This is a genomic window from Shewanella sp. KCT, from assembly GCF_007636505.1.
In the GTDB taxonomy this organism is placed as follows: domain Bacteria; phylum Pseudomonadota; class Gammaproteobacteria; order Enterobacterales; family Shewanellaceae; genus Shewanella; species Shewanella halotolerans.
Window position 1 is genome coordinate 522,782 of sequence record NZ_LVDJ01000001.1, and the last position, 57,671, is coordinate 580,452.

Annotated in this window: 51 protein-coding genes and 1 tRNA gene (2 of these 52 running past the window's edge); 31 read left to right on the forward strand and 21 right to left on the reverse strand. The window is 51.5% G+C overall.

What is annotated here, in order from left to right; genetic code table 11:
- The 9 genes from AYI87_RS02300 to AYI87_RS02340 form a co-directional block, all read right to left on the reverse strand.
- Window positions 1–528 carry the 5' end (the start) of an anti-phage deoxyguanosine triphosphatase gene (locus AYI87_RS02300; RefSeq protein ID WP_144199219.1) on the reverse strand. The gene continues 798 nt to the left of window position 1, outside the view, so 528 of the gene's 1,326 nt are visible here — the first part of the coding sequence; it begins with the start codon at window positions 526–528; its stop codon lies off the left edge, out of view.
- Window positions 529–556: 28 nt separating this feature from the next.
- Complete coding sequence (gene yfbR / locus AYI87_RS02305) at window positions 557–1,144, reverse strand: 5'-deoxynucleotidase (RefSeq protein WP_144199221.1); 588 nt, start codon at window positions 1,142–1,144, stop codon at window positions 557–559.
- 318 nt (window positions 1,145–1,462) lie between these two features.
- Complete coding sequence (locus AYI87_RS02310; RefSeq protein WP_144199223.1) at window positions 1,463–2,677, reverse strand: pyridoxal phosphate-dependent aminotransferase; 1,215 nt, start codon at window positions 2,675–2,677, stop codon at window positions 1,463–1,465.
- A gap of 278 nt (window positions 2,678–2,955) precedes the next feature.
- Window positions 2,956–3,516 carry an elongation factor P gene (efp, locus tag AYI87_RS02315; RefSeq protein WP_011865713.1) on the reverse strand — a complete coding sequence of 187 codons (561 nt, stop codon included), beginning with the start codon at window positions 3,514–3,516 and terminating at the stop codon, window positions 2,956–2,958.
- A 47-nt stretch (window positions 3,517–3,563) separates the two neighbouring features.
- A complete protein-coding gene (gene earP / locus AYI87_RS02320) occupies window positions 3,564–4,733 on the reverse strand; it encodes an elongation factor P maturation arginine rhamnosyltransferase EarP (protein ID WP_144199225.1) in 1,170 nt (389 codons plus the stop codon).
- Window positions 4,734–4,955: 222 nt separating this feature from the next.
- On the reverse strand, window positions 4,956–5,483 hold the full coding sequence (gene fldA / locus AYI87_RS02325) for a flavodoxin FldA (protein ID WP_011865715.1): 528 nt from the start codon (window positions 5,481–5,483) through the stop codon (window positions 4,956–4,958).
- A gap of 50 nt (window positions 5,484–5,533) precedes the next feature.
- Window positions 5,534–5,806, reverse strand: a complete 273-nt coding sequence (gene ybfE, locus AYI87_RS02330) for a LexA regulated protein (RefSeq protein ID WP_011865716.1) — start codon at window positions 5,804–5,806, stop codon at window positions 5,534–5,536.
- Window positions 5,807–5,817: 11 nt separating this feature from the next.
- Window positions 5,818–6,039: a DUF2788 domain-containing protein gene (locus tag AYI87_RS02335; RefSeq protein WP_011865717.1), complete on the reverse strand. Its 222-nt coding sequence runs from the start codon at window positions 6,037–6,039 to the stop codon at window positions 5,818–5,820.
- Window positions 6,040–6,120: 81 nt separating this feature from the next.
- Entirely contained in the window at window positions 6,121–6,888 is a 768-nt protein-coding gene (locus tag AYI87_RS02340; RefSeq protein WP_144199227.1) for an alpha/beta fold hydrolase, read from the reverse strand.
- Window positions 6,889–7,179: 291 nt separating this feature from the next.
- Here AYI87_RS02340 and seqA point away from each other — a divergent pair, with 291 nt between their 5' ends.
- Together seqA and pgm are read left to right on the forward strand one after the other, a co-directional pair.
- A complete protein-coding gene (gene seqA, locus AYI87_RS02345; RefSeq protein WP_011865719.1) occupies window positions 7,180–7,710 on the forward strand; it encodes a replication initiation negative regulator SeqA in 531 nt (176 codons plus the stop codon).
- Window positions 7,711–7,754: 44 nt separating this feature from the next.
- A complete protein-coding gene (gene pgm / locus AYI87_RS02350) occupies window positions 7,755–9,422 on the forward strand; it encodes a phosphoglucomutase (alpha-D-glucose-1,6-bisphosphate-dependent) (protein WP_144199229.1) in 1,668 nt (555 codons plus the stop codon).
- Between the two features lie 156 nt (window positions 9,423–9,578).
- Here the strand turns inward: pgm and msrA are convergent, their stop codons facing one another.
- A complete protein-coding gene (gene msrA / locus AYI87_RS02355; protein WP_144199231.1) occupies window positions 9,579–10,058 on the reverse strand; it encodes a peptide-methionine (S)-S-oxide reductase MsrA in 480 nt (159 codons plus the stop codon).
- A 333-nt stretch (window positions 10,059–10,391) separates the two neighbouring features.
- On the opposite strand from msrA, the gene astE reads away from it, so the two are divergent.
- From astE to AYI87_RS02400, 9 genes are all read left to right on the forward strand, one after another.
- Complete coding sequence (gene astE, locus AYI87_RS02360) at window positions 10,392–11,444, forward strand: succinylglutamate desuccinylase (RefSeq protein ID WP_409928955.1); 1,053 nt, start codon at window positions 10,392–10,394, stop codon at window positions 11,442–11,444.
- Between the two features lie 183 nt (window positions 11,445–11,627).
- On the forward strand, window positions 11,628–12,806 hold the full coding sequence (locus AYI87_RS02365; protein ID WP_144199235.1) for a thiamine pyrophosphate-dependent dehydrogenase E1 component subunit alpha: 1,179 nt from the start codon (window positions 11,628–11,630) through the stop codon (window positions 12,804–12,806).
- Window positions 12,807–12,809: 3 nt separating this feature from the next.
- Window positions 12,810–13,787 (forward strand): alpha-ketoacid dehydrogenase subunit beta, encoded by a 978-nt coding sequence (locus AYI87_RS02370; protein ID WP_011865724.1) that lies wholly within the window; start codon window positions 12,810–12,812, stop codon window positions 13,785–13,787.
- An 11-nt stretch (window positions 13,788–13,798) separates the two neighbouring features.
- Complete coding sequence (locus tag AYI87_RS02375; RefSeq protein WP_144199237.1) at window positions 13,799–15,361, forward strand: dihydrolipoyllysine-residue acetyltransferase; 1,563 nt, start codon at window positions 13,799–13,801, stop codon at window positions 15,359–15,361.
- A 119-nt stretch (window positions 15,362–15,480) separates the two neighbouring features.
- Complete coding sequence (gene nadA / locus AYI87_RS02380) at window positions 15,481–16,548, forward strand: quinolinate synthase NadA (protein ID WP_144199239.1); 1,068 nt, start codon at window positions 15,481–15,483, stop codon at window positions 16,546–16,548.
- A 313-nt stretch (window positions 16,549–16,861) separates the two neighbouring features.
- Entirely contained in the window at window positions 16,862–18,850 is a 1,989-nt protein-coding gene (locus tag AYI87_RS02385) for a methyl-accepting chemotaxis protein (protein ID WP_144199241.1), read from the forward strand.
- 147 nt (window positions 18,851–18,997) lie between these two features.
- Window positions 18,998–19,085, forward strand: a tRNA-Ser gene (locus AYI87_RS02390).
- A gap of 267 nt (window positions 19,086–19,352) precedes the next feature.
- A complete protein-coding gene (locus AYI87_RS02395) occupies window positions 19,353–19,544 on the forward strand; it encodes a ribbon-helix-helix domain-containing protein (RefSeq protein ID WP_144199243.1) in 192 nt (63 codons plus the stop codon).
- A 188-nt stretch (window positions 19,545–19,732) separates the two neighbouring features.
- Entirely contained in the window at window positions 19,733–20,077 is a 345-nt protein-coding gene (locus AYI87_RS02400; RefSeq protein WP_011865729.1) for a zinc ribbon domain-containing protein YjdM, read from the forward strand.
- A gap of 166 nt (window positions 20,078–20,243) precedes the next feature.
- Here AYI87_RS02400 and cls read toward each other — a convergent pair whose 3' ends face one another.
- Window positions 20,244–21,758: a cardiolipin synthase gene (cls, locus tag AYI87_RS02405; protein ID WP_144199245.1), complete on the reverse strand. Its 1,515-nt coding sequence runs from the start codon at window positions 21,756–21,758 to the stop codon at window positions 20,244–20,246.
- A gap of 164 nt (window positions 21,759–21,922) precedes the next feature.
- Here cls and AYI87_RS02410 point away from each other — a divergent pair, with 164 nt between their 5' ends.
- Window positions 21,923–22,801, forward strand: a complete 879-nt coding sequence (locus tag AYI87_RS02410) for an endonuclease/exonuclease/phosphatase family protein (protein WP_144199247.1) — start codon at window positions 21,923–21,925, stop codon at window positions 22,799–22,801.
- Window positions 22,802–22,830: 29 nt separating this feature from the next.
- Here the strand turns inward: AYI87_RS02410 and AYI87_RS21170 are convergent, their stop codons facing one another.
- Window positions 22,831–23,373 (reverse strand): substrate-binding periplasmic protein, encoded by a 543-nt coding sequence (locus AYI87_RS21170; protein ID WP_186300537.1) that lies wholly within the window; start codon window positions 23,371–23,373, stop codon window positions 22,831–22,833.
- Window positions 23,374–24,175: 802 nt separating this feature from the next.
- On the opposite strand from AYI87_RS21170, the gene AYI87_RS02420 reads away from it, so the two are divergent.
- The 5 genes from AYI87_RS02420 (at window position 24,176) to AYI87_RS02440 (ending at window position 28,659) form a co-directional block, all read left to right on the forward strand.
- A complete protein-coding gene (locus AYI87_RS02420) occupies window positions 24,176–25,954 on the forward strand; it encodes a DUF885 domain-containing protein (RefSeq protein ID WP_144199251.1) in 1,779 nt (592 codons plus the stop codon).
- 166 nt (window positions 25,955–26,120) lie between these two features.
- Window positions 26,121–26,801: a response regulator transcription factor gene (locus tag AYI87_RS02425; protein WP_144199253.1), complete on the forward strand. Its 681-nt coding sequence runs from the start codon at window positions 26,121–26,123 to the stop codon at window positions 26,799–26,801.
- Window positions 26,802–26,926: 125 nt separating this feature from the next.
- Complete coding sequence (locus tag AYI87_RS02430) at window positions 26,927–28,054, forward strand: carboxypeptidase family protein (protein WP_144199255.1); 1,128 nt, start codon at window positions 26,927–26,929, stop codon at window positions 28,052–28,054.
- A 9-nt stretch (window positions 28,055–28,063) separates the two neighbouring features.
- A complete protein-coding gene (locus AYI87_RS02435) occupies window positions 28,064–28,381 on the forward strand; it encodes a hypothetical protein (protein WP_011865736.1) in 318 nt (105 codons plus the stop codon).
- Entirely contained in the window at window positions 28,378–28,659 is a 282-nt protein-coding gene (locus tag AYI87_RS02440; RefSeq protein ID WP_011865737.1) for a YeaC family protein, read from the forward strand. The genes AYI87_RS02435 and AYI87_RS02440 overlap by 4 nt, the downstream gene beginning before the upstream one ends.
- A gap of 59 nt (window positions 28,660–28,718) precedes the next feature.
- Here AYI87_RS02440 and ansA read toward each other — a convergent pair whose 3' ends face one another.
- Entirely contained in the window at window positions 28,719–29,732 is a 1,014-nt protein-coding gene (gene ansA / locus AYI87_RS02445) for an asparaginase (protein WP_011865738.1), read from the reverse strand.
- A gap of 121 nt (window positions 29,733–29,853) precedes the next feature.
- Window positions 29,854–31,695, reverse strand: a complete 1,842-nt coding sequence (gene sppA / locus AYI87_RS02450; protein WP_144199257.1) for a signal peptide peptidase SppA — start codon at window positions 31,693–31,695, stop codon at window positions 29,854–29,856.
- A 165-nt stretch (window positions 31,696–31,860) separates the two neighbouring features.
- Between sppA and AYI87_RS02455 the strand changes: the two genes are divergently transcribed.
- Together AYI87_RS02455 and AYI87_RS02460 are read left to right on the forward strand one after the other, a co-directional pair.
- Entirely contained in the window at window positions 31,861–33,876 is a 2,016-nt protein-coding gene (locus tag AYI87_RS02455) for an NADPH-dependent 2,4-dienoyl-CoA reductase (RefSeq protein ID WP_144199259.1), read from the forward strand.
- A 234-nt stretch (window positions 33,877–34,110) separates the two neighbouring features.
- Complete coding sequence (locus AYI87_RS02460; RefSeq protein WP_258406266.1) at window positions 34,111–34,518, forward strand: YciI family protein; 408 nt, start codon at window positions 34,111–34,113, stop codon at window positions 34,516–34,518.
- Window positions 34,519–34,854: 336 nt separating this feature from the next.
- On the opposite strand, the gene yfaE is transcribed toward AYI87_RS02460, so the two are convergent.
- From yfaE to ubiG, 5 genes are all read right to left on the reverse strand, one after another.
- Window positions 34,855–35,235: a class I ribonucleotide reductase maintenance protein YfaE gene (yfaE, locus tag AYI87_RS02465; protein ID WP_144199263.1), complete on the reverse strand. Its 381-nt coding sequence runs from the start codon at window positions 35,233–35,235 to the stop codon at window positions 34,855–34,857.
- The gene (nrdB, locus tag AYI87_RS02470) at window positions 35,204–36,334 is read right to left on the reverse strand and encodes a class Ia ribonucleoside-diphosphate reductase subunit beta (RefSeq protein ID WP_011865743.1); all 1,131 of its coding nucleotides are present in this window, start codon (window positions 36,332–36,334) and stop codon (window positions 35,204–35,206) included. Before nrdB ends, yfaE begins: the two co-directional genes overlap by 32 nt.
- A gap of 59 nt (window positions 36,335–36,393) precedes the next feature.
- On the reverse strand, window positions 36,394–38,682 hold the full coding sequence (gene nrdA / locus AYI87_RS02475) for a class 1a ribonucleoside-diphosphate reductase subunit alpha (RefSeq protein ID WP_144199265.1): 2,289 nt from the start codon (window positions 38,680–38,682) through the stop codon (window positions 36,394–36,396).
- 502 nt (window positions 38,683–39,184) lie between these two features.
- Window positions 39,185–39,904: an HAD family hydrolase gene (locus tag AYI87_RS02480; protein WP_144199267.1), complete on the reverse strand. Its 720-nt coding sequence runs from the start codon at window positions 39,902–39,904 to the stop codon at window positions 39,185–39,187.
- The gene (gene ubiG / locus AYI87_RS02485) at window positions 39,897–40,685 is read right to left on the reverse strand and encodes a bifunctional 2-polyprenyl-6-hydroxyphenol methylase/3-demethylubiquinol 3-O-methyltransferase UbiG (RefSeq protein WP_260865052.1); all 789 of its coding nucleotides are present in this window, start codon (window positions 40,683–40,685) and stop codon (window positions 39,897–39,899) included. The genes AYI87_RS02480 and ubiG overlap by 8 nt, the downstream gene beginning before the upstream one ends.
- A 253-nt stretch (window positions 40,686–40,938) precedes the next feature.
- Between ubiG and gyrA the strand changes: the two genes are divergently transcribed.
- Window positions 40,939–43,578: a DNA topoisomerase (ATP-hydrolyzing) subunit A gene (gyrA, locus tag AYI87_RS02490; RefSeq protein ID WP_144199271.1), complete on the forward strand. Its 2,640-nt coding sequence runs from the start codon at window positions 40,939–40,941 to the stop codon at window positions 43,576–43,578.
- 130 nt (window positions 43,579–43,708) lie between these two features.
- Window positions 43,709–44,803, forward strand: coding sequence for a 3-phosphoserine/phosphohydroxythreonine transaminase (serC, locus tag AYI87_RS02495; protein ID WP_144199273.1), 1,095 nt, complete (start codon window positions 43,709–43,711; stop codon window positions 44,801–44,803).
- A gap of 66 nt (window positions 44,804–44,869) precedes the next feature.
- Here serC and AYI87_RS02500 read toward each other — a convergent pair whose 3' ends face one another.
- Window positions 44,870–46,060 carry an amino acid aminotransferase gene (locus AYI87_RS02500; RefSeq protein ID WP_144199274.1) on the reverse strand — a complete coding sequence of 397 codons (1,191 nt, stop codon included), beginning with the start codon at window positions 46,058–46,060 and terminating at the stop codon, window positions 44,870–44,872.
- Between the two features lie 389 nt (window positions 46,061–46,449).
- Here AYI87_RS02500 and aroA point away from each other — a divergent pair, with 389 nt between their 5' ends.
- From aroA to AYI87_RS02550, 10 genes are all read left to right on the forward strand, one after another.
- Window positions 46,450–47,730 carry a 3-phosphoshikimate 1-carboxyvinyltransferase gene (gene aroA, locus AYI87_RS02505; protein WP_144199276.1) on the forward strand — a complete coding sequence of 427 codons (1,281 nt, stop codon included), beginning with the start codon at window positions 46,450–46,452 and terminating at the stop codon, window positions 47,728–47,730.
- A 176-nt stretch (window positions 47,731–47,906) separates the two neighbouring features.
- The gene (cmk, locus tag AYI87_RS02510) at window positions 47,907–48,599 is read left to right on the forward strand and encodes a (d)CMP kinase (protein WP_144199278.1); all 693 of its coding nucleotides are present in this window, start codon (window positions 47,907–47,909) and stop codon (window positions 48,597–48,599) included.
- Between the two features lie 99 nt (window positions 48,600–48,698).
- Entirely contained in the window at window positions 48,699–50,366 is a 1,668-nt protein-coding gene (gene rpsA / locus AYI87_RS02515) for a 30S ribosomal protein S1 (RefSeq protein ID WP_041511275.1), read from the forward strand.
- Between the two features lie 72 nt (window positions 50,367–50,438).
- Window positions 50,439–50,726, forward strand: a complete 288-nt coding sequence (gene ihfB / locus AYI87_RS02520; RefSeq protein ID WP_033540518.1) for an integration host factor subunit beta — start codon at window positions 50,439–50,441, stop codon at window positions 50,724–50,726.
- 122 nt (window positions 50,727–50,848) lie between these two features.
- Complete coding sequence (locus AYI87_RS02525; protein ID WP_041511274.1) at window positions 50,849–51,166, forward strand: LapA family protein; 318 nt, start codon at window positions 50,849–50,851, stop codon at window positions 51,164–51,166.
- Between the two features lies 1 nt (window position 51,167).
- Complete coding sequence (lapB, locus tag AYI87_RS02530; RefSeq protein ID WP_144199280.1) at window positions 51,168–52,328, forward strand: lipopolysaccharide assembly protein LapB; 1,161 nt, start codon at window positions 51,168–51,170, stop codon at window positions 52,326–52,328.
- Window positions 52,329–52,363: 35 nt separating this feature from the next.
- Window positions 52,364–53,059, forward strand: coding sequence for an orotidine-5'-phosphate decarboxylase (gene pyrF, locus AYI87_RS02535; protein ID WP_144199282.1), 696 nt, complete (start codon window positions 52,364–52,366; stop codon window positions 53,057–53,059).
- A gap of 63 nt (window positions 53,060–53,122) precedes the next feature.
- Window positions 53,123–53,938, forward strand: a complete 816-nt coding sequence (locus AYI87_RS02540) for an SDR family oxidoreductase (RefSeq protein ID WP_144199284.1) — start codon at window positions 53,123–53,125, stop codon at window positions 53,936–53,938.
- Between the two features lie 38 nt (window positions 53,939–53,976).
- Window positions 53,977–54,519, forward strand: a complete 543-nt coding sequence (locus AYI87_RS02545; protein WP_144199286.1) for a DUF2058 domain-containing protein — start codon at window positions 53,977–53,979, stop codon at window positions 54,517–54,519.
- Between the two features lie 161 nt (window positions 54,520–54,680).
- On the forward strand, window positions 54,681–56,432 hold the full coding sequence (locus AYI87_RS02550; protein WP_144199288.1) for an acyl-CoA dehydrogenase: 1,752 nt from the start codon (window positions 54,681–54,683) through the stop codon (window positions 56,430–56,432).
- A 96-nt stretch (window positions 56,433–56,528) separates the two neighbouring features.
- On the opposite strand, the gene dacB is transcribed toward AYI87_RS02550, so the two are convergent.
- Window positions 56,529–57,671, reverse strand: the 3' portion of a protein-coding gene (dacB, locus tag AYI87_RS02555) for a D-alanyl-D-alanine carboxypeptidase/D-alanyl-D-alanine-endopeptidase (RefSeq protein ID WP_260865053.1). It continues 408 nt past the right edge of the window; the window shows 1,143 of its 1,551 coding nt (coding positions 409–1,551); the start codon falls outside the window, past its right edge; its stop codon occupies window positions 56,529–56,531.

A 57,671-nucleotide genomic window follows, 5' to 3' on the forward strand; every position in this document is an offset into this window, starting at 1 on the left:
CTCTGGCCTTGGCTGGGACTGATACAGTTCATTGTGGCTGGCGGGATACTTGAGGATCCCCAGCAAGGTGCGCCGGGTGAGGTTCATGCCAAAGTGTTGGGTATAGGGCTCGAGCGCGGTGAGGATCCTGAAGGTTTGTCCGTTGCCCTCGAAGCCGCCGTCGCTGCGCATCATATAGTTGAGCGCGACCTCGCCGCCGTGACCAAAGGGGGGATGGCCAATGTCGTGGGCCAGGCAGAGGGATTCTATCAGGCTCATGGAGTCGAGCAGATGATGCAGATCCGGGTATTTCTGTTTGAGCTGGGCGCAGATCCCTGTGCCTATCTGCGACACCTCCAGCGAGTGGGTGAGGCGGGTGCGATAGAAGTCGTTCATGCCGACACCCAGTACCTGAGTCTTGGCCTGCAAACGTCTGAAGGCGGCCGAGTGTAGAATGCGGGCGCGATCGCGCTGATAGGGGCTGCGGTGGTCGTTGCGCCTGAGTTTCTCTTCGCCCAAGCGTCTCTCATGCCAGATGGCCGATGTCATACGTTTTCCTCGTTGCCAGACATTGCTGCTAAAGCAGGCGATTGATCTCGTCGAGATTTAGCTCGAAGCTGGGAATAAAGGTATCGATAAAATATTTTACCGCCGGATCCGGATTCTTGCCGAGGGATTCGGTGAGGCGGCGCTTGGCGGTATTGAACTCATGGTTGCCGGCCGTCTGCTCCTCCAGGCATTTGAGGTAGGCGCACAGGGTATCGGCGGATTTCACCAGCTGTTTGTACTCTTCATCGGCTTGATCGCTCAGTAAAAGGTTCCGGTAATCTTCTTGAAACTCTTCGGGCACCATCTCCAGCAGCCTGCGCTCGGCGATCGCCTCTATCTTCTTGTACTCGGCCTCGATCTCCTTGTTGAAATATTTGACCGGGGTGGGCAGATCGCCGGTGAGGATCTCGCTGGCATCGTGAAATATCGCCAGGGTGGCGGCGCGCTCCGGGCTGAGCTGCTTATTGAATTTCTTGTTGGCTATGATGGCTAAGGCGTGGGCCACCATGGCGACCTGTAGCGAATGTTCCTGTACGTTTTCCGGGCGGACGTTGTACATGAGCGGCCAGCGTTGGATCAACTTCATCCTGGCCAGGTGGGCGAACAAATGACTCATACTGCTTTCCCTGTTGCTAAGTTGCATTAACAGTAACACAGGGCAAGTAAATAGAAACAGTGTCTTATACCAATCGTAATAAAAATCTGATCATGCTAGCTTGTTAAAACGCTTGATAACGGCGTTAGGATTTTTAATCCTGGAATTACTGACTCTGGAATTACTAACTCTGGAATAACTACTTATCTAAATATCTTGCCTTGTTCTCAGGTGTTTTTCCTGCGCTATATCTGCTCACTGATTTATTGTGATTGGTATTAAGAATAAAAAAAGCAATCCTGAGATCGCTTTTTCTTTGGTTAGTTACCGCTAGAAAGCTTATTGGCTGTAGCTGGTGAGGAAGTCACCGAACTCCACCAGTGCCTTGTGCAGATCTTCCTTGTGGGGCAGGAATACCACCCTGAGATGATCCGGCTCTGGCCAGTTAAAGGCGGTGCCTTGTACCAGTAAGATCTTCTTCTCTTTGAGTAGATCCAGCACCAATCGCTCGTCATCCCTCAGGTTAAACTTCTTGGCATCCAGCTTAGGGAAAGCATATAGCGCACCCTTAGGTTTCTTACAGCTTACCCCCGGGATCTGATTGAGTAGCTCATAGCAAGTATTACGTTGCAGCGTGAGTCTTCCTTCAGGGGCCACCAGCTCATTGATGCTCTGATAGCCGCCGAGCGCGGTCTGAATCGCGTGCTGATTGGGGACGTTGGAGCACAAACGCATAGAGGCCAGCATATCCAAGCCTTCGATATAGCTCTTGGCGGCCTTGAGATTGCCCGAAAGCATCATCCAGCCAACGCGAAAGCCCGCGGCGCGGTATGATTTGGAGAGACCATTGAAGGTCACGGTGAGAATGTCATTCGACAGCGTTGCAGCCGGAATATGAATCGCACCAGCATACAAGATCTTGTCGTAGATCTCGTCGGCAAACAAGATGATGTCGTGCTGACGGCATAGTTCGATAATCTCCAGCAGTAGCTCGCGGGAGTATACGGCGCCGGTTGGGTTGTTGGGGTTGATCAGCACTATGCCGCGGGTGCGGCTGCTAATCTTGGATTTGATGTCGTCGAGATCGGGAAACCAATCTGATTCTTCGTCGCAGCGATAGTGCTGCGCCTTGCCGCCTGAGAGATGTACCGCCGCCGTCCACAGGGGATAGTCGGGTGAGGGTACCAGCACCTCATCGTCGCTGTTCAGCAGGCCCTGCATCGCCATTACGATGAGTTCCGACACGCCGTTGCCGATGTAGATATCCTCGATATCGACGCCAAATAGCCCCAGACTCTGGTAGTGCTGCACGATCGCCTTGCGCGCCGAGAACAGCCCCTTGGACTCGCTGTAGCCCTGAGCGCTGGGCAGGTTGAGGATCACGTCGCGCACTATCTCTTCCGGGGCCTCGAAACCGAAGGGGGCCGGGTTACCTATGTTGAGCTTAAGAATGCGATGGCCTTCATCTTCCAGGCGCCTGGCTTCCTTATGGACAGGCCCGCGGATGTCGTAACAGACGGTGTCGAGTTTATTGGATTTAATGATAGGGCGCATCGAAACCTCGTGATTGCCGATAAAGAAAAAAGCTGATTGTGTCTAAGCTCGTAAGTTATCGAACAATAACGAAAAAAAGTATTGTTTAAAAGGGGCTTTGCTGCAATTTAGGAAATATTTTTAGAGGAAAATGCTGAATAGCTTATTTGTTAAAAAATAAAGCAGAATTTTATTCTGTCATTGATGGTTTTGGGAGTTGTTGTCACCATTTTTGTGAGCTTCAGGCACAAAAAAGCCAGCGAATTACGCTGGCTTTTGTTATCGAGTTAACGGCTTGTTTAAGCGCGCTTCTTGAACTCGTGTGTACGAGTGTCGATCTCGATCAGGTCGCCAGTTTTAACGAAGTCTGCAACGCTCAAGGTTGCACCACCGGCGATAGTGGCAGGCTTCATGACTTTACCTGAGGTGTCGCCACGAGCTGAAGGCTCAGTGTAGGTCACTTCACGTACAACTGTGGTTGGCAGTTCAACAGAGATTGCCTTACCTTCGTAGAAAGTCACCTGGCACTGTTCTTCCATACCGTCAACGATGTAAGCAGCTGCATCGCCTAGGTTGTCGGCTTCAACGTCGTACTGGTTGTATTCGGCATCCATGAAGACATACATAGGATCGGCGAAGTAAGAATAAGTACAATCAAGACGGTCTAGAATGATATCTTCCATCTTGTCTTCACCCTTAAAGGTGGTTTCGGTAGATGACTCTTGAAGTAGGTTCTTCAGCTTCATCTTAACGATAGCCGCGTTACGGCCTGAACGAGTTGTTTCAGTTTTTTGAACAACCCATGGGCTGCCATCTAACATGATCACGTTACCAGGACGGATTTCATGAGCAGTTTTCATTTCTCTATTTCCTATATTTTAGGGTGTTTCTATTTCAACGCAGTATCTTAGCTATTTTTAACGAATTGAACTAGTCGTGTTGCAAGATCTGCATCATTTAATGCTTCATTGGGCCAATCTTGTGCGTGTTGCGTGAGGGCCAAATGCGCGTTATCCACTTGTTGCCACAGGGAAAGCAGTGTTTCCTGCTCGCCTTGGTTAAAGCCGATATTGAGCTTTTTCCAGGCGCTGGCGATTTCTGGGGCCAGATTATGACAATAAAGTGCCATAAAGGCTTCTAATTTTATCAGGTGATAGTCTTCTTCCTGGGGATAGATATGCCAGATAAAGGGTTTCGCGGCCCATTGGGCGCGCAGGAAGGAGTCTTCACCACGTACTATGTTGAAGTCACAGCTCCACAGCAGGCGATCGTAACCCTGTTGATCTGTCATCGGTAGCAGATGTATGGTCAGCTTGCCATGATGAAAACGACTTCCTGGTGTCAATGCCTGCTGCTGGTCGATGAAGGCTCCAAGGCTATTGAGGCTGCGACCGATAGGCACTAACAAATGCACTTGTCTTTCACCTTCTTGCCAATGGCGGCATAGGGCATTGAGACTTTCGGTTTCATAGCTGAACAGGCTGATGACGGTATCATGCTCATCGATGCCACTGAGGCCCAGTGCCTCAAAATAGGCCTGTCGCTCTTTGTTCTCCTGCCACGTTTGACGGCGTTCCAGCAGATCCGCTTCGCAGATAAGGCCGCCAGTCTTGTTAGTAAAGCCAGGAAAATAAAACTGCTTCTTCAGGCCACTGCGCTGCAATGAGGGGAGGCCATGGCAGCCTTCGACCCAATCTTCGGCGCTCAGATACTCAAGGTTTAGCCAGACGGGCACCTTGTCACCGGCTTGATGTAGCGCAGCTATCTTGCCGATCACTTCGGGGGGCAGTTCACAGGCAAAGGCCTCAATAAGCACCTCTCCCGGCAGATACTCCTGGCTCAACGGGACGTCCCACCGTTTGATGCAGACGCCCTCGAAGCTCTGGCTTGCACATTTAGGATCCAGCTTTGGCAAGATATGGGCAAAACTGGCTAAGTCATCCACCCATAGGGTGATGGCCAATCCATATTCCTTCGCCAGCTGTTTGGCCAGACGCCAGGTGACGCCAATATCGCCATAGTTATCGACGACGGCGCAGAAGATATCCCAGTGGTTGGCGTGTGTTTGACTCTGCATGGGGTTAGCTAATTTGGGTTCTCTATTACTCGGGGAGTGTTTAACGCGACATTCTTCGCCATTATCCCTTTTGCCATTATCCCTTCGCAATGCTTGCTTCGCAAAGGCGAGAGTGAAGTATTGCATTAGGGCTTATATATCAGGGCTAATATATCAGGGCCAATGTATCAGGGCTAAAAAAAGCGGCTATTCGCCGCTTTTTATACTGATGTGGCCGAAAGATTAGTCTTCCAGCTCTGCCAGGCACATCTCTTCGTAGATCTGCTTAACCCAGGCATCGACACGCTCTTCGGTCAGCTCAGGTTGACGATCTTCGTCGATACCTAGACCCACGAAGTGCTTATCGTCGGCCATGCCTTTAGAGGCTTCGAAGTCGTAGCCGTCGGTTGGCCAGTGACCGATAACCACGGCGCCGCGCGCCTCAACGATCTCGTTAACCATGCCCATGGCATCGAGGAAATACTCGGCGTAGTCTTCTTGGTCGCCACAACCAAAGATAGCGACTAGTTTACCATCGAAATCGATCTGTTCTAATTCAGGGAAGAAATCGTCCCAATCGCATTGGGCTTCACCGTAATACCAGGTCGGGATACCGAATAGCAGCAGATCATATTCTGCAATCTGTTCTTTGGTACTCTTAGCGATATCCTTAACGTCGACCATTTTCTTACCCAGTTTCTTCTGGATCATTTTGGCGACGGCTTCGGTATTACCTGTATCACTGCCGAAAAAAAGACCTACAGTTGCCATTGTCTTTCCTTTATCTAGTTCACTGACGTTTGTTTCAATACCACTTAAGATCAGCTTCTGACCTGCTTAAGCAGTATCGATTCGATTAATTGGCTGCGGCTGATGTTACTGGCCAAAGCCTTTTCATTCAAGGCGTCGTATAAATCTTGTGACACCTTTAACTCTATTCGTTTCAATCCTGCGGCTCTGTCGCGCTGGATCTGATTTCGTTTGTTGACCTTTAATTGCTGCTCCCGGGGAAGGGGATTGCTGCGAGGGCGTCCTCGGCGTTTCTCCGTTGCAAACAGGTCTATCGTTGTTCTGTCTGAAGATTCTTTTGCCATCGAATGTTCATTTAACCTATGCCAGAGCTCTCCCAAGAGAGTTGGATCAAGCCCTTAGCTATAAACCCGGCACAGCCGAGAAATAATACCAACCAAACAATATAGCGGCCAAATTTAGGGACATTTCCCTGTTTGAGCACGTCATGTATTGCCATACCAATAAAGAAAAATATCGCCGCAAAGAACAGGTTTAAGCCAACTGCCTCTATCTGTTCCATATACTGAGATAACATGCTGCGTTCCCTCAGGCTAAAAAAAGAGGCGCGAATATACCATAGTTAAGCAACGTCTGCTACACGCTTTACAGACAAGATTCAGTCATTTTCCCCGATAAACTCGGCGACGATGCGGTTGAAAATAGCTGGTTTTTGTGCGTGTAACCAATGACCTGTGCCGGCCAGTGACTTGGCCTGGATCTTAGGAAACTGAGACAGGAACGCCTGGCGGTGCGCCGCGGTGACATAGTCTGAATCGGCGCCGCGAATGCACAGGCTAGGGCCAGTGTAGGCTCTATCTGCCAGTGGCCAACCGATCAGGTGCTCATAGCTGGATTTCAGTCCGGACAGGTTCATCTTCCAGGCAAAACCTTGCTCATCCTTGGTGAGGTTTTTCAGCAGAAACAGCGCCGTACCTTCGTCGATACCGGCACCGAGCAGTTGCTTTTGCGCATCAGCGCGGTTAGCCAGCGCGCTAAGGTCTAGGTTGCTTAGGCCGGCAAACACTGTCTGATGCCTGGGCTGATAGGCGACGGGCGCGATATCTGCCGCTACCAGGCTCCTGACGCGATCGCCGTAGAGTAGTGCGGTGGCCATGGCGATCTTGCCACCCATAGAGTGGCCGACCAGGTGCGCCGACTCCAGCTCGAGTTCATCCATCAAACCAATTACAGCCTCGGCCAACATGGGATAATCCATGTTGGGCCAGTGCGGGCTGAGGCCATGGTTTGGCACATCAATGCGGATCACCTGATGATCTTCGAGTGCATTGCCTAAGGTTTTTAGGTTATCCAGGTTGCCAAACAGGCCGTGGATAAGGATAACCGGGCTACCTTGTCCCGATTGGGTGTAATTCAAGCTGGTCATGAAAAGGCTGGTCTTGGAAAGTTAAGCGTGAAAATAATTGCCCAAATTGTGCCTGTAAATCGCTGCAAAAGACAGCATTAAGCGCGATCGCGCCATTCTCTGACGGGTTTTTGCGCACTTGAGGCGTAATTTATTGATCTTGTAACCAAGTTGTGGATTTTTAATGCGATCGCTCTTTATTCCTGTGGGAAAGATAGCATACACTTGAACGGATCTGGCATCAGTTGCTGCGGATCGCGTTCGCGATAACAATAACCTAATTACCTTTACCGTCTAAGGAAGATTCTAGTCATGAAATATATTGAGATTGATGAAGAGCTATATCGCCATATTGCCAGCAAGACAGAGCGCATAGGAGAGAGTGCTTCAGAGATCCTGCGACGATTACTCGGCCTAGACGTAGAGACGGTTGCCATGGAGCAGCCTAAGCAGATCAGCCAGCCAGGCCTGGATAAAGAGGTGGCGCAAACTCATCAGGCGGCGAGTATCGACCCAGAGACCTTGATCGACAAGGGGGCTCTGGCCCAGCAAAAAGGCGCCGTTGGCCGTTTCCTGTTTACCTTAGAGGCTATCTATAAAGCGACGCCTAATCAGTTTGACCAGGTGCTGCAGATCCAGGGGCGCGATCGTCTCTATTTTGCGACCTCTAAAGAGTCGCTACTCAAGGCCAGTAAGTCAGCCAACCCGAAAGAGATTGGAAACAGTGGCTTCTGGGTCACCACCAATAACAATACGGCAAAGAAGCGCACTATCCTAAGCGAAGTATTAGGTCAGTTCGGCGTGCAAGAAAAACAGATTGAATCCATTATCGGTCATATTTAAGTGAGATACTGAGGCTCAATCTACCCGACACTTAGGAGTACATTTTGGCGCTACACGAGCGAGCCGGTAAACCGGCACAACAAAGGGACTTGGTTAATATTCCTAAACTGATGAGCCACTACTATCGGCTCTCACCGGATGTGACCAATGATGCGCAGAAGGTCACATTCGGCACCTCGGGCCACAGAGGCTGTGCTTTTAATAAGAGTTTCAACGAGAAGCACATCTTGGCCATTGTTCAGGCCGTAGTCGACTATCGACTCGATGCCGGTATTCAAGGGCCTATGATAGTGGGCATAGATACCCACGCGCTGTCTCAGGCGGCTTACGTTACCGCCCTCGAGGTACTGACCGCCAATGGCGTGCAGGTGATTGTCGCTAAGAACGATGAGTATACCCCGACCCCTGTGGTGTCCCATGCCATCATAGCGGCCAACAGAGTGCAGGGGGCTGGGCTTACCTATGGGCTTACCGACGGCCTTATCATCACGCCATCTCACAATCCGCCTCAAGACGGTGGCATCAAATACAATCCTCCCCATGGTGGTCCCGCGGAAGGTGGTATTACGGCCTGGGTCGAGCAGCGTGCCAACGAGTATCTGGCTAAGCAGCTAGAAGGGGTTAAGCGCCTGACCTATTCAGTGGCGGTCACGACCAGTCTTATTCAAGAGCGCGATCTGATGGCAGCTTATGTCGAAGATCTCGAGCAGGTGATCGACATGCAGGCCATTAAGCAGGCTGGCATTCGCATTGGCGTCGATCCCCTCGGCGGCTCAGGAATTCACTATTGGGCCAAGATTGCCGAGCGCTTTGGGCTGGATATTACCCTGGTGAACGATCGCATCGATCCCGCTTTTGGTTTTATGCCGCTGGATAAGGATGGCAAGATCCGCATGGACTGCTCATCGCCCTATGCCATGGCGGGACTGTTAGCCCATCAGGATGCCTTCGATATCTGTGTCGGTAACGATCCCGATTACGACAGGCACGGTATCGTCTGCCCGGGCAGCGGCCTGATGAACCCTAACCATTATCTGGCGGTGGCTATCGAGTATCTCTTGTCCCATCGCCCGCAGTGGTCAGCCGATCTTAAGATAGGCAAGACACTGGTTTCCAGCGCCATGATAGACAAGGTATGCCGTGAGCAGTCGCGCAGTCTCTGTGAGGTACCGGTAGGCTTTAAATGGTTCGTCGACGGCCTGGCCAATGCCAGCTTCGCCTTCGGCGGTGAAGAAAGTGCAGGCGCCGCCTTCTTACGTCGTGATGGTGGCAGTTGGTGTACCGATAAAGATGGTTTCATCCTGGCGCTGCTGGCGGCAGAGATACTGGCGGTAACGGGTAAGACGCCTGCTAAGCTTTATGCCGAGATGGTCGAGCGTCACGGTGAGAGTTTCTACAAGCGCATTGACTCGCCGGTTAACCCTAAACGTAAGGCTAAGTTTAATCAGCTGGTGAGCGAGCCCCTGAATGTCAGCGATCTTGGCTGTGAAGCCATGGCGGGAGATGCCATCCTAGAGGTTCTGACCCATGCACCGGGTAATGGCGCGGCTATCGGCGGCATCAAGGTGGTTACCGAAAAAGCCTGGTTCGCCGCGCGCCCATCGGGCACAGAGGCGTTGTTTAAGCTCTATGGTGAAAGTTTTGTTAGCCAGGCGCATCTCGAGCGGGTGCTCGAGCAGGCCCAGGAGATGATAGAGCGGCTTTTGGCCTAATTGAAGTCGGCCAAACTAGCTCTGGTCTAACTTGCTTTTGACTAAACCTTGGTCGGTTACTCTATAGCAGCTTAATATTTAGACAAAATAAAAAGCCAGTGAATCACTGGCTTTTTTGTGGGCGCAGCTTGCATCGGCTGCATGTAAAACTCGGTGCTAGTAGGTGAGGTGACAGCTAGGCAAGTTGTTCTTTTCCAGATAGTTCTGATGGTACTCCTCCGCCTTATGGAAGGTGAGCACTGGGACTATCTCAGTCACTATGGGTCTAAGCCCCCATTTACCGCTGCGGGCGAGGGCCAACTTTGAAGCTTCGGCCAGTTCCTTCTGCGTCTTGTCGTGGAAGAAGATGGCGCTGCGATACTGGCTGCCGATATCGCCGCCCTGCATATTGAGCATGGTGGGATTATGGTTACTCCAGAACACGGCCAGCAGATCGTCGAAGCTCACCTTGGTCTCGTCAAACTCGACCTGTACCACCTCGGCGTGCCCGGTTGTGCCAGTCTTAACCTCTTTATAGGTGGTTGCCTTGTCATCACCGCCCATATAGCCACAGGTGGCAGAGGTAACGCCGTCTATCTGCTTGAAAAAATACTCTACACCCCAGAAACAGCCTGCGCCAAATGTTGCTAATGCCATGGTTGACCTCTTATCGATTAACGCTTATCTATCTTTGGTTCATCTAGGTAACGAATTATCTAGCGTCTAATTATTTAACGAATGGTCTAGCGCAGTTAATTTTATACGTTTAGATGGCTAGACGGCTTTATTCTGTATTATCTGATTAACGAATGCAACAGGGAAAATATGCGGCGATCGACTGGCCCGCGTGGTCGTCGACTCGCTTAAGTGTTACTATGCTGGCCAACTGATAATAATGCTAATAAATCCAAGGAGTCGCTATCTTTCAGGCCTACAAGGTGGGCGCTGTGGTAGTGATGCAGTAAGGAGTTTGCAGTGCAAGACACCCTGATGTTGTCGAAAGACTTTTTGCAATTGACACTAGACAATCCTGTCGGCCTCGAGGCGTTTGAATTTACCCTGGGGCAACACACCCAGGTGTCGGTATGGGATACCGGCGTCATTCAATTCGAGCCGCTCGTTACGCAGGAAGCTAATCAAGAGGGCGAGCTAGATGGAAAGGAAGATGCGCTTAAGAGCATAGTGCTCTCGTCGGCGGTTCATGGTAACGAGACGGCGCCAATCGAGCTTTGTGATCAGCTTATTACCGCGCTCCTGTCTGAGACGCTGATCGCTCGTCATCGCCTGCTGTTTTTAATTGGTAACCCCCCAGCTATCCTAAACGGTACCCGTTTCGTCGAAGAGAACCTCAATCGTCTCTTCAGCGGCGCCCACGCCAAGGGTGAGAGCAATGCCGAGCGGGCACGTGCTAAGAAGCTGGAGCAGTATGTGGATCGCTTCTTTAACGCGGCGCCGGAAGGCGGCAGTCGTTATCACTACGACCTGCACACGGCAATTCGCGCCTCTAAGCATGAGAAGTTTGCCATCTATCCTTATCCCCATGGCGCACCATACAGTGGCGAGCAGATCATGTTCCTGGCCGCCTGTGGTATCAACACAGTGCTGTTTCACCACGAACCTACGACTACCTTCAGTTACTTCTCGGCCCACGGTTATCAGGCCCATGCCTTTACCATAGAGCTTGGCAAGGTGATGCCTATGGGGCAGAACGATATGACGCGCTTTATCGCGGTGAAAGAGATGTTGACCCGTCTGGTAAGCGGCCGCGATCTCGAGCTCGGTGAGTTTGACCCGAGTCAGGTGAATCTGTATCAGGTTAATCGCTCAATCAACAAGCAGTTTGACGACTTTAGCTTTACCTTCGCCGACGACGTAGAGAATTTTACGGCGTTTCCAAGAGGTTATATATTGGCTAAGGATGGCGGGACTGAGATTAAGGTCGAGGCCGAATCTGAGTCTATCGTGTTTCCCAACGCCAATGTACCGGTTGGCCAGCGCACTGTGCTGTGTTTAGTGCCTGCCAAAGATTATCGCGTGGTTTAGGCTCCAGCTTGTAAAGCTAGCGATACAAGGGTGAGGGTAGCTAGTTGTTAGCCGCGCCCTGTGATAGCTTGCTAGGTAGTTTACGTTAACGTAACTTTAAGGCCGCGTCATAATAGAGAATAGTGAACAACTTAGGCTGTTCGCAGTCAGATAACAAGAATACTCAGCTGATAAGAGAATAGTATGAGCAACGCAACGAGCAATACAGAGACTGTCCATCGCGTCAGTTTTCTCGATAAGGATTCATTATCTATCCCGATCCTGAAGATCCTTCAAGCCGACGGTACCACCTTTGAAAATGCTGTGTTACCCGTGATCGATCAGGATTTGGCTGCCAAAATTTATGATACTTGTGTGTTCACACGAGTACTCGATGAGCGCATGTTAGCCGCTCAGCGTCAGGGACGGATCAGCTTCTACATGACCTGTACCGGTGAAGAAGCCGCCGTGGTCGGCAGTGTCGCCGCCCTGGATCAAGACGATGTTATTTTAGCCCAGTACCGTGAGCACGCGGCGATTCGCTATCGTGGCTTCACCACTGAGCAGTTTATGAACCAGATGTTCAGTAACGAGAAAGATCTGGGTAAGGGCCGTCAGATGCCGATCCACTACGGCTGTGAGGCGCTCAATTACCAGACCATCTCATCGCCGTTGGCCACTCAGATCCCACAAGCGACGGGTGTTGGCTATAGCCTCAAGATGCAGGGCAAACGTAACGTTGCCATCTGCTACTTCGGTGAAGGCGCTGCCTCAGAGGGCGATTTCCACGCTGGTCTAAACATGGCCGCCGTGCTGAACTCTCCTGTTATCTTCTTCTGTCGTAACAATGGTTACGCCATCTCGACTCCGACCAACGAGCAATTTGCCGGTAACGGTATCGCCAGTCGTGGTGTGGGCTATGGCATGCATACCATTCGCGTGGACGGTAACGACATGCTGGCAGTAATGGCCGCGACCCAGCAGGCAAGAGCCTATGCGCTGGAGCACAACAAACCTGTGCTGATCGAAGCCATGACCTATCGTCTTGGCGCTCACTCCTCTTCCGACGACCCATCTGGTTACCGTTCTAAGGATGAAGAGGCCAAGTGGCAGCAGCATGATCCGGTTAAGCGTTTCAAGCTGTGGTTGATCAACAAGGGCTGGCTCGCCGAGAGCGATGATGCGGCTATGTATGAGAAGTACCGCGAAGAGGTGCTGGCCGCAGTGAAGGTTGCCGAGAAGCTACCTGCACCGGGTATCGATGAGATCATCGAAGATGTCCTCGATGAGCCGACGCCTAGACTCAAGCAGCAGCTGACCGAACTTAAGCAGCACATCAAGAAATATCCTGATTCCTATCCACGCAGCGCAGGGAGAGATTAAATCGTGGCAAAGATTAATATGTTACAAGCCATCAACGATGCCTTGACCATTGCGATGGAAACCGACGACAAGGCGGTGATCTTCGGCGAAGACGTTGGCCATTTTGGCGGCGTATTTCGCGCTACTTCGGGCCTACAGGATAAGTTTGGCCGCGATCGTTGTTTCAATACGCCGCTGACAGAGCAGGGTATCGCTGGTTTTGCCAACGGTCTGGCATCTAATGGCATGACGGCGATTGCCGAGATCCAGTTTGCCGACTATATCTTCCCGGCCTTCGATCAGATCGTAAACGAGTCAGCCAAGTTCAGATACCGCAGTGGTAACGAGTTTAATGTGGGCGGTATCACCTACCGTACCCCTTATGGTGGCGGTATCGCCGGTGGTCACTACCACTCACAATCGCCAGAAGCGTACTTCACTCAGACGCCTGGTCTAAAGGTGGTCGTGCCCCGTAATGCCTATCAGGCTAAGGGCCTGCTGCTTGCCTCGATTCGCGACAAGAACCCTGTGGTCTTCTTTGAGCCTAAGCGTCTCTACCGCGCCAGTGTGGGCGAGGTGCCGGATGAAGCCTATGAGATTGAACTAGGCAAGGCGGAAGTGGTTCAGGAAGGTACAGACATTACCGTGCTGGCCTGGGGCGCTCAGATGGAGATCGTCGAAGAGGCGGCTAAGATGGCGGCCAAGAAGGGGATCTCTTGTGAGGTTATCGACCTGCGTACACTTGCGCCTTGGGATGTCGATACCGTTGCTGCCTCGGTGAAGAAGACTGGGCGACTGGTGATCAACCATGAAGCGCCGCTGACAGGTGGTTTTGCCGGCGAAATCGCCGCGACCATCCAGCAGGAGTGTTTCCTCTATCTGGAATCACCAATCAGCCGTGTATGTGGTCTGGATACCCCATATCCGCTGATCCATGAGAAAGAATATATGCCTGATGCGCTCAAGACCTTTGAAGCGATCAAAGCATCGATGAAATACTAGGAGCCCCAGGCATGATTAAAGATTTTATTTTGCCCGATATTGGCGAGGGCGTGGTGGAGTGTGAGCTGGTTGAGTGGTTGGTTGCCGAAGGCGATACCGTCACCGAAGATCAGCCCATTGCTGATGTGATGACAGACAAGGCGCTGGTACAGATCCCGGCGGTTCACGGTGGCGTCATCAAAAAACTTCACTATAAGAAAGGTGATATAGCTATCGTCCACGAGCCGCTGTATTCGGTGGAAATCGATGGTGAGCCAGACGGCGATGCGACCACGGAATCGGCAGCTGAAGAAGCTGTCGTTCAATCTGATTCACAGCCAGTTGCCGGCGGCAAACGCGTCGAAGAGTTCCTGTTACCGGATATCGGTGAAGGGATTGTCGAGTGTGAACTGGTGGAGTGGTTGGTGGCCGAAGGTGACATGGTGGTGGAAGATCAGCCTATCGCCGATGTGATGACTGACAAGGCACTGGTGCAGATCCCGGCCATCAAGAGCGGTAAGGTGGTTAAACTTCATTACCGTAAGGGTCAGCTGGCACAGGTGCACACCCCGCTTTTCTCTATCGAGGTAGAGAGCGAAGAGGGGGCCGTTGCCGCGCCGGTAGCAGATAGCGCCCCAGCTGCGGTTGACCACGAAGAGGTTGAACTTCACGCCCCAGCAGGTAATGGCAAGGCGCTGGCAAGCCCGGCCGTTCGTCGTCTGGCGCGCAGCTATGATATCGATCTCAGCCTGGTACCGGGTTCTGGTAAACATGGCCGAGTCTATAAGGAAGATGTCGAGCGCTTCCGTAGCGGCGAAGCCGTGAAGGCTAAGGCGGCGAAAGCACAGGCCCAAAGCGAGCCAACAGCTGCGCCTATAGCGGTTTCAGCAGGCGATCGCGTCGAGCCTATTCGCGGCGTCAAGGCCGTCATGGCCAAGATGATGACAGAGTCTGTCTCTACCATCCCACACTTCACCTATTGTGAAGAGCTGGATCTGACCGAACTGGTTGCGCTTCGCGAATCGATGAAGGCGCGCTACTCGAGTGACGATCTCAAGTTGACCATGATGCCTTTCTTCATGAAGGCGATGTCGCTGGCGCTGACTCAGTTCCCTGGCATCAACAGCCGTGTGAACGACGATTGCACCGAGCAGACCTTCCTTGCGTCACACAACATAGGCATGGCGGTAGACTCTAAGGTGGGTCTATTGGTGCCGAACGTTAAGGATGTGCAGCAAAAATCTATTCTTGAGGTTGCGGCTGAAATTACCCGCCTGACCAAGGATGCCCGCAGCGGTCGTGTCAGCCCGGCGGACCTTAAGGGCGGCAGCATCTCCATCTCGAATATCGGTGCCTTGGGGGGGACTGTGGCAACGCCTATCATCAACAAGCCTGAGGTGGCCATCGTCGCCCTGGGTAAGTTGCAGACCCTGCCGCGCTTTAACGATAAGGGCGAGGTCGAGGCGCGTAAGATCATGCAGATCAGCTGGTCTGGCGATCACCGGGTGATAGACGGCGGCACCATAGCCCGCTTCTGCAACCTGTGGAAGCAGTATCTCGAGTCACCACAGGAGATGTTACTGGCGATGCACTAATCGCACGTAGCAGTTCACTAATAAGAGCGCCATTTGGCGCTCTTTTTTTTCTCCAGAGTTAATCTTTGGCGTCAGATTAAGTATAATGCCGCTAATTAGTCCCACTCTTTGGTTTGAGCATGAGTCAAGTAGCACCAAGCATCGAAAATATTCAGTATCCGTTTCCAGCAAAGCCCATTCCCCTAAGCGATAGCGAGAAGCAGGCCTATAAGGCGCGCATCAAGCAGCTGTTGAAGGAGAAAGAGGCTGTCTTGGTGGCCCACTACTATACCGATCCTGAGATCCAGGCGCTGGCGGAAGAGACCGGCGGTTGTGTATCAGACTCTTTAGAGATGGCCCGCTTCGGCCGTGACCATCCAGCCAAGACGCTGATTGTGGCTGGGGTTAAGTTTATGGGCGAGACCTCTAAGATCTTAAGCCCGGAAAAGACTGTGCTTATGCCGACTTTGGATGCCACCTGCTCACTGGACGTAGGCTGTCCTATCGACACCTTTAGCGCCTTCTGTGATGCCCATCCAGACCATACCGTCGTGGTATATGCCAACACCTCGGCCGCCGTTAAGGCGCGCGCCGACTGGGTGGTGACCTCGAGTATCGCCCTTGAGATCGTCGAGCATCTCGACAGCCAGGGTAAGAAGATCATCTGGGGACCGGACCGTCACCTGGGAAGCTATATCGCCAAGCAGACTGGCGCCGACATGCTAATGTGGCAGGGCGAGTGTATCGTTCACGACGAGTTTAAGGCCAAGGCACTGCGTCAGTTAAAAGAGCAATATCCCAATGCGGCCGTGTTGGTGCATCCCGAATCACCGGCGAGTGTGGTGGAGATGGCCGATGCCGTTGGCTCCACCAGTCAGCTGATCAAGGCGGCGCAGACCCTGGAGAACGACACCTTTATCGTGGCGACCGACAAGGGCATCTTCTATAAGATGCAACAGGCGGCGCCAAATAAGACCCTGATCGAAGCGCCTACCGGCGGTAATGGCGCGACCTGTCGTAGTTGTGCCCACTGTCCTTGGATGGCGATGAACGGCCTTAAGGCGATCGAGGCGGCGCTACTTAACGACGGCTCGGAGCAACACGAGATCTTCGTTAATGAGTCGCTCAGAGAGCGTGCACTACTGCCGCTCGATCGTATGCTGGATTTTGCCAAGACGTTGAACATGCAGGTTAAAGGTAACGCCTAGGCGTTAAACAAGTTTGGCAAACACTTTTGCTAACGTTAAAAGCGCCTCTAGGGCGCTTTTTTGTTGCCAGTCGATAGACAGTGCCCCAGCTATACTAGACTTTATGGGCATTGTGAGGGGGCTTAAGGCATGTTAAAAAGTGAATAGTGTCATTTTATTGGTGCCTTTAGTACATGTTTTTAGGCGAGTTTTACTTTAACGTCAGATTTTTATGCTAGTGTTAATACGGTAATTGACAAGGCTTTAACTGGGCTTGTCTATGAAGTGACGCAACGCCACTCTATCAACCCGCGATGGTTAGGGATAACGCAAGATGAATATGCAATGGATCAGTGATCTCAATATAAAAAATAAGCTTTTGCTGGTGATAGTGCCGCCCATTCTGGGGGCCACTTTCTTCGGTTTGTTTGTGGTCTATGGCCAATATCAGTTGCATCAGGGACTGAGTCAGGTAGAGACGCTTTCCGAGCTGGCTGTGGTGAACAGTGATTTTGTGCATGAGCTGCAAAAAGAGCGAGGCATGAGCGCCGGTTTTCTCGGCTCCAAAGGCAAGAGCTTTGGCGATAAGCTACCAACGCAGCGTCAGTTGAGTGACGAGCAGCTTAATAACTTCAAGGCCTTTACGGCCAGCCATGAGCTGCCCAAGGCGTTTGCCCAGCAGATGAGCCAGGTCAATCAGATGATTAACCAGCTCGGCGATATCCGTAGCAGGGTAGACAGCTTAAGCATCTCTGTGCCGGAAGAGGTTGCTTTTTATACTAAGCTCAATGGCCTGCTGTTGGCGATAGTGGATCAGACCAGTCAGCAGGGGGCTAGTCGTCAGATCGCGGTGGAGTCAGCCAGTTTTGCCGCCTATCTACAGATGAAAGAGCGCGCCGGTATCGAGCGCGCCGTGTTGAGTTCCACTTTTGGTAACAGCGCCTTTAAACCCGGCATGTTCCTCAAGTTTGTCAATCTGGTTTCCGAGCAGAACACCTATCAGGAGCGTTTCTTAGCCTTGGCGACCGACAAGGTAAACGCCGATTATCAGCAGGTAGCCTCTTCGCCTACCTTTATGGCGGTCAATGCTCTACGAGACAAGGCGATGAGCCAGGATGCAGGCGCCCTTAGCGGTCAGAGTTCTACCGACTGGTTTGCCAAATCCACCGCCCGCATCGACGCTTTGCGTCAGTTCGAGCGTCAACTGTCCCATCATCTGTTAACCGATACCCGAAGCGCGCTTGCCAATGCCAAGTCGTTGATGGTGAGCGTCATCGTCTTGATGTTGGTATCAGGCCTCATTGTGATCTTGCTATCACTGTTTATCGGACGTTACCTGCATGCCTCTCTCAGACATCTGTATCACAAGGTGACCGAGTCGCAGAAACATTATGATCTCAGCGTGCGGGTCGACCTTAAGGGTAAGGATGAGATAGGTCAGCTGGGCTCAGCCTTCAACCACATGATGGCCGATTTCGAGAAGGTGATTGGCATGGTGAGGACCAATACCCAAGCACTGCTCACAGCGTCTCAAGAGATGGAAGGCTGCGCCCGTATCATGCGTGAAGATGTGGCCTTGGGCCACAGCGAGGTGGATCAAGTTGCCTCGGCGATGACAGAGATGAGCGCCACAGTACAAGAGATCGCCCAAAATGCGGTGCAGGCCTCTGAAGCCTCGGCCCAGGCCAACAAGGAAGCCAAAGAGGGTAGCCTGGAGGTGGAGCGCACCGCAGAGTCCATCAATGAACTGGCTCAGGAGATCGCCGATGCGGCGCAGGCCATCAATAACCTGGATGAGGATATCAAAGGTATCGTCGATGTGCTTGGGGTGATCAGCGGTATCGCGGAGCAAACCAACCTGCTGGCGCTTAACGCAGCGATCGAGGCAGCCAGAGCTGGCGAGATGGGCCGTGGCTTCGCCGTGGTCGCCGACGAGGTGCGCAGTCTGGCGCAGCGGGCACAGACCTCAACCGAAGATATTCGCAGCATGACCGAACGACTGGAGCGTGGCGCTAAGATCGCCGTGAAGGCGATGGAGAGTGGCCGCAACAAGGCGGAGATCAGCGTGGTCGAGTCCAAGCGCGCCGGTGAGGAGCTTATTCGTATCGTTAGCGAGGTGAGCGTCATCGACAGCATGAACGAGCAGATCGCGGCGGCGACCCATGAGCAATCGGCGGTGTCCGAAGAGGTGAACCAAAACGCGATGAAGATCAGCGACATCTATCGTAATACCCATGAGGTGTCCGATCGTCTCAGCCAACTCAACGAGTCACTGCTTAACGATGTGAGCGCCATGTCGGAACTGGTGAGTAAGTTCAAATAGGGCGGATATGCAGCGAATTGGCGATCTATTACGCAAATGCCTGAGTGGACAGTTTTTTAGCTTGACCCTGTTTAGCGATTTGCGTAAAGTACCGCTCCGTTGATGCAGTTCCTTGAAGGTTTTTTAGGAAAGAGCGCATCAAGATTCGGTGAGTTGTCCGAGTGGCTGAAGGAGCACGCCTGGAAAGTGTGTATACGGCAACGTATCGAGAGTTCGAATCTCTCACTCACCGCCACATTCAATAAAAAAGACGCCTAAGGGCGTCTTTTTTATGCCTGTTATTTGACGCCTGTCCTTTTTATGCCCGACGCCTGTCAACTCTCTCCTAATTTTTATTCCAGATAAAATAAGTTATTCGTCCAAACAGAGAAAGCTAACTGGATATTTAAGGCAGCCTTCTTAGCTTGGTAATTCTTTCTCAACGCTTTGGGGCAGGCTATAGGCAGGCGGTGCCTTAAAGATTATAATCAAATGATAATGTTTTCAGTTCGAGGAGTAGGCAATGGAAAATAAGACGGCACGCTTTACCGTGTTACTCGACCCTAGCAAGAAACAGGCATTCGAACAGTTGTGCGCCTCTCAGGATTTGACACCATCACAGGTCGTCAGACAGCTGATCCGCGGTTATCTAGAGCAACATGGCGTAAGTTATGGTCAGGCCGAGCCGACCAAGAATCCTAAGGTTAAATCTTAAGGTCAACATTAACGGTCAGAGTGTAGCCAAGTTCGGCGCCTAGAATCTTAGCTGGCCTGAGTATGATAATTTTATTATAATACGATTATCATTGTGAGCGGTTTCCAGTAGAAAGCCACAAAGTCATCTCGAGTGACAGGCCTGATACTTAGACCGATCCTTACCTTTTTAAAGAAAGAGAAAGAGTTATGAGCGATACAATTCCACCATGCCCAAAATGTGAGTCACCTTATGCCTATGAAGATGGCTCATTGTTGATCTGTCCAGAATGTGCTCATGAATGGAACCCTAACGAAGTGGCTGTCGACCCCGATGCCATCATCCTGAAAGATGCGGTAGGCAACCTGTTAGAAGAGGGTGACAAGGTTACCCTGATTAAAGATCTTAAGGTGAAGGGCACTTCGCTGACCCTGAAAGTGGGTACCAAGGCGGTGATCAACCGTTTCGTCGATGCCGACCACGATATTGACTGTAAGGTTGATGGTCACGGCCAGATGATGCTGAAATCTAAGTTCGTGAAGAAGCAGAGCTAAGATCTCTGATTAGGCTTAGGTTAAGTTTTAGCTTTAGGCTAAGCCCAAAGATTCAATAAAAAGACCTGCCAACTGGCAGGTCTTTTTGTATTTAGCGAGAGTTTGAGCTTCGTTAAAGTTAGCGACGATTGCCAGTGACAGATCCAGTGCAGTTGACGTGAGCATACTAAAGCAAAGGACTGAAGAGATAGAAGAGGTGTTCAATCACCCGCTGGTAGAGTGGTCTGCTCTGCCAACGTTTGTATTCAAGCTGTTCGGCATTGTCGATATAGCCCTGCTGCAGCAATCTTAACTCCTCGGCAAATGTTTTATCATCGACCGCCAGAGTCAGTTCGAAGTTAAGCCAAAGGCTGCGCATATCCATGTTAACCGTGCCTATGAGGCAATGTTCATCATCGATCAATACAGACTTGGTATGCAGCAGGCCGCCCCTGAATCTGTGGATCTTCACCCCGGCCTTTAGCAGCTCGGCAAAGAAGGAGCGGCTGGCCCATTTGACCATTGTCGAGTCATTCTTCTGGGGAATGATGATGTTGACATCGACGCCTCGCGCCGCCGCAGTCACCAGGGCATCGAGCAGGTTCTCGCTGGGCACAAAGTAGGGGGTGGTGATCACTATTTTACGGCAAGCCTGGTAGAGACTCTGTAGCAACACCTGGTGGATCACCTCTTCAGGCATACCCGGCCCTGAGGGGATCACCTGTATTAGGGAATCTGCCTCACGTCTCACTTCACCTGATGGCTCACATGATATCTCATATGATATCTCGTGTGATGATGCATATGGTTTTTCTGGAATACCTGGTGGCTCGGGCAAATAACGCTCGCTGGTTTCCACCTCCCAATCCCAGGCGGCGACAGTGTTGACTAGCGGTACTGCTGGCCCCACCATGCGCACCATGACGTCGATCCACTGGCCGACGCCTTCTCCCTGCTTAAAGTACTTAGGATCCACCAGGTTCATCGAACCTGTATAGGCGATATGATTATCGATAACCACTATCTTACGGTGAAGGCGAAGATCTAAGCGTCTGAAGAACATCCTCAAGGGACTAACGCTGAGGGCCTGTGATATCTCTACGCCGGCCGCGCGTAGCAGAGTTGGCCAGGGAGAGTTAAAAAAGGTGCGGCTACCGGCGGCGTCCAGCAGGAGTTTTACCGCGACGCCACGTTTTGAGGCTTTTATGACTGCCTTGGCGACATCATCGGCTAGCCCGCCAGGATGCCAGATATAGAACTCCATGACGATGTTTTCTTTGGCTGCCTCGATATCCTGGATGATGGAGTTGAGTATGCTAGATGGCGTATGCTGCAAGCAGAGCTGGTTGCCGCTGAGCGAGGGTATGCCGAGCTGAGTATCGCACAGCTGACTGATGGCTTTGGCGTGGTCACTCTGCCGCTCTGGCGTGTGCAGCGGATGCTGATACAGGGCCGCAAACCATTGGCCGTAGGGTTTGAACATCGACTTGGAGCGACTCGCTCGGGTCTGCCCCAGGTGCAGCTCGCCAAACAGGATGTAGGCGATGATACCGACGAGGGGGAGAAAATAGATCACCAATATCCAGGAGAAGGAGACGCCTATGGTGCGGCGTTTAATCACCAAGCGCAGCGCGATGGCGCCAAGAAACAACCAATAGATGAATACGCCTACAATGGCGAGGATTTGATGTACATTTTCCATAATGTCTGTTTGAGCCTGGATTGCACTCGCTCGAGTATGATTCGATAATGGCGTTGAATCTAAATATAGCCTGATCGCTATCATATAGGCTAAGCTGCTGGTGCTAAAGCACTATTTTTACCATTTAGATGTAATGACAGCCACTTCGACAGTAGAGTAACTCTGTGAGCCAAAACCGATCCAATTCGCCGCGTTTACTGCGCTGGGGGATAAAATCATTACTATTATTACTCCTAAGTGCGGCTGCTTATGTGGCCGTGGTGACCTATCTTAACGGTGAGCCTGAGGTGATGATGAGTGAGGTTGAACCGGTTTTTGTCTCCCAATGTGTTGCCGCGCCAGGTAGCCAGGCGCTCGATAATGATGGGCAACTCAGGGTCGGTGTGTGGAACATCTATAAGCAGCAAAAGCGTGGCTGGCAGCAGGATCTCAGTAAAATCGCCCAACGTAGCGAGCTCATGTTGTTGCAGGAAGCTAAGTTAAACGCAGGCTTTAATCAGTACCTGAACGGCTCAAGCCTGCACCTGGTGATGGCTAAGGCATTCTCGCTGCTGAAATCCCCCGTGGGGGTAATGAACCTCGCCACAGAGCAGGCGCGCGATGCCTGCGCCTATCATGCGGTGGAGCCCTGGATCCGTTTTGCCAAGTCGACCCTCATTTCACGTTACCCCCTGTCTAATGGACAGACCCTTCTGGTGGTTAATCTACACGGCATCAACTTCGATTGGCAGCTTAAGAGCTATCGCGCCCAGTGGCAGCAGATAGTGCAGAAGATCAATCTGCATCAGGGCCCCGTGATATTAGGTGGTGATTTTAATACTTGGCGTGGGCAGCGCATGGCCTATATTGAGCAGCTCGCCCACCAGCTCAGGCTGAAGGAGGCGGTATATGAGGAAGACAAGCGTCAGCGGGTGTTCGGCTTGCCGCTGGATCATCTCTATTATCGTGGCCTGAATCTGGTTGCGGCCGAGTCTTTTACTAGCCAGGCATCGGATCACAATCCCATCTGGGCCGAGTTCAGGTTAAAGCCAATGGCACATTAGCCCCTCGATACCTCACCACCAGTCGAAGCTCATTGATAGTCGAAACGACATTCCTCCGTATGACGGTTGAACCTGGCGAGAAAACCTGGATGCTTCTCCAGGAAGGTTTTACCAAAGTAGACCCCTAGATCGATACGCATGTTCGGGCGTTTGACGAAGGCGTCCATTGAGAGGTGCGACTGACGTACCTGCTCCTCGAACAGCAGCGCATTCTCCATCACACCATCTATGCGCCTGGCATCCAGTAATTTGACCAGCTCGTTAATGGTGGGAAAAATCTTCACCTTTTTGAACTTATTCTTGGCTAACCAGTGGGCGCTATTGGAATGGATGCGGGCGCCAAACAGGGTATCGGATTTCAGGCTATTCATGCTGGTCGGGATCCGATATTTGTTGTGGTAATAGAAGTTCCATTCCTGTTGAATGAAAGTATTACTCTGTACGGCAAATTGATCGCGCCATTCGTTGCGTGAGGCGGAGAAGAAGCCATCATATTTTCCCTGCTTGACGCTGTTTTGAGCCCGGCCCCAAGGGAGGAAGATCACGCTATAGGGTTGATCGATTTTTGTCATGACACAATCGAGCGCAGCTAGCCCGACCCCAGCTTGATGGGCGACGCCCTGAGCGTCTCTCTCCTGGCTATGATAGGGCGCCCATTCCTGCGTTGCTATTGTTACTAGCTTAGGAGTTACAAGCTTAGGCACTTCTTTTTGTGATGAACTATTTTGAGTCTCTACAGCGCGGCCATTACTGGAGGTGAATAACATCGCCCCTAACACTATCAGAGTGGCGTAAAATATTTTCACAATGAATTGATGTAAAGAAAGTTGCCTAGATTGGGCACTTCTCCAAGTTCTAATCTGAGCATTCAATTGAGCTGTTTTTTGCGCTCTTATCTGGGCTGTCGACTGGGCGTAATTAGACATGGCTAACCTCTTGAGGCTCTAAATTCAGTGTAGTGCCCTAGAACTCGCTGTCAAAACCGCTTACTTAACACCTTGCTTGTGGGTCTAGCGGCAATTGGCTGCGCTCTTGCTGAGGCTTGGCTGCTTAATTTTGGTTAGCTAAGGGCATCACTGTGGTGCTAGCCAAGATTTGAGTGCTTGCCTTAGACACGTTAGGCCTGGCAAATACCTTTGTAACAAAGCTTGTCTAAGGTGGTGTGATAGCTGCAATTTTCCTTGCAACGTGATTTACTATGGGCCAACTGGGCTAAGCTCATGTATTGGCTCATCTATCGGTTCAAGTATCTCTGCTGCTCAAAACCTCGAGTAAGGCCGTTAAAGGCATGTTTTAAGCTGCAATCTAAGAAGTCGTTATTAGAAAGTCGTTAAGAGAAAGCCGTTAATAATAAGAATGAAGGGAAGAAGAATCATGAAGAAAAGCGTCATCGCTGCCGCCATCGTCCTGGGGTTAGGTAGTCTTGCTGCCTGTCAGACACACACTAGCGAAACTGCAAGTACTCAGATGGCGAGTGCTACCGAGGTACAGGCACTGAGTTTTGCCGAGTTTTCCAATCAATTTATCGATGCCTTGTGGCAGCAGTCGCCGACCTGGGCGCTCTACAGTGGTTATCACAAATATGACGGTGTGCTTAAGGTGCCCAATGCCCAAAGCCGCATCGAGAGCTTAGCCTTCGTCGAGGCCCAACTTAAACTGCTAAATGGCTTTGATGTGAATACGCTAACCCCGAGTGAGCTTATCGACTACAAGTTGATTGAGAACCTGTTGCAGCAAGATCGCTGGGAGATAGACACCTTCAAGTCTTGGCAATGGAACCCCGCGAACTACAACGTAGCCGGCGGATTCGCTCAGCTGGTTAACGAAGACTTTGCACCGCTTGATGAGCGTCTACGTTCCTTCCTGGCTCGCATGGAAAATGTACCCGCCTATTATGCTGCGGCAAAAGAGAATATTGACAAGCCGACCCTAGAGCATACCCAGTTAGCCATAATGCAAAACCGAGGCGCCTTCAGCGTCTTCTCTGATGACCTATTGAAGCAGGTTGCCGCCTCAGGTCTCAGCGATGATGAGAAAACCCTGTTCAATAGCCGTTTCAAGCTCGCGGTCGATGCCATTAATCAACATATCGACTGGTTGACTGGCCTGGAAGCCAAGCTGACTAAAGAGGGCGCCCGTAGCTTTAGAATTGGTGAAGAGCTTTATGAGCAGAAGTTTGCCTTCGATATTCAGTCTGGCATGTCGGCCAAGCAGCTCTATGAAAAGGCCCTGGCCGATAAGGCAAGAGTCCAGGGCGAGATGGCTAAGATCACCACACAGCTGTGGAGCAAGTATTTCAAGACAGAGATGCCCAGTGACACTAAGGTGGCGACTCGTCAGCTAATTGATAAGCTGTCGGCCCGCCATGTGAAACGCGAAGACTTTGTTGCCGAGGTGCGCGCCCAGATCCCCGAGTTGGTCAAGTTTGTCAACGACAAGCAGTTGGTGACGTTAGATCCTAACAAGCCCTTGGTGGTGCGTGAAACCCCAGAATATATGCGTGGTTTCGCCGGCGCTTCGATTAGCGCACCGGGCCCTTATGAGAAGACGGGGAATACCTACTACAACGTCACACCGCTGGATGGCATGAGCGATGCCTCTGCCGAGAGTTACCTGAGAGAATACAACCATTGGATCTTGCAGGTGCTTAATATTCATGAGGCGATCCCGGGTCACTACACCCAGTTGGTTTACTCTAATGAGTCGCCAAGCCTAGTGAAGAGCCTGTTTGGTAACGGTGCCATGGTTGAAGGTTGGGCGGTTTACGCCGAGCGTATGATGCTGGAAGAGGGCTATGGTAACTTCGAGCCAGAGATGTGGCTCATGTATTACAAGTGGAACCTAAGGGTCATTGCCAACACCATTTTGGACTACAGCATTCAGGTGAAGGGGATGACAGAGGAGGAGGCGATTGCGCTGATGACTCAGGAAGCCTTCCAACAACAGGCTGAGGCCGAAGGCAAGTGGCGCCGCGCAACCCTTAGTCAGGTGCAGCTCACCAGCTACTATGCGGGTTATCGTGAGATCTATGATTTCCGCGAGGAGCTAAAGACCAAGCAGGGAGAGGACTTTAACCTAAAAGGCTTCCACGAACAGTTCTTAAGCTATGGTAGCGCGCCGGTGAAATACATTCGCCAGTTGATGCTCAAGTAAGAATCGGATTTGTCTCTAAAGGCCCCAATAGGGGCCTTTTTTATGTCGCGAGTATCAATGGGGTGGGATACTGGTCAAAGTTTTATCCTTTAGAGGTATAAAGGACTGGATTGGCCCGATGAGTTATTGTAACCTAAATGATAACAATTATCATTAAGGTTATTAAATGGAAAGAGTGTTACTCGTTGATGATGATCCCTTTGCGCGCGAAGTCCTCTATCTTGGCCTTGTCGACAGCGGGTATCAGGTGCATTGTGCCAGTAATGGCCAGGAAGCACTGCTTATTTTAGGCAAAATGGCGATCGATCTCATTATCTTAGATATTGAGATGCCCCTTGTGGATGGCTTTGCGTTTCTAGAGTCGCGCAGCGACAACCTGCCGGTGATCCTGATCTCGGCTACCGATGAAGAGGAGCGGCGGGTAAAAGGGTTTCGTCTCGGCGCCGACGATTTTCTCTCTAAACCTGTGAGTGTACGTGAGCTGGTGGTGCGCATCGAAGCCCTGCGTCGCCGTGCGGCCATCACCAAAGCGCAGCTGACCGACGTTCTGCCACTACCGATAAAGGCGATCTATTTTAATCAGAATGATTTCAGCATAGAGGTGGCTGAGCGGCGCGTATCCCTGACTCAGACCGAGTTTAAGCTGCTCAAATACCTGTTTGATCGCAAAGGAGAGGTGATAACCAAACAGGAGTTGCAGAAAAGTGTGCTGAAGAAAGATCTGGGACAGTTTGATCGAAACCTGGATATGCACATCAGTAATACAAGGCGTAAACTTGCCAAGATCTGTCTGCCAAAAACCATCATCAATACCGTTCGTGGTCAGGGTTACAGCTTTCTGTGTTAGTCAAAATGACAGCAAAAAAACTGGCTTTTATTTAGCGCTAGCGGTGCGAAAACGGGGCGAATTAGTTTATCCTTAGGGGATCAGCAGACCCAAGATGTCTGCCTTAACTCAATGAAGGAATGGATATGTTAATCAGTGCCAATTTTGACGGCGGTAATATTGAGGTCATCAACCAAGATGATATCAATAATGTGCAACTGGCCATTAGACCCGATGAAGGGGGCGAGTTTTTCCAGTGGTTCAACTTTCGTTTGCAAGGTGAAGTTGGCCAGCGCTATACCCTGAATATCATCAACGCGGGCCAAGCCTCTTACACTAAGGGCTGGGAAGGCTATCAGGCCGTGGCTACCTACGACAGACAGCAATGGTTCCGCCTGCCGACTCAGTATCAAGATGGCAAGCTCACCATAGAGGTGGAACTGGATTGCGAGATGATCCAGATTGCCTATTTCGCGCCCTATAGCTACGAGCGTCATCAGGATCTGCTTAGCGCCGTTCAGGTGCATCCACTCGTCTCACTCGAGCATCTAGGTAAGACCTTAGACGATCGCGACATGACCCTGGTTAAGGTGGGTGATGAAGATGAAGAGAAAGCTAAGATCTGGATCACCGCGCGACAACATCCGGGTGAAACCATGGCCGAGTGGCTGGTGGAAGGCCTGCTGAACAACCTTCTCGATGGTGATTGTCCGACGGCTAAGGCGCTGCTGGATAAGGCCAACTTCTATATCGTACCAAACATGAACCCGGATGGCGGCGTACGTGGCCACCTGAGAACCAATGCCAAGGGCGTTAACCTTAACCGCGAATGGCAGAGTCCGTCGCTAGAGAAGAGCCCTGAGGTGTATCATGTGGTCAATCGCATGAAAGAGACGGGCGTCGATCTCTATTATGATGTACACGGTGACGAAGGCCTGCCATATGTGTTCCTCGCAGGTTGTGAAGGCGTGCCGGGTTACAATCAAAAGATGGCGGATCAGCAGGCCGATTTCGTTAAGGCATTGCTGATGGCGAGCGCCGATTTCCAGGATGAGTTTGGCTATGATAAAGACGAGCCAGGCCAGGCTAACTTGACGGTTGCCTCAAACTGGGTAGCGCAGACCTTCGGCTGTCTCTCTAACACCCTAGAGATGCCATTTAAAGATAACGCCAACATGCCAGATCCTATGTCTGGTTGGTCACCTGAGCGTTGCATCTACCTGGGTGAGGCGTCACTGCTCGCCATGCTGGCCGTGGTCGATAAGCTAAGATAGGAGTCCGCAATGGCCTTAGTAGAATGCCCAAGTTGTCAAAAGCGCATATCGAGTTTGGCTAAGAGCTGCCCTCACTGTTCCTCGGGCTTGTCTGGGGATAACGAGTCGCTTAATCGGATCAGCCATATCAAGCGTACCAATCAGCTGATGAACCAGAGCTTTCTGGCGATGACGCTGTTTATTGCCGGTGTGGTGATCTGGTTTTGGGGCGGCGAGCCGGCGGAAGGGCTCAGAGCCAATATCGCCGGCATCTGCTTCGTCTTTGGCTTCGTCGGCTATCTGATAGCCAGAGTCCGCATAGTGTTACATAAACGGAAGAGTATATGAGTGATATCAATAAAGTGATCGACGATATGCCTCAAGAGGTATACGAGCGATTACTCAGCGCCGCCGAACTCGGCAAGTGGGAAGATGGTACAGTGCTGTCTGATGAGCAGAAAGACTCGACACTGCAGCTGGTGATGCTGTACCAGGCTCGCAGGTTGAACCAGACAGATCATTTCACCATTAATAACCAAGGTGAATTGAACGAACTGTCAAAGGCCGAGCTGAAACGTCAGTTCAAGGGCGAGAGTATCGCCGCCTTCAAAGAGCAAGACCTCTAAGAGTGAAAAGCCCCTGATGACAGGGGCTTTTTTATTTCGCATTGTTAGTTTTAAACCAATTAGTCTTCGGTGAGCTCGCCGCAGAGATCTTGCTGCATCTGCACGCGAATATCGCTCGGTGAAAGCTCGGTAGATAGCAGGTAGTGCAGTTTGGTCAGCGCCGCTTCCGTGGTCATGTCAAAACCGCTGATAACCCCGGCTTTGGCCAGCGCGTTGCCGGTGGCATAGCCGCCCATGTTGACCTTCCCCTGCAAACACTGGGTTAGATTCACCAGTATGATGCCGCGCTCGTTAGCTTTGCGCAGACACTCCAGTAACTCAGGGTTTTGCGGCGCATTGCCGACACCGTAGGTAAGTAAAATTAGCGCCTTTACCGGCTGCTGTAAGATGTTATCGATGATCTCTGTGGTGATCCCTGGGTAGAGGGTAACCACGCCTATGGGCTGCGGGCTTATCTTGTTGACCGTCAGGGTATTGGCCTTGCTCTCGCTGATGCGGCCCGCCTTGAGGCGGATCTTAATGCCTGCCTCTAACAGAATAGGGAAGTTAGGCGAGGCGAAGGCATCGAAGCCATCTGCATGGGCCTTAGTGGTGCGATTGCCACGAAACAGCTTGTTGTTAAAGAAGAGGCATACCTCGGCCACCGGATAGTTGGCGGCGATATAGAGGGCGTTAAGCAGATTGGTCTGGCCGTCTGAGCGCAGCTGGGCCAGCGGGATCTGCGAGCCGGTAACGATAACGGGTTTGGTGAGCCCTTGCAGCATGAAGGAGAGCGCCGAGGCGGTAAAGGCCATGGTATCTGTGCCATGGAGGATCACGAAGCCATCATACTTGTCGTAGTTTGCCTTGATATCGTCGGCGATCATCTGCCAATCCGTCGGCGCCATGTTTGAAGAGTCGATCAGTGGACAATATTCACTGATGACAAAGTCTGGCATCTCCTGATGAAAAAACTCGGGCATGGCCTTGACGCAGTCGGTGAGAAATCCCGGTACCGGCGCGAAACCATTATCTGTCTTTTGCATGCCTATGGTGCCGCCTGTGTAGGCGACATAGATGGAGGGTTTTTTCATTATAGTGATAGCTTTATTGATGCAGGATTGGCGGGATTATACTTAGGAAAGCGCCAATAAAAAAGCCCGCATCTGCGGGCTTTTCTGTGATAGCGTCTTTGCTGCGAGTACAGCAGAGCGATTAGTAGTTACAGCTGTCGCAGTAGAGGTAGAGGCCGTTTGGATCGTCAAAGGCGTTAAACTCTTCGACTACGCTGCTCACCTCACCAAGCAGTTGTTCGATTAGACTGCTCTGAGACAGAGTCTGTGGCATATAGCTAACAGCCTGGGCAAACATCTGCTGAATGAACTGCTCCTGTGGCGACAGCTCCTGTTCGATCAGCTTAGTATCGAACTTCTCAAGCTTAGCCAGCTCGGCCGCCTTAGTCACCGCCTGCTCAAGATCGCCAAGTTCATCAACAAGGCCAAGCTCAAGTGCGCGTTTGCCGGACCAGACACGACCCTGGGCAATCTTATCCACCTCTTCGGGTTTCATGCCGCGCTCCTCTGAGACGAGCGAGATGAAGTCCTGGTAGCCACGCTCGATATGGCGCTGAATGATCTCCTTGAGCTCATCGCTGATCCCCTGAGTGCTTGAGTACGAGGTCCAGCCTGAGGTGGAGACGCCGTCTGTGTGGATCCCAAGTTCTGCCAGTGAGTCTTCGAAGGTGGTCATCATGCCGAAGATACCGATAGAGCCGGTAAGCGTCGTTGGTGTGGCGTAGATATAGTCGGCGCTTGCCGAGATCCAGTAGCCACCCGATGCGGCATAGGTGCCCATACTGACAACCACTGGCTTGTTGGTTGCCTTGAGGGCCAGCACTTCCTGACGGATCTGCTCGGAGGCAAATGCGCTGCCGCCAGGGCTGTCGACTCTCAGCACCACAGCCTTCACCTTGTCATCGAATCTCGCCTTGCGAAGCAGGGCAGAGGTGCTCTCGCCGCCGATTTGGCCTGCTGCCTGGTGACCATTGAGTATATTGCCCTTGGCGACTATGATGCCGACGGCGTCGTGCATCAATACTGGCGGGAACTGCTGGATCACGCTCTGATAGTCATAGAAGCTGATCTGCTTAAAGCTGTGCCCTTCTTTGGCTTCACCTACACGCTCGACCATGTCCAGACGGAACTGCTCGGCAGTGGCGAGCTTATCGACCCAGCCAAGGTTGATGGCCATCTCGGATGAGCGACCATTGGCCTTATTAAGCTCGGCAAGATAACGCTCGGCGCTCAGCATCAGGTCATCTTGTTTGATGCCGCGGTTTTTGCTGACCGTGGCTTCGAAGCTGTCCCAGATATCTTGTAGCAGCTCGCGGTTGGCCGATTTAGCCGCCTCAGACATGTCGTCGCGCATAAAGGGCTCGACCGCAGACTTGAAGGTGCCCACCCTGAAGACGTGCGCCTTGATCTTGAGTTTATCCAGCGCCGACTTGAAATATTGGCGATAGCGGCTCAGGCCTTCTATCTCTACCGAACCCTGAGGGTTGAGGTAGACGGTATCGGCGAAGCTGGCGAGGAAGTACTGGTTTTGTCCATACCAGTTCCCCATGGCGATAATAGGCTTGCCTGAGGCTTTAAAGCGGGTCAATGCGTCACCAATGCTCTGCAGCTTGCTGATCCCTGTCCATCTTAGGTGACCTATGTCGAGTACTATGGCGGAGATGCGTTTGTCGCTTGCCGCGTTGTCGATAGCGTTTAGCAGATCGGCAAGTAGGATCTCGCCATCGCTCTGGCCCCCTTTACCACTCTTCATGGCCGCTTCTATGGGGTCCACCTGGCGTTTCTGCTCTACCACGTTACCCGAGAGATCCAGCACTAATGCTGAACCCTCTTCGACTGTTGGGCTCTCCTCACCGGCGAGGATCACAAACAAGAGGGCGATAAAACCGAAGAAGAATAGATTTAAGATCACCTTGCGTGTGGTGTCAACCACCTTCCACAAGGTGGAAAAGATCCGTTTAAATATTGAGGGCTTAGCGGACATTATCCACTCCTTTATGACTCTGATCCCTCTATGCTAACTGAAAACGGCCATAGGGGCGAAACACAATTGTAAATGAATCTTAAGGCTTGGCACGCATTGAGTATTGAGCTAAATCCAAACAGCGGGTATGCTGATTTAAATCACTTGTTTAAAAAGGATGTTTAAATGTCGTTTCCGCATTTATTAGAACCCTTAGATCTCGGCTTCACACAACTGAAGAATCGTGTGCTCATGGGCTCCATGCACACCGGGCTCGAAGAAGAAAAGGGCGGTTTTGAGAAACTGGCAAAATTCTACCAAGAACGTGCTGCCGGTGGTGTTGGCCTGATTGTGACTGGCGGGATCTCGCCTAACCTCAGAGGCCGTTTGGCGCCCAATGCTTGTCAGCTAAGCTTCCCCTGGCAGGTCGCCAAGCATAAGGTCGTCACCAGCGCGGTGCATGAGGCGGGCGGTAAGATCTGTATGCAGATCCTGCACGCCGGACGTTACGGTTATCATCCTTTTTCACAGGCGCCCAGCAAGATCAAGTCGCCTATTACCCCCTTTACTCCCTCGGCCATGTCGGCCCGTCAGGTAATAAGCACCATCAAAGACTACGCCACCACGGCGGCGCTGGCCAAGAAGGCGGGCTACGATGGCGTGGAGGTGATGGGATCTGAAGGTTACCTAATCAATCAGTTTATTTGCGCCAGAACCAATAAGCGCAGCGACGAGTGGGGCGGTGAGTTCAGCCAAAGAGCCAAGTTCCCGGTGGAGATCGTCAAGGCGATCCGTGAAAGGGTCGGCAGCGATTTCATCATAGTGTTTCGCCTCTCTATGCTTGATCTGGTGGATAACGGCTCCTCCTGGGAGGAGGTGGTGCAGCTGGCCAAGTGGCTGGAGAGCGCCGGCGTGACCATCATCAACACAGGCATAGGCTGGCATGAGGCCAGGGTACCTACCATTGCGACTAGTGTGCCTCGCGGCGCCTTTGCCTGGGTGACTGAGCGCCTCAAGCAAGAGGTGAGCGTGCCGCTTATCGCCACTAACCGTATCAATACCCCTGAGATCGGCGAGCAGATCATTGCCTCGGGTCAGGCTGATATGGTCTCTATGGCCCGCCCTTTCCTGGCCGATGCCGAGTTCGTCAATAAGGCGGCCGCGGGCGAGAGTCAGCTGATCAACACCTGTATCGGGTGTAATCAGGCCTGTCTGGATCATACCTTCGCGTTGAAACGCGCTACCTGTCTGGTCAACCCCAGAGCCTGTTACGAGACCGAGCTTAATTTTGTGCCGGCGACGCACAAGAAACGCATTGCCGTCATGGGCGCAGGCCCAGCCGGAATGGCGTTTTCCATCCATGCAGCTAGCCGAGGCCATCAGGTGGTGCTGTTTGAGGCCAAGGGGGAGGTCGGTGGTCAGTTTAACCTCGCCCGTAAGATCCCGGGTAAAGAGGAGTTTGATGAAACCATCCGCTATTTCACCGAGCAGATGAAGCTCAACAAGGTCGAGCTAAGGCTTAACACACGGCTAGACGCCTCAGTGGTTAGAGACGAGCCCTTCGATGAGGTAGTGATCGCCGCCGGTGTTGTGCCAAGAGCGCTCGACCTGCCCGGTTTCGACAGCCCCAAGGTGGTGAATTACCAACAGGTGCTGAACGGCGAGGTCGAGGTAGGCGAGCGGGTTGCTCTGATCGGCGCCGGTGGTATCGGCTTCGATATGGCTCACTATCTCGGAGAGCTGGAGTCGACCACACTCAAGCCTGATACCTGGCTCAAGCAGTGGGGCATAGACAAAGCCTATGGTGAGCGAGGCGGTTTAACCACGCCTCAGCTGGAACACACAAGCCGAAAAATTTATCTATTGCAGCGTAAAACCAGCAAGATGGGCAAGGGACTCGGTAAAACCACAGGTTGGATCCACCGCGCTGTGGCTAAGCACCATGATGTCGAGATGCTAAACGGTGTCAGCTACCAGAAGTTCGATGAGCAAGGCCTACATATCAAAGTCGGTGAGGCGGCTCAGGTTCTTGAGGTTGACAATGTGGTGTTATGTGCCGGACAAGAGTCTAATCGCAGCTTGGTCGATGAGATGAACAACACAGGTCTGCAAGTGCATCTTATTGGCGGTGTAGATGTAGCCGCCGAGCTCGATGCCAAACGAGCGATCCGCCAAGGCGCAGAGTTGGCCGCAAGCATCTAAAAAATTAAAAAGTCGGCTACCGTTAGCTTGTGGTTATTAAACTAGCTTGCGGTTATAAAATGTGAAAAGCTAATCCTTTGGGTTAGCTTTTTTTATGGTCTTGACATAACTTAAGCTAATGCTTACTAAGTGGATTAGATAATGAACGAAACTAGAACAAAAGCTAATACTAGAACGAGTACCAAAAACCATCGCTTGCTCGTTACCTTATTGGGCGCAGTAGCGGCTCTGGTGGTGAGTTTGCCTCTTAGAGCCGAAAGCTATGATGCCGAGCTCGCGGCAAGAGTCGGCGCCGATGAGTATGGCATGAAGCGTTACGTGATGGCTATGCTCAAGAGCGGCCCTAACCGAAGCCAATCTGAAGTAGAGGCAGAGCGGCTGCAGCGGGCACACCTGGATAATATCGGCCGACTGGCCGAGGAGGGTAAACTGGTGCTCGCGGGGCCCTTCTTGGAAGAGGGCAATTTAAGAGGGATTTATATCTTTAACGTCACCAGTGTCGAGGAGGCCAAGGCGTTAACCGAGTCCGATCCCGCCATTAAGGCCGGACGCCTGGTGATGGAGCTGCATCCCTGGTATGGCAGCGCCGCCCTGATGGAGGTAAACCGACTACACCATAAGCTGGCAAAGAAGGCGATTTAACATATTATCTTGCGGATCTGTTCTACCCACCTGCTCTTTTACCACTGTCCTTTGCATCACTTATCGTATCTGTTTAATAGAACGTTCTAGTGAAACGGCAAAGGATTGCCAGAATGTAATCAGAGTTTTACCAGGGATTTTGCTTGGAGATAGCTTGGAACTAGCTTGGAACTAGCTTGGAGATAGGCTGTTTTTGCCAAGGGTTAGTTTAGGCCATGTTTGAGGCGAGATTGGGCTAAGCCTAGTTAGGCTTAGTTTCAAGTCAGACTTAGTTTTAGGTCAGGCCTAGTTTCAGGTCAGACTTAGATTTAGGTCAGGCCTAGTTTCAGCTGCACGCTATTCGGCGGTGCAGGCAATAGGCTCTGTTGCATGAGGCGTGACCACCTCGGCGCCTTGGGCCGATAATGCCAGGTCGAGATCGCCGTCGGGATGACAGCAGCAGGGCAGACACTCATCTGCCTCCAGTTCGACCAGCGGCTCTGTGTGATAGACCACGCTACCGCGATTAATCTTGGTCTTGCAGGCACCACAAAAGCCGTTACGACACTCAGAGAAGATACGAACCTTCTTCTGCTCGAGTGCCGCCAACAGGCTCTGGTGGTTACTGGTATAGAGGAGTACAGGCTGTCCATGAAGGCTCACGATCGGAGCCTTCTTAAAGACGGCCTGACTAAAGACCGTCTTGTTAGAGATCAAAGTCGGCAAACTCACTCTCATCCACAGACGCGTCAATTTGACCAACCAGGTAAGAAGACACCTCTACTTCCTGTGGCGCTACCTGTACCGAGTCACTCTCCAGCCAGTTCTTCATCCACGGCAGCGGGTTACTCTGGTCGGCATAAGGGCTTACCAGGTTGACCGACTTCATACGCTCGTTGGTGATGTACTCGACATACTGGCAGAGGATCTGCTCGTTCAGGCCTATCATAGAGCCATCTTTGAACAGGTACTTAGCCCACTCTTTCTCTTGCTCAGCCGCCTTAACGAAAATGTCGATCGCCGTCTGTTCGCACTCTTTGGCGATCTCGGCCATCTCTGGGTCATCCTTGCCACCTTGCATCAGCTTAAGAATATGCTGGGTGCTGTTAAGGTGCAGGGCTTCATCACGGGCGATGAGGCGGATGATCTTGGCGTTACCTTCCATCAGCTTGCGCTCGGCGAACGCAAATGAGCAGGCGAAGCTGACGTAGAAACGGATCGCCTCGAGCACGTTAACCGACATCATACACAGGTAGAGGGCTTTCTTGATCGCGCGGGTGGTGACCTCAACAGTCTTGCCGTTGATCTCATGGGTGCCTTCACCCATGAGGTGATAGATCTGGCTCAGCTCGATCAGATTATCGTAGTAATCGGCGATATCGCTGGCGCGCTTGAGGATCTCTTCGTTTTGTACGATATCGTCAAATACGACTGAAGGATCGTTAACGATATTACGAATGATGTGGGTGTAAGAGCGCGAGTGAATCGTTTCAGAGAAAGACCAGGTCTCGATCCAGGTCTCAAGTTCCGGCAGCGACACCAGCGGCAGGAAGGCAACGTTTGGCGAGCGGCCTTGAATTGAGTCCAGTAGGGTCTGGTACTTGAGGTTAGAGATGAAGATATGCTTCTCGTGATCCGGCAGCGCCGCGTAATCGATCTTGTCTTTGCTGACGTCAACTTCTTCAGGACGCCAGAAGAAGGAGAGTTGCTTCTCGATCAGTTTCTCGAACACTTCATATTTTTGAATATCGTAACGGGCAACGTTAACCGATTGGCCGAGGAACATAGGTTCCAGCAGGGCATTGTTAGGTGTTTGACAAAATGTTGAATAGGCCATTTTTCTATCTTCCGATAAAGGGGGCAAAGCCCCCTGATAAAAGGTTAAAACACGTAGAGTTAGATCTTACATGCGCCGCCTGCGCAGCTATCGTCTTCTTTCTCAATGGAGGTGATATCGTCATATTTGTCTGACGCACCGTCACGCGTGTTGTGATAGTAAAGTGTCTTCACACCGTATTTATATGCGGTCAACAGGTCCTTCAGCAGCACCTGCATAGGCACCTTGGCACCTGGGAAGCGGCTTGGGTCATAGTTGGTGTTGGCCGAGATAGATTGGTCAACAAACTTCTGCATCAAACCGACCAGCTGCAGGTAACCTTCGTTGCCTGGCATCTGCCACAGTAGCTCATAGCTGTATTGGTACTTCTCGAAATCAGGGACCACCTGTTTGAGCTGGCCATCCTTACTCGCTTTAACGCTGATCAGGCCGCGCGGTGGCTCGATACCGTTAGTCGCGTTAGAGATCTGCGATGAGGTCTCTGATGGCATTAGGGCTGACAGGGTCGAGTTACGCAGGCCATGAGTCTTGATCTCTTCACGCAGGGTTTCCCAGTCCATGTGTAGTGGCTCGTCACAGATCTTATCGAGGTCGCGCTTGTAGGTATCGATAGGCAGGATACCCTTAGCGTAATTGGTCTCGTGGAAGGCAGGGCAGGCGCCTTGCTCTTTTGCCAGATTCATCGAGGCCTTCAGCAGATAGTACTGGATCGCCTCGAAGGTTTTGTGGGTGATGCCGTTGGCGCTGCCGTCTGAATAACGCACGCCTTCTTTAGCCAGGTAGTTGGCAAAGTTGATCACGCCTATACCCAGGGTACGACGGTTCATCGAGCCCTTATGTGCCGAGATGATAGGGTAGTCTTGGTAGTCGAGTAGGCTATCGAGCGCGCGCACGGCCAAATCTGCCAGGCTTTCCAGCTCATCAAGCTTCTTGATGGCGCCCAGGTTCAACGCAGATAGGGTACACAGGGCGATCTCGCCATCTGGATCGTCGATGTTGTTCAGCGGCTTGGTCGGCAATGCGATCTCAAGACACAGGTTCGACTGACGAACAGGGGCAACCTTAGCATCGAACGGGCTGTGGGTATTACAGTGATCGACGTTCTGGATATAGATACGACCGGTAGAGGCACGCTCCTGCATCATCAAGGAGAACAGCTCGACCGCCTTGATCTGCTTCTTACGTATGCTCTCATCCTGCTCATACTTCACATACAGACGCTCGAACTCTGCCTGATCTTCGAAGAAGGCATCGTACAGCCCTGGGACGTCTGATGGACTGAATAGCGTGATCATGCCGCCCTGGATAAGACGTTGGTACATCAGCTTGTTCAGCTGCACCCCGTAGTCCAGGTGACGGATACGGTTATCTTCGACGCCGCGGTTGTTCTTAAGTACCAGCAGAGACTCAACTTCCAGGTGCCACATAGGGTAGAAGAGGGTCGCCGCACCGCCGCGCACGCCACCTTGTGAGCAAGATTTCACCGCCGTCTGGAAATACTTATAGAAAGGCAGACAACCTGTGTGGAATGCCTCGCCGCCGCGAATTGGGCTACCCAGCGCGCGAATACGACCTGCGTTGACCCCTATGCCGGCACGTTGCGACACATACTTCACGATAGAAGAGGCGGTCGCATTGATTGAGTCTAAGCTGTCGCCACATTCGATCAGCACGCAAGAGCTAAACTGACGTGTTGGTGTACGCACACCAGACATGATAGGTGTCGGTAGCGAGATCTTAAAGGTCGAGGTCGCGTCATAGAAATCTTTAACGTACTGAAGACGCGTCTCTTTCGGGTAGTTGGCGAACAGACAAGCCGCTACCAGAATATAGAGGAACTGCGCACTCTCGTAGACTTCGTGAGTCACACGGTTTTGAACCAGGTACTTACCTTCTAACTGCTTAACCGCAGCATAAGAGAAGTTCATGTCGCGCCAGTGGTCGATATAGCTGTCGAGCGTGTCTAACTCCTCGCGGCTATAGTCGTTCAGAATATGCGTGTCATATTTACCCAGCTCAACCAACTTCACCACATGGTCGTAAAGCGAAGGCGGCTCAAACTGGCCGAAGGCTTTCTTACGCAGGTGGAAGATGGCCAGACGTGCAGAGAGGAATTGATAGTCTGGTGACTCTGGCGAGATAAGGTCGGCAGCGGCCTTAATTATGGTTTCGTGGATCGCTTCAGTTGGAATTCCATCATAAAACTGAAGGTGTGAACGTAATTCGACTTCCGATACTGAGACGTTATTCAGTCCTTTGGCCGCCCAAGTGATCACTCGGTGGATCTTATCGAGATCGATGGTTTCACGTTCGCCACTGCGCTTCGTGACTTGCATATTGCTGTTCATTGAAGATAAGCCTTGAATTAAATATCGCTGGGAGGGAAAACTCCACCCTACGTTTCCATGTAAAAACAATCGAAGATGTTAAAAAAAGTACCTGAGCACTACTGCAGTTCTAGTGGCTTCGACCGCCGCCCATACACAAGATATGGTGTTTTTTCTTTTATAGGATACAAGATAGTGAGGTTGGTGGGATATTGCAAGCGGGTTTTTAGGGGACAAGTTGTGGATATCTTGGGGGTAAACCAAAGGGTTAGTAATGGCTTACCTTTAACCCTTGTTTTCAATTATGATAGCACCGGCGGGTCAAGTTTTAGGCGACTGATTCTCCCTATCATGAAAGCTAAAATATTGGCCAGATCCTGAGGATCTTTTGGCGCCGAAAAAGGATCGCGATCTCAGCCTGGACGACTTTTTACTGACGTGTCACACGCCCTAGCACCAGAGCGCGTGACGCATCTCATTTAATCGTGACTTAACCGCTACTTATGCACGATTTAACTGCGACTTAGCCCTGTCTTAGGAGTTCAAGCACGGATACCGGGGTGTCGAAGCCAAAGTCGTGGGGCCAGAGGTGCGCCTGATCATTGTTTCCAATATAACCCCAATGGGCAATGCCCCCCAGCATGTCGCTATTGCGGGCCGCTTCGAGGTCGCGCTTAGCATCACCTAGGTAGAGAATTCCCTGGCAGCTGACGCCAATTTGCGACGCTGCCAAACGCATGGGCGCAGGATGGGGTTTACTCTGAGTGGTGGAGTCGCCGCTGATGATGGCCGGCATCTTGTTGGCTAAGGCAAGCCTGTGCAGCAAAGGCCGCGCAAAGCGCGCCGCCTTATTGGTGACGACACCGAAGGGAATGCGTTGCTCGCTGAGGTGCTCGAGCAGGGGACTCATGCCATCAAACAGCTTGGCCTCTTGGCCGTTAACATTATGGTAGTGCTCAAGCAGCGCCTGCTGGATTGCCGCTTTTTCCTCATCATTAAGATGAGGCTGGGCGGCGCTAACTAACGCCAGGCTGCCATGGGACGCGGCAAAGCGAATATCTTCAAGATGTTGGCTCGGCAGCCCAAAGTCTTTTAGCGCCAAGTTAAGCGCCAGCACGAGATCGGGCGCCGTATCCACTAGGGTGCCATCGAGATCAAACAGCACACCTTTTATTGGCCTAGTCGCAGTTCGCGTACCATCAATCGTTTCAGCGTTAGCACCTGGCACGATTTGATCAGTCATCCTGCTTAACCGTGGCGATCATATAGTTGACATCTAGCGACTTGGTGTAGCGGAAAATCTCCGTCAGCGGATTGTAGGTGATGCCGGTCGCATCGACGCACTCGAGATCTACCGCATCCGCCATGCCAATAAGTTCGGCAGGCTTGATGTACTTCTTATGATCGTGGGTGCCTACCGGTAGCATCTTAAGCAGGTACTCGGCGCCAATCACAGTCTCTACATAGGCTCTGATGTTGCGGTTAATGGTCGAGAAGAACACATAGCCGCCAGGCTTAACCATGTCGCTACAGGCCTTGATAACAGAGGCAGGGTCGGGCACATGCTCGAGCATCTCCATGCAGGTGACCACATCATAGTGGCCCTGATGACTGTCTCTGTGATGCTCTGCCGTGTCCTGGATATAGTTGATCTCGACACCCATCTCTAAGGCGTGAAGTTTCGCGACATCGAGGGGCTCGGCGCCCATGTCCAGCCCATCTACCTTGGCGCCAAGACGTGCCATGCTCTCAGAGAGAATACCGCCGCCACAGCCGACATCCAGCACACGCTTACCAAACAGACCGCCGACGGCTTGATCGATATAGTTCAGTCTCAGGGGATTGAGCTTATGGATGGGTTTAAATTCTCCTTCGGGGTCCCACCAAGTGGCAGCCATCTTCTCAAACTTAGCTATTTCTTGTGGATCGACATTGGCATTATTAGTCTCAGAAAAATTTGTCTCAGAAAGGTTAGACACGGAGAGTCCTCTGAAGGGAATAAATGATGTAGCTATTATACCCATCGCCTTAGATAAACAAAGGAGAACCCGGCGAAAATGTCTGCTTTGTCATCAGATTGCTGTTAAAGCGCTCATCTTGGTCAAAACGAGGCGGGGTTTTGGGTCGTAAACAGATATTTGGCGTGAAATTTCAATAGGGTCTAGCGCCTTTAAATATCTGTGTTAGAATGCCAAATCACGTTTTCAGGCTTGGTAAAATATTGCCTGGTTTTTAAGCAGTATTTTGTCGGCTAAATTTCAAGGGATCGAGCAGTTTATGACTGATCTGGCTTCATCTATAACACCAATTAATATTGAAGACGAATTAAAGAATTCATATTTGGATTACGCCATGAGCGTGATCGTGGGCCGTGCGTTACCCGATGTACGTGACGGTCTAAAGCCGGTTCATCGCCGCGTATTATTCGCGATGAACGAGTTGAAGAACGATTGGAACAAACCTTATAAGAAGTCGGCGCGTGTCGTCGGTGACGTTATCGGTAAATATCATCCACACGGTGACTCAGCGGTTTACGACACTATCGTTCGTATGGCGCAGCCATTCTCTATGCGCTACACCTTGGTCGATGGTCAGGGTAACTTTGGTTCGGTCGATGGTGACGCGGCAGCGGCCATGCGTTATACCGAAATTCGTATGGACAAGCTGGCGCATCAACTGCTGGCTGACCTAGAGAAAGAAACCGTCGACTACGTACCTAACTATGATGGTACAGAGCAGATCCCGGCGGTACTGCCAACCCGTATTCCGGCCCTGCTGGTGAATGGTTCATCGGGTATCGCCGTAGGTATGGCGACCAACATTCCTCCTCATAACCTGTCAGAAGTGATCTCCGGCTGTTTGGCACTGATCGATGAGCCTAGTCTCTCTATCGAGCAGCTGATGGAACATATTCCAGGGCCAGATTTCCCAACGGCGGCGATCGTCAACGGCCGTAAGGGTATCGAAGATGCCTATAAGACGGGTCGTGGTAAGGCGGTCATGCGTGCCCGCGCAACCGTTGAGACTGAAGACAACGGTCGTGAGCGCATTATCGTTACCGAGATCCCTTATCAGGTAAACAAGGCTCGTCTGATCGAGAAGATCGCCGAGCTGGTAAAAGATAAGAAGATCGAAGGCATCAGCGGACTGCGCGACGAGTCAGACAAAGACGGTATGCGTATCGTTATCGAAGTGAAGCGCGGCGAAGTGGGTGAGGTGATCCTCAACAACCTTTACGCCCAGACTCAGCTGCAAACCTCTTTCGGTATCAACATGGTGGCCCTGACCAATGGTCAGCCTAAACTGTTCAACCTTAAAGAGATGCTCGAGTGCTTCATCCTTCATCGTCGTGAAGTGGTGACCCGTCGTACCGTATTCGAACTGCGTAAGGCTCGCGAACGTGCTCATATCCTTGAAGCACTGGCGATTGCTCTTGCTAACATCGACCCTATCATTGCGCTTATCAAGGCGTCACCAACCCCTGCCGAAGCAAAGACTAAGCTGGTTTCTCAAGGCTGGGCCCTTGGCAATGTACAAGGCATGCTGGAGAAGGCCGGTGATGATGCGGCGCGTCCAGAGTGGCTGTCGGCAGAATTCGGTATTCGTGATGGTCTCTACTATCTGACCGAGCAACAGGCTCAGGCGATTCTAGACTTGCGTCTGCATAAGCTGACCGGTTTGGAACATGAGAAGATCCTAAGCGAATATGAAGAGCTGCTAGAGCTGATTGCAGCCCTGCTATATATCCTCCGCAGCCCTGAGCGTTTGATGGAAGTGATCAAAGAAGAGCTTCAGGAAGTGCTGGAAGTATTTGGCGATGAGCGTCGCACCGAGCTTAACGCCTCTGCAGTCGACATCAGTCTTGAAGATCTTATCAATGAAGAAGATGTGGTCGTAACTCTGTCGCATCTGGGTTACGCCAAGTATCAGCCTTTGAGCGATTACCAAGCCCAGCGCCGTGGTGGTAAAGGTAAGGCCGCGACTAAGGTGAAAGATGAAGATTTCGTCGAGAAACTGCTGGTCGCCAACACCCACGATACCATCTTGTGTTTCTCTGACTTCGGTAAGATGTACTGGCTCAAGGTGTACCAGCTGCCGCTGGCAAGCCGTCAGGCACGTGGTCGTCCTATTATCAACCTGCTGCCGCTGGCGGAAGGTGAGCGCATTACCGCTATCTTGCCGGTGCGTGATTACGACGCCGACAAGTATGTGATCATGGCGACTTCTCACGGCACCGTGAAGAAGACCTCGCTGGATCAATACTCTCGTCCAAGAGCCAACGGTATCATCGCCGTTAACCTGAAAGATGGCGACCAGCTGATTGGCGTCGATATCACTAACGGTGATAACGAGGTGATGCTCTTCTCTAACGAAGGTAAGGTCGTTCGCTTTAGCGAAGATCAGGTTCGTGGCATGGGCCGCACCGCAACAGGTGTTCGCGGTATCAAGCTCGAAGATGGCCAGAGCGTAGTCTCACTCATCGTACCTAAGAACGACGGTGCAATCCTGACCGTTACCGAGAATGGTTATGGTAAGCGCACCGAGCTGGATGAATACCCAGCTAAGAGCCGCGCAACCAAGGGTGTAGTATCGATCAAGGTGAGCGAGCGTAACGGCGCCGTCGTCGGGGCGGTACAAGTACTCGAAAACGATGAGATCATGTTGATCAGCGACAAGGGTACCCTGGTTCGTACACCAGCATCTGGCGTATCGACTATTGGTCGTAACACTCAAGGTGTGACCATTATCCGTACGGCAACCGACGAGACGGTTGTTGGGCTGCAGCGTATCGATGAGATCCAAGATGAACAGGAGTTTGACGAAGAGGGCAACCCTATCATCACTGATACTGTCGATGAGCAGCAAGTCGAAGGCGAAGCGCCCGAGGCCGAGCCAGACGTTGAGCCAAACGAATAACGTTTAACGAAATTAACGGGCGTCCTTATGGACGCTCGTTTTGTTTCGGCAAGTGAAACCCGATAATAAAATACGCCAATGGCATTTAATCTGACGCAACACAGTTGAAAGAAGAGCAAAGGAGAAAGCAGTGAGCGCGACATATAATTTCTGTGCAGGGCCGGCCATGTTACCTCAGCCCGTGATGCAAAAAGCACAAGAGGAGTTATTGGATTGGAACGGGCAGGGTGTCTCCGTAATGGAGATCAGCCATCGTAGTAAAGAGTTTATCGCGCTTACCGAACAGGCCGAGGCCGACATCAGAGATTTGATGAATATTCCCAGCAACTACCATGTGCTATTTATGCATGGTGGCGGTCGCGGACAGTTCGCCGCTGTCGTGAATAATTTATTGGGTGAACAGGGTAAGGCCCTCTATCTGGTCGATGGCAGCTGGTCATCTGCCGCTGTCGAAGAAGCCAAGAAATTGGCCGGCGACGCCCAGATAGATACCTTAAACATTGTCGAAAAAGTCAATGGTATCAGCCGTATCGTGGTGCCAGATCTTAATGAGATCAAACAAGATTATCGTTACCTGCACTACTGCCCAAATGAGACGGTAGATGGTATCGAAATTTTTGAAGAGATTAATTCACCTTGGCCGATTGTTGCCGACATGTCTTCAAACATCATGTCTCGAGAGATAGATGTCAGCCGTTATGGACTCATCTATGCCGGCGCCCAGAAGAATATCGGACCATCGGGCTTAAGCATCGTCATCGTTCGCGACGATTTACTTGCGTATCCGCAGCTGACCCAGGCATCTATCATGGACTATCGCCTAGCGGTAAAACATGACTCCATGTTCAACACACCGCCGACCTTTGCCTGGTATCTGGCTGCAGAAGTCTTCAAATGGCTCAAGGCTCAGGGTGGCGTGGCCGAGGTTGCCAAGGTCAATGATCGCAAGGCCGAGACGCTTTATGCCTATATCGACAGCTGCGATTTCTATGAAAACCGCGTCGCGGTTGCTAACCGCTCGAAGATGAACGTGACCTTCTATCTGAAAGATGAGTCGTTGAACGAGCCGTTTTTGGCAGAAGCTAAGGCCGCAGGCTTAGTAGCGCTAAAGGGTCATCGCAGTGTCGGCGGTATGCGCGCCAGCCTATATAACGCCATGCCATTAGTGGGTGTCGAGGCTTTGGTGAGCTTCATGAAAGCCTTCGCCGATAAACACGCAGCCTAACTGTAAAGAACATCAAAACATAAAGGGGACCAAATGGTCCCCTTTTTTATGAGTTTTCAGGCTGTATTACAACACCTTGGCGATAGACTCCGCCAGATAATCGACATTGCCTTCACCAATACCTGCGATGCTGATGCGGCTAGAATCGACCATGTAGATGCTGTGATCCGCCTGAAGCTTAGCGACTTGCTCTGGGGTAACGCCGAGGAAGGAGAACATGCCTTTCTGCTTGGCGATAAAGCTAAAGTCTCGGGTGACGCCTTTTTCGATCAGCTTATTGACCAGCATGGCGCGGTTGCCGTTAATGCGATCGCGCATGACCTTCAACTCATCTAGCCATTGCTGCTTAAGCTCACTCGATCCCAGAATCGTCTCTACGATGGCGGCGCCATGGGCCGGCGGCATAGAGTAGATGCAGCGCACCACATAGAGCAGCACCGAATAGGCCACATTGGCCGAATGACTGTCTTTGCCGACGATAGAACAGGCGCCGATACGCTCACGATAGAGGCCGAAGTTTTTCGAGCAAGAGCTACACAGGATCATATCATCGACGTTAGCGGCCATCTGACGCACACCATAGGCATCTTCATCGACACCATCGCCAAAGCCTTGATAGGCCATGTCGATGAGCGGTGTGAACCCCTGTTGCTTGGTCAAGGCGATCACCTGATCCCACTGTTCGTTAGTGAGATCCATGCCACTTGGGTTGTGACAACAGGCGTGGAATAAGACCACATCGTCGGCGCCAATCTGGGAAAGGGCTGCCAGCATCTCGTAAAATTTCAGTGTTTTGTTTTGATAGTCGTAGTAAGGGTAGGTCTTAACCTGAATGCCCGCTGCTTCAAATAAACCTGTGTGGTTAGCCCAGGTTGGGTCGCTGACCCAGATGACACTATTTGGGTTAATACGCTTGATGAAATCAGCGGCCACTCTGAGCGCACCTGTGCCACCCGGTGTAGAGACGGTGCGAATGCGATCGGCAAGTAGCGCAGGGTTATCTTGGCCAAATGCCAGTTCACCTATGAGTTGGTTGAAGGCAGGAGAGCCCGTGGGACCTATGTAAACTTTGGTTGCCTCTGTGTCGATACGGTGCTGCTCGGCGCGTTTGACACAGGCTAAAATCGGGGTGTTTCCCGCTTCATCCTTGTATACACCTACGCCCAGATCCACCTTGTTTGCATGGGGATCTTCACGGAATTTTGTCATTAGCCCTAGGATAGGATCGGCGGGCATAGGGGAAAGATTCTCGAACATGGCTCCAACTACCTTATGTCTTGTTATAGGCCCTAAATGGCCTTCGCTGTGCGTAGCCTTAGGATAAACTAATTTTGCGCGGAATTTACAGCGCAATGCGAGATTTTATCGAAACTTAAATTTGGCAAATTTTCATGCCAGTGGCGGGAGACGGGTCTATTTCTGGTGATTTTTTGTGGGCATGCAAAGTGCTAAGAAAGAAAATTACTCATTAAAGGCCATAAATCGTAAAAAAGGGTTGAATAGTCCGCCTCAATCAGTAATTTTATAACCACGAGGCTCAGGTCTATTGAGCAGATGGCCATTTTGTCGTGATGGCAAGTTTTTAGTATCTAACAGTATCAATAATCCGCGGTCGATCCGGGCTGCAACCAATTAAGAAGTGATTAATGAAACAACTACGACTCGATCCCATATCTAAGGTTCATGGTACCGTGAATATTCCCGGTTCTAAGAGTATCTCTAACCGCGCTCTGTTATTGGCGACCTTAGCTGAAGGGAAAACCCGACTGACCAATCTGCTCGATTCTGACGACATTCGTCACATGCTTACTGCCCTCAAGCAGCTCGGGGTTAACTATCAATTATCTGACAATAACCGGGTTTGCGAACTCGATGGATTGGGCGGAGTAATTAATAGCGACACTGCCCAGACACTATTTCTGGGTAATGCCGGCACGGCGATGCGCCCCTTATGTGCTGCGCTGACTTTAGGTCAGGGCGAATTTACCTTAACGGGCGAGCCGCGAATGGAGGAGCGTCCCATAGGTGATCTGGTCGATGCCCTAAACACACTTGGTGCCGATATACGCTACCTGAAACAGCCCGGCTTTCCGCCGCTGACCATCAATGCAACCGGACTCAATGGCGGCGATGTTGAGATCGCTGGTGACCTGTCTAGCCAGTTTTTAACCGCGCTGCTGATGGTGACGCCGCTTGCTAAGGATCAGGTGAATATCAAGATTAAAGGCGAGCTGGTCTCCAAACCTTATATCGACATCACTATCGCGTTGATGGCGCAGTTTGGCGTGACGGTTATTAATCACGACTATCAGCGCTTCGAGATTCCTGCAGGCCAGAAATATGTCTCCCCCGGCACTGTGCTGGTTGAAGGAGACGCCTCATCGGCCTCATACTTCCTGGCGGCTGGCGCCATCCAGGGCGGTGAGGTTAAAGTCACCGGCGTTGGACTGAAAAGTATTCAAGGGGATGTTAAGTTTGCCGACGTGCTCGAAGCCATGGGCGCACAGATAGAGTGGGGCGACGATTTCATCATCGCCAGAAGTGCGCCGCTACATGGGGTGGATCTCGATATGAACCATATCCCGGATGCTGCCATGACCATAGCGACAACGGCGCTGTTTGCCACAGGCACCACGACGCTGCGTAATATCTACAACTGGCGTATCAAGGAGACAGACCGTCTCGCTGCCATGGCCACCGAGCTGCGTAAAGTTGGCGCCGAGGTAGAAGAGGGCCATGATTATATTCGCGTCACGGCGCCGGCTCAGTTAAATACGGCCGATATCGATACCTATAACGATCATCGTATGGCCATGTGTTTCTCGCTGATGGCCTTTGCCGATTGCGGCATTACCATTAACGATCCCGATTGTACTTCTAAGACCTTCCCCGACTACTTCGCCCAGTTTGCGGCGCTTGCCCAGTAGACTCAGTCTCTTATCGCGGGTCAGTGTTTTTGACCCGCGATAATAAGTGATCCAATTATGTTAATTCGTAACTTTTTGCCGCTTTATGATTGCTTTTAGTTTATAATGCGCGCGCAGTTTTTTCGTGGACGACATTCAGGATCTTTAGGGAAGATAGATTTAATTTGGAGAATCATATGTCACAACGGGCTCCCATCGTCACTATTGACGGCCCAAGCGGTGCAGGTAAAGGCACTATTAGTCAGATACTTGCTTCGCGTTTAGGATGGAAGCTGCTTGATAGCGGTGCCATATATCGTGTCTTGGCCCTCGCGGCAATTCACCATAACGTTGAGTTAGATAACGAAGCCTCGCTGGCCCTGTTAGCCGCGCATTTAGATGTGCAATTCAATACGGCTAATGGCAATGGCATTAAAGTGGTTCTGGAAGGCGAGGATGTATCCCACGCCATCCGTAGCCAGGAGTGCTCGAATGCAGCGTCAAAAGTCGCGGCTTTCCCACGTGTTCGTGAGGCGCTTCTTCGTCGTCAGCGCGCCTTTGCCGAGGCGCCAGGTTTGATCGCTGATGGTCGCGATATGGGCACGGTCGTTTTTCCCACAACTCCAGCTAAACTTTATTTAACCGCGTCAGCTGAGGAAAGGGCCCAAAGGCGCTATAATCAGTTGCAGGACAAGGGCTTCGATGTTAATATCGACCGTCTTTTGGCCGAGGTCGTAGAACGCGATGAGCGTGATATGAATCGTCCGGTTGCGCCTCTGGTTCCTGCCGAGGATGCGCTGGTGATCGATACGACTGGCATAGGCATTGATGAAGTGGTTGAGCTTGCGCTCTCACACATCAAGGAAAAATTACCTGATCTTGTTCTCTAGGGGGCAGGGTCTTTACGATTTGTCACACGGATGCGACAAATGATTAATCTGACTCCACGTCTAGGATGGGCCGTGGTTTATTACTTAAAGTAAATTAACATGACTGAATCTTTTGCTGATCTATTTGAACAATCCCTTCAACAACTTGAGTTCCGTCCAGGTTCTATCGTTCGTGGTACTGTAGTATCAATCCAGAACGGTATGGTACTGGTTGACGCTGGCCTTAAGTCTGAAAGCCCAATCCCAGCTGACCAATTCAAAAACGCTCAAGGCGTTCTAGAAATCGCAGTTGGCGACGAAGTTGACGTAGCCCTTGACTCTGTTGAAGACGGTTTCGGTGAAACTCAACTTTCTCGTGAGAAAGCTAAGCGTCACGAAGCTTGGATCGTTCTAGAAAAAGCTTACGAAGATGCTGAAACTGTAATCGGTGTCATCAATGGTAAGGTTAAAGGCGGTTTCACCGTTGAACTAAACGGTATCCGTGCATTCCTACCAGGTTCTCTAGTTGACGTTCGCCCAGTTCGCGACACTGCTCACCTAGAAAACAAAGAACTAGAATTCAAGGTTATCAAGCTAGACCAGAAGCGTAACAACGTTGTTGTTTCTCGTCGTGCAGTTATCGAGTCTGAAAGCAGCGCTGAGCGTGATGCACTACTTGAGAACCTACAAGAAGGTCAAGCCGTTAAGGGTATCGTTAAGAACCTGACTGACTACGGTGCATTCGTTGACCTAGGTGGCGTTGACGGTCTTCTACATATCACAGATATGGCTTGGAAGCGCGTTAAGCACCCATCTGAAATCGTAAACGTTGGTGACGAAATCAACGTTAAAGTACTTAAGTACGATCGTGAGCGCACTCGTGTTTCACTAGGTCTTAAGCAACTTGGCGAAGATCCATGGTTAGAAATCAGCAAGCGCTACCCAGAAAACACTAAGTTGACTGGTCGCGTAACTAACCTAACTGACTACGGCTGCTTCGTTGAAATCGAAGAAGGCGTTGAAGGTCTGGTACACGTTTCTGAAATGGATTGGACTAACAAGAACATCCACCCATCTAAGGTTGTTAACCTAGGTGATGAAGTTGAAGTTCTAGTGTTAGACATCGACGAAGAGCGTCGTCGTATTTCTCTAGGTCTGAAGCAATGTAAGACCAACCCATGGGATGATTTCGCAGAGCGTTATGCGAAAGGTGACAAGGTTACTGGTAAGATCAAGTCTATCACTGACTTCGGTATCTTCATCGGTCTAGACGGCGGTATCGACGGTCTGGTTCACCTGTCTGACATCTCTTGGAACGGTACTGGCGAAGAAGCCGTATCTGATTACAAGAAAGGCGACGAAATCAGCGCAGTTGTACTGTCAGTTGACCCAGAGCGTGAGCGTATCAGCCTAGGCGTGAAGCAGACTGAAGACGATCCTTTCAATGCATACCTTGCAGATAAGAAGAAAGGTGCTATCGTAACTGGTACTGTTACTGCAGTAGACGCGAAAGGCGTAACTATCGAGTTGGCTGAAACTGTAGAAGGTTACCTACGTGTTTCTGACATCTCTCGTGAGCGCATCGAAGATGCATCTACTGTATACTCAGTAGGTGACACTGTTGAATCTAAGTTCATGGGTGTTGATCGCAAGAACCGTACTATCAGCCTGTCTATCCGTGCGAAAGACGAAGCTGATGAGAAGGAAGCGATGGCTAACTTGAACAAGCAAGATGACGTTGCTATGAGCAATGCCATGGCTGAAGCGTTCAAAGCGGCTCGCAAATAATTCGCCTGAAGTTCGGGGATGGCAACATCCCCGCTAGGTGACTGTGTTTGGCTTGATTATAGAGGGTACAGGATGACTAAATCCGAACTGATCGAAAAACTTGCCAGTAGGCAGTCGCAGCTGTCGGCAAAAGAAGTAGAAAGCGCTATTAAAGAGATGTTGGAGCAGATGGCAACAACATTGGAAGGCGGTGACCGTATCGAGATCCGTGGCTTTGGTAGTTTTTCCCTTCATTATCGTGCACCACGTACAGGCCGCAATCCTAAGACTGGTACTTCAGTTGAGCTGGAAGGCAAGTATGTACCGCACTTTAAGCCTGGCAAAGAACTGCGTGAGCGCGTTGATGCTATCAACTCGTAAATGACATTGTTTTAAAAGCCTCCGAAAGGAGGTTTTTTTATGCCTAAATTCTAGGTATGGCTAGCTAGTTCGCTAAATTTCTTGGATAATCAACCCATCACCACGGGTTTATGGAGAGTAACGTGAAGTCATTTATCGCGACCGTGCTTGTCGCCCTGTTTTTTGTCTTGGCTTTATTGTTTGGTGCGCGTAACGAACAGCTGGTGACCATCAGTTATTTCGTCGCTCAGGGTGAATATCGACTACCTGTCGTGCTCGGCGTGGTGTTTTTGGCGGGTTTCCTGGTCAGCTGGCTGTTTGCCATCTATCACATTACCAAGGTGAGACTGCAACTGCGTAAGGCCAATAAGAAAATCGAGCAGCTAGAGGCCAAGTTACCGGTTGAGGCGCTCACGCCATCTTCTCAAATCGAACATCAAGCGAAGGAAGTAAACGCTTAATATGTTAGAGATTCTGTTTCTGTTGTTGCCCATCGCCGCCGGTTACGGCTGGTACATGGGGCGCCGTAGTATCAGGCACAAGCAGAATAGTAAACGTAAGCAGTTAAGCCGCGATTACTTTACCGGCCTTAATTTCCTTCTATCTAACGAATCTGATAAGGCGGTCGATCTCTTTATCTCCATGCTTGATGTGGATGATGACACCATAGATACCCATCTCTCGCTAGGCTCGTTATTTCGTAAGCGAGGCGAGGTGGACAGGTCTATCCGCATTCACCAAAATCTTATCGCCCGCCCAACCCTGACCACTGAGCAGCGCGACATCGCCATGATGGAGCTCGGCAAAGACTATCTGGCCGCCGGCTTCTACGACAGGGCAGAGGAGATCTTCCTCAATCTGGTTCGACAGGAAGATCACAGCGAAGAGGCCGAAGATCAGCTTATCGCCATCTATCAGGTGACCAAGGATTGGCAGAAGGCAATAGATATCATCAAGAGCCTCAAGCGTAAGCGTCAGCAATCTCTCAAGCACCTGCAGGCCCATCTCTATTGTGAGCTCGCCGATGAGGCAAGCGATAACGAGCTAAAGCTCAAGCACCTGGCTCAGGCAATCAAGCAGGACGGGCAATGTGGCCGCGCCATGTTAAGTAGCGCCAAGTTGTTTCTTGCGCAACAAGAATTTGGCCGAGCCAAAGAGATGTTGTGCCGGTTGAAAGATGCCGATATCGAACTCTTCCCCGAGGCGCTCGCCATAGCAAAAGAAGTTTACCAATCGACTAAGGATCTTGGTGCCTATCGCGAGCTGCTACGCGAGGCGTTAGAGCATGGGGCCGGTGCCAGCGTCGCCATCACGCTTGCGCAGCAGATGATTGCCCAGGGAGAAACCCAGGATGCCGAGAAGTTGATCCTCGATGGCCTCTATCGTCATCCCACCATGAAGAGCTTTCAGCATCTGATGAAGATGCAGATCCAACATGCCGAAGATGGTCAGGCCAAACAAAGTTTGAATATGCTCGCCGAACTGGTCGAGCAACAGATAAAATTCCGTCCCAGTTACCGCTGCACCGAGTGTGGTTTCCCGTCACACACTCTCTACTGGCATTGTCCCTCTTGTAAGAGCTGGGGCACCATCAAGCGGATCCGCGGACTCGACGGGGAGTAAATAGCTAATAAAATGCAAAGCAACAGGAGAACAGCATGAGCAACAAACCTATTATAGTGGCGTTAGATTACGATAATAAATCCGAAGCTTTGCAGCTCATCGATCAGCTCGACCCCAACATGTGCCGCCTTAAGATAGGCAAAGAGATGTTCACACTCTTTGGCCCTGAGTTGGTTAAAGAGATCCATAGCCGTGATTTCGATCTCTTCCTGGATCTCAAATTCCATGACATTCCCAATACGGTTGCCAAGGCAGTCACCGCAGCCGCCGAGCTCGGCGTATGGATGACCAATGTGCATGCCAGCGGTGGTCTTGCCATGATGCAGGCCGCGCGCGAGGCGCTGCTTCCCTATGGTGATAAGGCGCCGCTATTGATCGCCGTGACGGTACTGACCTCAATGAGTGATGAAGAGCTGGCGCTGCTTGGCATCAATGTACCTGCTGCAGAGCATGTTAAGCGTCTGGCGAGCCTCACCAAGCAGGCAGGACTAAACGGTATCGTCTGTTCGGCCCAGGAAGCCAGCATGCTAAAGGCCGAATTTGGCGCTGACTTTAAGCTGGTTACACCGGGTATTCGCCCAGCCGGCAGCGACAAGGGCGATCAGCACCGCGTGATGACGCCGACGCAAGCGCTGGCAGCGGGTTCCGATTACCTGGTGATTGGTCGTCCTATCACCAAGGCGGCTAATCCATTGGCGGCGCTAACAGAGATCCATGCATCGCTTAAATAGCTTGACCTGACACTTCGAGCCTCCTAATTTAATTCTTAAGGTTTTATTAGACAGGGAAAGAAGATGTTCGATTATCGAGGGAAAAACGTCTTTGTAGTGGGCGGTACCAGTGGCATTAATCTAGGTATCGCCAAGGCTTTTGCCAAGGCGGGCGCTAACGTTGCCGTGGCCAGCCGTCGTCAGGAAAAGGTCGATGCGGCCGTAGAGGCGCTGCACGCGATTAACGAGCAAGGTAAGATGCTTGGCGTCGCCTTCGATGTGCGGGATCTCGACGCGCTAAAGGCAGGTTTTAAGCAGATAGCCGATGCATATGGCCAATTGGATGTGCTGGTCAGTGGCGCGGCCGGAAACTTCCCGGCGACAGCGGCAGATCTTTCTGAAAACGGTTTCAAGTCGGTGATGGATATCGATCTGCTTGGCAGTTTTCAGGTGCTCAAACAGGCCTATCCCTTGATGCGTCGCCCCGGCGGCGCCATAGTACAGATCTCGGCGCCTCAGGCCTATATCGCCATGCCGATGCAGTCCCATGTGAGCGCGGCCAAGGCCGGGGTCGATATGCTGACCAAGAGTCTGGCACTCGAGTGGGGCATTGAGGGTATCAGGGTTAACTCCATAGTGCCCGGTCCCATCAGCGGCACCGAAGGATTCAATCGCTTGGCCCCCAGCGATGCACTGCAACAGGCCGTAGCCCAAAGCGTGCCCCTAAAGCGCAATGGCAGCACTGATGATATTGCCAACGCGGTGATGTTTATCGCATCAGAAATGGCCAGTTACATTACCGGCACCGTGTTGCCGGTAGATGGCGGATGGTCCCTCGGCGGTGCCAGCATGGCCATGAGTCAGTTAGGCAAATTGGCCCAACAACCTAAAGAGAAGTAGGTAGCGCAGATAGTGTTACCCAATGAGTGAGAAGAAAGATGGCAAACCCATTTCAAGAGCAGTTGCTCAAGGCTGGCCTGGTCAGCAAACAGAAGGTTCGCGATGCCAAGACCCAGAAGCGTCGCGATCGTAAAGCTAAGGTCGATGACGGCTCAGAGGCCTTGAAACAAGAGATCGCCGCAAAGAAACAGGCGCAGATCGATAAGGATAAGGCGCTAAACGAGCAACGTTTCGCCGAGGCGATGGAGAAGGGCCAGGTGCGCGGGCTAATCACCGAATTTAAGCGTTGCGCCATCGAGCCGCCAAAGGATGCCGAAGTTAAGTTTAACTACACCCTAGGCACTAAGATCTTTAGCCTGTACGTGAACGAAAAACTGCAGAGCCAGCTGCTCAACGGCCAGTTAGGGATAGTGCGCCACGAAGAGGTGAGCTACCTGGTGCCTCATAAGCTTGCCGAGCGAGTGAACCTCTTGGTGCCAGACTGGTGCGGTTACCTGTGGCAGGCAGAAGATGCCACCCAAGTGGTAGAAGAAGACGACCCATACGCAGATTATGTGATCCCAGACGACCTGATGTGGTAAGTCCCTCATTTGGTAACTAGTTGTAACTTAAGAAGCCTCGCAACCTACGCGGGGCTTTTTATTTGCGCTAGCGGACAATATTTGACTAAAGGGCTTTATTCTCAGCCGCAACTGAGATAGATTAAAACAACTGTTTTAATCTTACGTTTAAGAGAGGCGAGATGAATCCATACCAGGCGCCATTGGCCGACATGAAATTTCTGTTGGAGCGCGTGTTCGATGCTCCACAAACTTGGGGTGAACTAGCGGCCTTGGCCGAGACCGTCGATATGGATACGGCAACGGCGATCCTCGATGAGGCCGAGAAGATATCACGAGATCTTATTCATCCTATTAATCGTCCCGGTGACGAGCAAGGCGTAAGCTTTGAAGATGCTAAGGTGATCACACCCGATGGCTATCGTGAGGTTTACGACCAATATGCAGAAGGTGGTTGGGTAGGGCTATGCGGCGATCCTGAGTTTGGCGGCATGGGTATGCCTAAAATGCTTGGCGTGCTGGTCGATGAGATGGCCTATAGCGCCTGTAACGCCTTTACCTTGTATGGTTCACTCACCGCGGGTGCAGCCCTCTGTATCAATGCCCACGGTAGTGACGAGCTAAAAGAGAAGTACCTGCCTAACCTCTATTCGGGTCAATGGGCCGGTGCCATGGACATGACAGAGCCACAGGCGGGTTCGGATCTGCGTAACATCCGCACCAAGGCGATGCCACAGGATGATGGCAGCTATCTTGTCTCTGGCAGTAAGATTTTCATTACGGGTGGCGATCATGATCTCACCGAAAACGTCATTCACCTGGTACTGGCAAAGCTGCCGGACTCGAACGGTATCTCACTCTTCTTGGTGCCTAAGATCAAGGTAGATGATAACGGCGAGCTAGGTGAAACCAACGGCGTCACCGTAGGCTCTATCGAGCACAAGATGGGACTTAAGGGCTCGGCAACTTGTGTGATGAACTTCGACGATGCCCAGGGTTATCTGATCGGCAAGGCAAACCGCGGCTTAGTGTGCATGTTCACCATGATGAACTATGAGCGTTTGGCAATTGGTATTCAGGGCCTAGGCACTTCTCAGGCGGCGTACCAGATGGCTAGCGAATATGCCAAGGAGCGTCTGCAGGGCCAGGCCGCCGGTGGCAGCGACAATGCCAGCGACCCAATTCTTGTTCACGGTGACGTGCGCCGCATGCTGATGACCATACGCTGTTATACCGAAGCGGGACGCGCGCTGTCTGTGTTTACCGGTCAGCAACTGGATCTCGCTAAACATACGGAGGGAGAGGTGCAGGAGAAGGCAGCGCGTTATGTCGGCCTGCTGACACCGGTTGCCAAGGCGTTCTTGAGTGACAGAGGCCTGGATGCCGCCGTGATGGCCCAGCAGGTGTTTGGTGGTCACGGCTATATTCGCGAGACAGGTGTCGAGCAGCTGGTTCGTGACACCCGTATCGCCCAGATCTACGAGGGTACAAATGGTATTCAAGCCATCGATTTCCTGGGTAGAAAGACCACGGGAGACGATCTGCGTACATTGACTGAGTTTGTTGGTGAGTGCCAGAGTCAGCTGGCAGCCATGACCCATGTTACGGATGGGCAAAAGGCGCTTATCACATCGCGTTTCGACGCCTTGCTGGCGAGCGGCGAATATATCAACGCCAACAAGCTAAGCAATCCGGCCTTGATCAACGCCTGCGCAGTCGATTTCCTCGATGCCTTTGGTCATCTGATCTATGGCTATTTCTGGTTGCTGATGGCCGATAGGGCTGCCGATCACCAAGATGCAAGCTTCAGCACGGCGAAACAACAGCTGGCCGATTTCTATCTGGCCAAACTACTGCCTAAGGTCGACTACCATCTGGCGCAGGTCAACGCCGGCGATGCCAGCGTGATGGCGATGGCAGAAGAGTTGTTCTAGTCGTTAACTTAAAGCAGAGGAAAAACGCCCGGTTCATTAGGTCCGGGCGTTTTTTTATTTCTCACACTTAACTAAGCACGTGTTATAGGGCTGATGTTATTGCGCACTTAGCTTTTTTGAATTGTTCTTTCCATCTCCATTCTCATCGCCTTGGCTTTTGACTGTTTGCTGTGGGTTATCCAGCAGGCTTTGCAGAAAGAGGGCACTAAAGGGTGCTGGGCTTTGTTTCTTACTCTTCTGGCTCTGGCCATTTTCCATGACCACGAAGAGAAATTGGTGACTTGCATCGAGTGAAAGGTAACCTGCCAAGTTATCGACGCCCTGCATCGAGCCCGTCTTGGCAGAGACCTTGTTCATCAAGGGGGGCTGTTGAAACCCCCGCTTATAGTTGAGGGTACCGCTAACTCCGGCGACCGGCAGCAGCGCGATTAGCGGCCTTAATTTTTCATCCTGCGCCATCAGGCCCAGGACCTCAGCCAGTTGCCTGGCCGAAATAAGGTTATAGCGAGAAAGGCCCGAGCCATCGATGATCTGCGAGTGGCTAAGATCTATCCCGTCCGCCTCGAGTATCGCCTTAACGGCCCTTGCGCCGGCATGAAAGCTTTCTGGCACCTTGTAATAGTGTGCGCCTACGGCTTTAAACAGACTGTCGGCAATCAAGTTATCTGAATCGAGCAGCATGGTGCGAAGGAGTGGCTCGAGCCCTTCCGATTTGTGAGAGACCAAAGGCTTAAGGCCAAAAGGTGTTCTGTGCGCGACGGCCACTTGGCCACTCATTTTGATGTGGGCGCTCTTTAACATCCGCGTTAGCATCTCTTTGGCGTAGAGCGCAGGGTCATCCACGGCGATAGCCAGATTAAGCGGCTTATCACCTGGATAACAGCCACTGATGTGGTAATGATTATCGGGCAGCCTAGCTAAGTTGAGTTCACAGAAAGGCTCTTGCTGCATCTTATCAAACACCGCCGTTGTCGACACCTTGATGGGCAGATATCGCGGAAAGTTGAGTTGGCTGGCGCTGCTTGCCAGCTTTGGTTTTAACTGGCCCTTGACGCAATTTTGATTGATGATAAAGCTGGAAACCGGCGCAGCGTAGCAGATCCCGAGATCGTCCCATACCCAGCCGGGGGCGCGCGTCTGCTCCTTGGCTTGCCCCACAAGCAAGAGATTTCCCTTAACGGTATGAATGCCTGCGTCTTTCAAGCTCTTTAACATAGCTCGTAGATCGTCAGTGGTTAA

Bases quoted from the DNA above. Each gene is read 5' to 3' on its own strand.
- sppA (WP_144199257.1), bottom strand. From the start codon at position 31,695: ATGTCCGCTAAGCCCTCAATATTTAAACGGATCTTTTCCACCTTGTGG.
- AYI87_RS02375 (WP_144199237.1), top strand. From the start codon at position 13,799: ATGATTAAAGATTTTATTTTGCCCGATATTGGCGAGGGCGTGGTGGAG.
- ansA (WP_011865738.1), bottom strand. From the start codon at position 29,732: ATGAAAAAACCCTCCATCTATGTCGCCTACACAGGCGGCACCATAGGC.
- AYI87_RS02440 (WP_011865737.1), top strand. From the start codon at position 28,378: ATGAGTGATATCAATAAAGTGATCGACGATATGCCTCAAGAGGTATAC.
- earP (WP_144199225.1), bottom strand. From the start codon at position 4,733: ATGCAGAGTCAAACACACGCCAACCACTGGGATATCTTCTGCGCCGTC.
- AYI87_RS02430 (WP_144199255.1), top strand. From the start codon at position 26,927: ATGTTAATCAGTGCCAATTTTGACGGCGGTAATATTGAGGTCATCAAC.
- AYI87_RS02545 (WP_144199286.1), top strand. From the start codon at position 53,977: ATGGCAAACCCATTTCAAGAGCAGTTGCTCAAGGCTGGCCTGGTCAGC.
- yfbR (WP_144199221.1), bottom strand. From the start codon at position 1,144: ATGAGTCATTTGTTCGCCCACCTGGCCAGGATGAAGTTGATCCAACGC.
- AYI87_RS02420 (WP_144199251.1), top strand. From the start codon at position 24,176: ATGAAGAAAAGCGTCATCGCTGCCGCCATCGTCCTGGGGTTAGGTAGT.
- AYI87_RS02425 (WP_144199253.1), top strand. From the start codon at position 26,121: ATGGAAAGAGTGTTACTCGTTGATGATGATCCCTTTGCGCGCGAAGTC.
- AYI87_RS02335 (WP_011865717.1), bottom strand. From the start codon at position 6,039: ATGTTATCTCAGTATATGGAACAGATAGAGGCAGTTGGCTTAAACCTG.
- AYI87_RS02550 (WP_144199288.1), top strand. From the start codon at position 54,681: ATGAATCCATACCAGGCGCCATTGGCCGACATGAAATTTCTGTTGGAG.
- seqA (WP_011865719.1), top strand. From the start codon at position 7,180: ATGAAATATATTGAGATTGATGAAGAGCTATATCGCCATATTGCCAGC.
- AYI87_RS21170 (WP_186300537.1), bottom strand. From the start codon at position 23,373: ATGACAAAAATCGATCAACCCTATAGCGTGATCTTCCTCCCTTGGGGC.
- AYI87_RS02385 (WP_144199241.1), top strand. From the start codon at position 16,862: ATGAATATGCAATGGATCAGTGATCTCAATATAAAAAATAAGCTTTTG.
- AYI87_RS02480 (WP_144199267.1), bottom strand. From the start codon at position 39,904: ATGACTGATCAAATCGTGCCAGGTGCTAACGCTGAAACGATTGATGGT.
- rpsA (WP_041511275.1), top strand. From the start codon at position 48,699: ATGACTGAATCTTTTGCTGATCTATTTGAACAATCCCTTCAACAACTT.
- AYI87_RS02435 (WP_011865736.1), top strand. From the start codon at position 28,064: ATGGCCTTAGTAGAATGCCCAAGTTGTCAAAAGCGCATATCGAGTTTG.
- nrdA (WP_144199265.1), bottom strand. From the start codon at position 38,682: ATGAACAGCAATATGCAAGTCACGAAGCGCAGTGGCGAACGTGAAACC.
- nadA (WP_144199239.1), top strand. From the start codon at position 15,481: ATGAGTCAAGTAGCACCAAGCATCGAAAATATTCAGTATCCGTTTCCA.
- gyrA (WP_144199271.1), top strand. From the start codon at position 40,939: ATGACTGATCTGGCTTCATCTATAACACCAATTAATATTGAAGACGAA.
- efp (WP_011865713.1), bottom strand. From the start codon at position 3,516: ATGAAAACTGCTCATGAAATCCGTCCTGGTAACGTGATCATGTTAGAT.
- AYI87_RS02365 (WP_144199235.1), top strand. From the start codon at position 11,628: ATGAGCAACGCAACGAGCAATACAGAGACTGTCCATCGCGTCAGTTTT.
- ubiG (WP_260865052.1), bottom strand. From the start codon at position 40,685: ATGGGTATAATAGCTACATCATTTATTCCCTTCAGAGGACTCTCCGTG.
- AYI87_RS02395 (WP_144199243.1), top strand. From the start codon at position 19,353: ATGGAAAATAAGACGGCACGCTTTACCGTGTTACTCGACCCTAGCAAG.
- ihfB (WP_033540518.1), top strand. From the start codon at position 50,439: ATGACTAAATCCGAACTGATCGAAAAACTTGCCAGTAGGCAGTCGCAG.
- msrA (WP_144199231.1), bottom strand. From the start codon at position 10,058: ATGGCATTAGCAACATTTGGCGCAGGCTGTTTCTGGGGTGTAGAGTAT.
- aroA (WP_144199276.1), top strand. From the start codon at position 46,450: ATGAAACAACTACGACTCGATCCCATATCTAAGGTTCATGGTACCGTG.
- ybfE (WP_011865716.1), bottom strand. From the start codon at position 5,806: ATGGCAAAAGAATCTTCAGACAGAACAACGATAGACCTGTTTGCAACG.
- AYI87_RS02310 (WP_144199223.1), bottom strand. From the start codon at position 2,677: ATGCGCCCTATCATTAAATCCAATAAACTCGACACCGTCTGTTACGAC.
- AYI87_RS02540 (WP_144199284.1), top strand. From the start codon at position 53,123: ATGTTCGATTATCGAGGGAAAAACGTCTTTGTAGTGGGCGGTACCAGT.
- AYI87_RS02340 (WP_144199227.1), bottom strand. From the start codon at position 6,888: ATGACCAGCTTGAATTACACCCAATCGGGACAAGGTAGCCCGGTTATC.
- yfaE (WP_144199263.1), bottom strand. From the start codon at position 35,235: ATGAGAGTGAGTTTGCCGACTTTGATCTCTAACAAGACGGTCTTTAGT.
- AYI87_RS02500 (WP_144199274.1), bottom strand. From the start codon at position 46,060: ATGTTCGAGAATCTTTCCCCTATGCCCGCCGATCCTATCCTAGGGCTA.
- cmk (WP_144199278.1), top strand. From the start codon at position 47,907: ATGTCACAACGGGCTCCCATCGTCACTATTGACGGCCCAAGCGGTGCA.
- AYI87_RS02400 (WP_011865729.1), top strand. From the start codon at position 19,733: ATGAGCGATACAATTCCACCATGCCCAAAATGTGAGTCACCTTATGCC.
- cls (WP_144199245.1), bottom strand. From the start codon at position 21,758: ATGGAAAATGTACATCAAATCCTCGCCATTGTAGGCGTATTCATCTAT.
- lapB (WP_144199280.1), top strand. From the start codon at position 51,168: ATGTTAGAGATTCTGTTTCTGTTGTTGCCCATCGCCGCCGGTTACGGC.
- pyrF (WP_144199282.1), top strand. From the start codon at position 52,364: ATGAGCAACAAACCTATTATAGTGGCGTTAGATTACGATAATAAATCC.
- nrdB (WP_011865743.1), bottom strand. From the start codon at position 36,334: ATGGCCTATTCAACATTTTGTCAAACACCTAACAATGCCCTGCTGGAA.
- AYI87_RS02455 (WP_144199259.1), top strand. From the start codon at position 31,861: ATGTCGTTTCCGCATTTATTAGAACCCTTAGATCTCGGCTTCACACAA.
- fldA (WP_011865715.1), bottom strand. From the start codon at position 5,483: ATGGCAACTGTAGGTCTTTTTTTCGGCAGTGATACAGGTAATACCGAA.
- astE (WP_409928955.1), top strand. From the start codon at position 10,392: ATGTTGTCGAAAGACTTTTTGCAATTGACACTAGACAATCCTGTCGGC.